The organism is Brevibacillus sp. NRS-1366, from assembly GCF_050467985.1.
On sequence record NZ_JBITPN010000005.1, the window covers coordinates 115,343 to 173,013 of the forward strand.

The window sequence follows — 57,671 nt, forward strand, 5'->3', positions numbered from 1 at the left end:
ATTCGATGAACTGAAACGTTTGAGGATCGGAGCAAGAGCCTCACTCCCCCGAAGAAAGGCTCTTTCTCTCTCGTCTATTGCGTTACTTTTGCTTGGCCAGAAACTCCGAGACCTTTTCCAAGCCAGCCTTCAGCACTTCTGTCGAGCAGGCGTAACCAATCCGCACCCAGCCCTCCATGTCAAAGCAGCTTCCAGGTGTCAAGAACGCTCCTGTCGTTTTAAAGAGGTCGATGCAAAAAGCTTCTGACGGTATGTCCAGCTCGTATTTCAGCATCGCGGTCGTCCCAGCCTGCGGTTTTACATAAGAAACCAACGGCTCCTTGGCTACCCATTCATCTAAAATCTGGAGATTGTCCCTTACGAGCTTCAAATTGCGTTCCATGATTTTGTCGCGGTTTTTCAAAGCATGGACCGCCAGCATGTCGTCGAGCATCCCGCAGCTGATCGTGGTGTAATCCCGGTGCTGGAAGCAATTCTTGATCACGTCCACAGGTGCTGCAATCCAGCCAAGACGCAGGCCAGCGAGCGAAAACACCTTGGACATGCTGCTTGTCGCGATCCCTTTGTCGTACAAGTCCACGATGGATGGTACGGTTGCCTCCGGGTCTTGATGCAGGTTGCGATACACCTCGTCACACAGCAGGTAAGCATCTACGGAACGAGCGATTTCCACGATTTCTTTGAGTAGCGCTTCGTCCATGAGGGCACCGGATGGATTATTCGGGTTGTTGATGCAAATCAGCTTGGTCTTGTCTGAGACGAGTGAGCGCAGCTCCTTAAGATCAGGCAAAAAATTGTTTTCTGGCAGCAATTTGAGCAGCTTCACCTGGGCGCCAAACGACTCCGGCACTGAATAGATTTGCTGGTAAGTAGGATGGACCGTAATGACTTCATCGCCCGGCTGAACAAGCGAGAACAGGGTAAGAAAATTGGCTCCGATTGCTCCGTTCATAGCCAAGATGTTATCTGGCTTCATGGACTTGTACATGCCCGCAACCAGACTGCGGAATTCCGGAGAGCCTTCGATGTGGCCGTACGTCAGCTTCATCGCCGCCATCTCCCGGAAAAAATCCTCAGGCTCGGCGGAAAGTCGAATCAACTCTTCGACGGTCAGTGAATCTACGCACGTTTCCGCGATGTTATAAACGGCCTCCAGCTCGTAAGCGTTCATCCATTCTTCTACTTTAAAAGGGGCAATTCTCATGTGATTCCTCTCCTTTGCTCTCCCAGTTCCCTTACAGATCTACGATCGTTCCTGCGCCGCTCTTGTCTGCCACTTTCAAAATATGGGTAGCTGTCAAAAGATCCTGAATGGCGATTCCCGTACTGTCAAAAATCGTGATTTCCTCTGCTGTTTTTCTTCCGGCTGCTCGCCCGAGGATTACGTTACCGATTTCTGCCGCGATATCTCCCTCTGTGATGAGCCCTTTTTTCACAGGAATCTCTGTCTCTCCTACTCGCACAGCCTGCCCGACATCATCCACGAAGACCCGCCCTGCAGCAAAAAGCCGCTCGTCGATTTCCTGTTTTCCTTCCATGTCGGCCCCGATACACGTAATGTGCGTCCCCGTCTTTACCCACTCCCGGCGAATCATCGGCTCGCGGGATGGGGTTGCTGTAATGATAATATCTGCTTTTCCCGCCGCTTCTTCGAGGTTATCCATCGCAATAAACTCTACATCGCAGCGGCGTGCATAACGCTCGTACTCATCCCCGGTGTACTTGGAGACGAACCTGGTAAGGAGCTTGTCCTTGATTTGCTCGGAAAAGCGCTGTGCTTTTTCAGCTGATTTGGGATGGCATATATATACACGTTTGATATTTTCCATAGTCATCAGTGTCGCCATGATTTGAAAGGGAGCCTGATGTCCTGTCCCTACCATTAACAGGCTCTCCGATTCCGGACGCGCCAGATATTTGGCTCCGATTCCTCCAGCCGCTCCCGTCCGCATGCATGTGATGTGCTCTCCGCTCAATATCCCGAGAGGAACCCCCGTCTGACTGTCCAAAACCATTACAGTTCCGACCAATTGAGGCAAGCCCTTTTCTGCATTGTCCCCGAACCATGAGACGAGCTTGAGTCCAAATACATTCGCAGCGGGCAAATGACCTGATTTGATGTCCATATCGGACCTGCCTTCTACGAATTCATGAAAGATGAGCGGAAACAATGTCGCTTGCTGGTCTGACTTCATCTGATATGCTTGCTCCACCACTTCAATCACGCTGGCCATATCCAGCATCTCTTCGGTAGTTTCCTGATTAATTACGCGAAATGGAAACATGCGCTTCTCTCCTCCCCTCGATTTCCTTCACACTAACACAGTTTTCTTTCGCTAAAAAATTGAAAGATCAAATAGTTAGTATTGAGAAAAGCAAAACTCCATTCACAAGCCTATAGATGCTTATAAAAGCTATTGAACTTCTTTTCTTCGTTTGTTACCATTTTCCTAAACACGAAACTTTATTTCTCAATAAGAAACAAATATTCACCTCTCCACTCGTGAGCAGCTCAGCCAAGCGCGGTGGAGCAGCCTACTAGCAGCGTAAATGTCAGAAAGTTCAATCATCAAACAACAAAAGGTGGAGATTGTCGTGTTACAAGGAAAAGTGGCTTTGATTACAGGTGCTGCGACGGGAATCGGACGAGCGACCGCCCTTCGCTTAGCACGGGAAGGCGTGCATGTCACCATCAATTATTCCAGGTCGGAGCAGGAAGCGCACGAGACACAGACAGAGGTAGAAGCTCACGGGGTGCAGACTCTTTTATACCAGGCAAACGTAGCGGATGACGAGGCAGTGCGCCTCATGGTGAAGGAAACCATACAAACATTCGGACGATTGGACTTTTTAATCAACAATGCCGGTGTCACTGATTTTGTTGAGCATCGCGATCTTGAGGGATTGAAGGAAGAATACTGGGACAGGGTCATGAATATAAACGTGAAGGGGATGTTCCATTGCTGCCGCGCTGCCAGCGAGGAGTTGAAAAAGCAAAATGGGTGCATCATCAATATCACTTCCGTCGCCGGAATGACGGGTCTCGGAAGCTCCATCGCATATGCCGCTTCAAAGGCTGCAGCGATCAGTGTAACCAAATCACTGGCACGGGTTATGGCACCCGAGGTTAGAGTGAACTGTGTTTCTCCAGGAGTTGTGCAAACTCGTTGGATAGAGGGGCAAGACGAGCATGTCCAGCGACTTGCTAAAGGGACGCCACTTGGAAGGATCGCTTCTCCTGAGGATGTATCTGAAGTGGTGTATTCGCTACTCGCCCATTCGCGATTTGTAACAGGTCAAAATATCGTTGTCGATGGCGGCATGTTCATTTAAAAGTAACGCCAATACGAGCAGTGCACACATTGCTTCTTTCATGTGTACACTGCTTTTTTCTATCAAAGCCTCTCTACTCCTGGTACCCCAATCTAACGGAAATCCTCTTGCTAATGTCTGTAATATGACCCTGCAATTCTCCTAGCCGCTCCGTCGTCATTCTCATCGTCGGTCCGGAGATACTCACTGCGGCAACAATCTTCCCTGTATGATCGAAGATGGGGGCTGCAATACAAGAAATGCCGATTTCATTTTCTTCCAAATCATAGGCAAATCCATTTCTTCTAATTTCAGCAAGATGATCATGTAACGCTTCTTTATCCACAATCGTATGAACCGTATATTTTTCCAATGCTTGGCGATCCATAATTTTTGATACTTCTGACGATGGCAAATAAGCCATGATCACTTTTCCGACACCTGTGCAATGCATAGGGGCCCGGGTTCCGACCTTTGAATGCATGCGCAGTGTTTCGTTTCCTTCCAGCTTTTCGATATATACGACCTCACCGCGATCATAAACGACGAGGTGAATGACTTCATTTGTGAGATTTTCCAACTCTTTCAAAATGGGCTTTGCTTCCGTTCGCAAGTCGATGAACTCAAGCAATGCCGAGCTTAATTCTAATATTTTATAACCTAATTTATACTTCTCGGTTTCGGCATCCTGCTCAACATAGCCATGCCGAACAAACGTTGACAGCATCCGGTAGACTGATGTTTTATTCAACCCGATTTCTTTGGATATTTCCGTTACGCCATACCCTCCCCGTCTGGAACCTAAGACTTCGAATATCTGCAAGGCCCGATCAAGAGATTTCACCAAGTTATCACTCGACATACTGAAAACACCCCGAATCTGAATTTAAGAAAAAAATATAGGATCTACTCATACTATATCATACATCTTGGGAATCCAAGGATTGCTGGCATTGTTCGTGAATCACATAACGAGAAAACCCCTTCTCACTTTCCGTTCCAGAGAAGGGGATCATCAAAAAATGGGATTGTCCGGTGCCCTACGATGGTGATCTGACCTCTTTGAAGATGTCAGTTAAAGACGTGGGCATATCCTCGGCTTCATCAAAATCCAAGGACTGTTCTATTAGCGTAAGGTGCCTGGCAATCCGCTGCTCTGCGGCATGTTCATCTCTTTGCTGGAGGGCGCTCAAAATATGCGAATGCTCATCGGAGCTGCAGCACATCAATTGTTTATGTCCATAGAAGGCAATAATGACATATGTCAGTGAAATCAGTTCTTCCAAATAACGATGGTAATACGAATTTCCCGCGATCTCGGCTATCTTCAGATGAAAATCGCCAGAAATTTGCAAGACACCAAACATATCCCCTTGGGCATGAGCCTCTTGTTCTTCATCAATCAGCGATTGCAGACGGTGCAAATGTTCATCATTTACACGATTGCATGCCTGCCTGATCGCAGCCGCTTCCAGAACCCTGCGCATCTCGAAAACTTCCTTTGCCTCCATAACCGCTGGGCAGGAGACAAACGTTCCCTTGTTCGGAATAATCGTAACCAATTTTTCATAAGCGAGACGCCGTAGTACGTTTCGGACAGGGGTACGACTGACCCCAAACGATTCCGCGATGACATCCTCGACCAACTGCATATTCGGGCGGAGTTTTTGCTGGAGGATGGCTTGTTTAATTGTTTTATAAATTTCTGATTCATTCGATTGTATCATCGCTAGGGTCCTCTCAGGTAAGTACTTGGGCCTGTGTACAATCAAGGCAACAGCGTATTTCTATTATAGCACCAAATGTTTTAATTTACATAAATTTTCTGAAAACAATTATTAACGAAACAGTTTGCCCCAGCCTTTTACCTTTTTCGGATCTACATCTACCATTTTCAAGCATTGCCAGATCAGAACCGCGATCGTATCATACATCGTTTGGTTGTAGTTTTGCTCGTAGTATTCTACTTTGTTGATCGCAGGAAAGTTGGTGCACACGATGCTTAATCCATCCGCCGGCGATTCAGCTACTGATTTGATCATATTTTCAATTCTCTCGTGACTTACTTGGCTAAAGGAACGATTCACTGTTTGAGCACAGCCCTGCACATTCACAACCTCGATTCCGCCATGCTCTAGATATTGTTTTGCCAGCAAGGTATTAATTTCTGGTAGATAAGGGGTAACCAGATGCAGCGTTTTCACGTTGTTTTTCGCAAATGCCTCCATTTGAGCAAGCATGGAGGTGGTAGCCGGGATACCCGTTCGTTGCGTAATCAAATCGCACAGCTCGCGATCGACATCTAGCCCTAACCAGCCTCCTGAGGTTCCATTCCATGCAATGACATCCACTTCAGCATGCGCCAACAGCTCTGCCGCTCGGAGCATCGGCTCATAATCAAATTGTTTCAGGGCATCCTGTTCCAAAGAAATTTTAGTTACTTCAAATCGGGAATAATGACAGGTTACCTCCGGAACATCGGACAACATCCTGGAGCATACGGGTTCCAAAATCGTGTTGGAAGATGGGGTGAGCATGCCGATTTTTTTCGGTTCCTTCATGATTGCATTCCTCCTAAATTATGCTTCCAATTTTTTTCGAGTAGTTAATAAGGGATGAGGCCGTGGCTAAAAGCAGACCAGCTAATGCGAAAACCATCAGCGCAATAAAATAGGACCCCGTGGCCGAAACGATAAATCCAACATAGATCGGGGTGATTACGCCCGCGATATTGCCTGAGAAATTCATGCATCCGCCGACAGTACCGACGTGCTCGCGTTGCGAGATCGCAGCAGGCACACTCCAATATAAACCGCCCCAGCGGAGAAAGAACAAGGCAATGGATAAGAGAGTGATTGCCATCGCCAGAGATGTGGAGCTGCCTAACAAAAAGATGGAAATGGATGTCATGATCCCTGCAATGGACAACAATGTACGCATTACGGTATTATGACTGCCCCCTTTTGCCCGCCAAGCATCCGCAATCCACCCTCCAATGATTTCCCCGACAAATCCTGCTCCAAAGATGATTAAGACAGAGCCTCCCAAGCTTTTGATATCCAGATTTTGCGTTTTCGCCAAATAGGAAGGGCCCCACGTCATCAAGCCATAAAATACGGTGTTAAATGAAAACCAGCCGAGGCACATGCACCAAAAGTTTTTTGCCTTCATGTAATCTTTTACTCCAGCAGTGATACCCACCTGTTTCTTGTGTGCTTCATATTCCTCGTCCAGAGCTTTTTGGATGTATTCCCGCTCTGCTTCATTCATTTTTTTGTTTGTACGAGGTGAGCCCTTGATTACGAGCCAAGCCAACCAAGCAATGATAAGCGTCAGTATTCCGGCTCCAATCAGAGCACCCCGCCATCCGCCAAACCACGCCATAAACGCCACAATAACCGGTCCGCCGATCGCCGTTCCAAGCGGCGCGCCACTATCCAAAATGGTTGCTCCCCGCCCTCTTTCCGTGGAGGTCAACCAGACAGACTGAAGCTTGGCTCCACCCGGATAAACAGGGGCTTCCGTAATCCCGAGCAATACCCGCAAGAAAATCAGTACCTTACTGCTGCTGACAAACCCGGTTAACGTTTGAACAATTCCCCACGCAAAAGCTGCGCCAATAACCACTTTATCCGGCCGATAACGGTCAGCGAGCCAACCGGACGGGATTTGCATGAGAGCATATCCCCAGAAAAACGAGCTCAAGATCAGACCAACCACGGCAGGATCAAAGTTCAAGTCTTTGCTAATCTCAGGCATAGCAATGGATAAAACGGCACGATCCACATAGTTGATGGTAACAAGAGCGAGGAGCATAAGAAAGACATGCCAGCGGACTTTCGTCGGTTTAACGGAAGTACGCAGACTTGCATGAAGATCTGACATCCAAATCAACTCCCTTGTGTTTACTTCAATTTCGGAATATCGAAAAAATTAGAGTGATGCCCGCCACATCTCCTTCTTTCCTTTATGGACTTACATTCAATCACCTCCTTTCCAAGTCACCATCTTTCTGTCGGCTGTCGACAGGTTTATTCATCTGGAATGCTTCCCCTTCATTCCAGAATGCCTTTCAGATGATGTAAATCGTTACTGATATGGTTGGACATGAGCTGTCCTGCTTTTTCATCATCTCCTCGCTTTATGCAATTGAATATTTCCTGGTGCTCATCAAAAATAATCCATTTTCTTCTTTCTCCTTTCAGGTTCATAAGCATGTAATAATGGGTCAATGATCTCAGTTCGCTCAGTTGTTTTTGCAAGCGATTATTTTTGCTGAATTGGAGAATCAAATCGTGGAAGCGGGAATTGAGACGAATAATTGCTTCTTTATCTGGCTCGTCTTTGCCCTCCAAATACTTCTTGGTTTGCACAAGGATGGTTTCGATTTCCTTGAGCTCCCGGCTTGTAGCGAGCTTGGTCGCCAGCTTGGCCGCTAGCGATTCCAACACCATTCGGCATTGATAAATTTCTTCGACGTCCTTCATCGTTGGCTTGTAGACGGTCATCCTCGATTTATCGTCGATTATAAGCAAGCCTTCTTTTTCTAGGGCTCTGACTGCTTCGCGCACTGGGCTTCGGCTCAGATTGAAGTCTCTCGCTATTTTGGCCTCATAGATTCTGTCTCCCGGTTGGAAAACTCCCTGATGGATCATCTGCTTGATCGAATTATAAACCTGGTCGTAAAAGGGCATTGATTTTGCGAGGGCAAACTTGTTCATCTTGTTCTCCTTTCCTTGTCGCCTGTCGACAGCTTTTATCCCGCTATGAAGGTATTGGTCAAACGGCCCAATTTCTCAATTTCGATGCTGACTTCATCGCCCTCTTTTAACCAAACTCGCTTCTCCTCCGGGTATCCCATAATGACGCCTTCCGGGGTGCCGGTAAGGATGATATCACCTGGATAGAGCGTCATATGCGCTGAAATATAGCTGATCAGCTCAGCACAATCAAAAATCATGTCAGAAGTATTCGAGTCCTGACGCACCTCGCCATTAACAAAGGTGCGGATACGCAATTCGTTTGGATTGCCCACTTCATCCTGGCTCACCAGGTACGGACCGATCGGACAAAATCCATCGCATGTTTTGCCGAGCAGCCATTGCGAGCTGGCAAATTGTAAATCACGAGCACTTAGATCGTTCGCATTGCAGTAACCGTACACATAAGAAAGGGCATTCTCTTTCTCTACGTTTCTTGCTTTTTTACCGATGACAATGGCGATTTCCGCTTCGTAATCCACTTGGGATGACTTGTCTGGCAGCCTCACACGCTCTTTATGTCCTGCGAGGGTGTTGTTGCATTTGCTAAATAAGAGCGGGAACGGCGGAAAAGGCTGATCTATTTCCAGCGCATGCTTCCTGTAATTCAATCCGGCACAAATGATTTTTTGAGGATGCGGTACGCAAGGTCCGAATGCCAGAGAATCTTCCTCATGGAACAGCGAAACATGATCACCTGCCCTTTGAATCAACTGGGCGAATGACTCCGCTCCCTCATCGCCTTGGTTAATCAGCTCGGCAACTGTTCTCGGTACATTCGTTACCTCGGGGAATTGTAGTAAGGCAGCCTCCACATCCAAGATTCCTTTCTCCGTTTTTATGCCCAAGACTAGTTCGTCATCTTTGACAAAAGTTACTGAGATCATGTCTATTCCCTCCAATGCAAGTCGTTTTGTTTCTTATTAAGGAACGATGTTTCCTATTTCCTTTCCTTCGATATTACCAAATAACATATCAAAATTCAACGTAGATTTCTGAAAATACAGAAAACCGGCCTGGCTGTTTAGAATCAAGTTGGTATGGGAGCGGATGCTAAAAACACTCCCATACCTCTACTTCTCGATTGTATCGGAGAACAGGTGTACCATTATTTCTCGAAAATCGTACCCTTTTTGAATTTCGAATCTTTAAACGTATATTTCATCAGAAGAATATAGGCGATTCCTGAAACAACAAGGCCGATAATCCATGCCAGCTCCACTTGAATAAAGGCGGCTCCTGCCCCAATAAGCATCGCAAGCATCGCGCAAGGATTAAATCCGGAAAATGGACCGTTTTCCTTGTACAAATCGGAAATATTTACCTTTTGCTTTCGTAATACATAATATTCAATCAATAATATCGAAACGATCGGACCTAAAAAGGCGGAATAGATAAGGATAAATATACCAAGACCCTTTGCCGAAGAATCCTGTACCAGCACCCATGGGAATGAAACTAATCCGAGAAGCCCGGTAATGGTAACCGCAGGCTTGAATTTCATTTTGGTCAGCAAGGTAATCACATAGGTCGGCGGAATGATATTAGCCACCATGTTTACTGCCACTGCCCCCAGAACGATAAAGGCAGATACGAAGAGGGTAATATACGAGTTGTCTACCACGATTGCAAACGCCTTTACAGGATTGGAGATGCCGGTTGCAGAAGCCAGCATTCCGCCGATAGTCAGTGTAGCGCCATAGGCTACTAAAATGGGCAGGAAGTACAAAAACCCACGCTTTGCGTCGCTAATACCGGTTTTCAGCTCTCTTGAATAGTCCGCTGCACTTAAAAAGATAGCCGCATAATTTCCCATAAACATCATGATGAATGCAAAGAAAGGTAAGCCCCATGAACCTTGTGCATGCACCCATTTTTCTGTAATCACTTCGCTATGAGAGGTGAGCAGAACGCCAAATACATAAAGAAGAGCTAACATAATGACAATCGACGTTAGAGATTCTACCCACTTGATGGCATGGAAACCGTAAAGGGAAAGGACAATTTGCACCAATTGAAGTACCACAAAGCAAATGGCGACACTGTCAAAGGCTCCGCCCGTAACAATCTTCGCAATCTCATTTAAGGCCGTACCGCCAATCCAGCTTTGAAAACCGTACCAAATGATGGCGGGAATCCCACGCAACAGGGATGAGACGATCGAACCTTGCAGCCCGAAGGACAATCTGAGCTGTACGACATACGGGATTCCTGTTCTGTATCCGAGCCTGTCATTTAAAGCAAAAATAATGGAAATGATACCGATGGCGATAATAGCTGCGGCCATTGTCTGAACGAGGTTTAGGGTTGCGATTCCTGCTGCAATCAAACTAGCTCCCAAGGTCATATTGCCTAAATTCACGCCGTCTCCGATCCACATAAAAATATAGTCGATCGGACCTACCGTCCTACCGTCGTCGGTTTTCGGATTTAAAGATTCATCTACACCCGTATCATGTTGGATCTGCGTCTCTGTTGTCATGTAACTTTCTACATTTGTTGACATTGTACGCCCAACTCCCTTTTTGATTTGATCACCCACAGATTTCAGTTGAATCTCCTTATTTTGTTCCTTATTAAGAAACGACGTTTCTAATCAATTCGTTTGATTTGATCGAGTAATGATCGCCCGGGATGAGTCCCGGGCTTCTTCAATCGAAAGGGCCTGTCACTCATTGTGCTTGCGCGTAGTTGTTTTGAGAAGTTTTTGGATGGGGGAGGAATTGTCCGATCGGCTCACCAACGATCCCTTGGGGAAGATCAAATACTAAATGACCTCGTACGAATGTTTTTGTTACGCGGCAGTTGATTGTTCTGCCCGTGTATGGGCTGTGTTTATGACGATAGTAGAAATCTTCTGCTGCTACCGTATACGATTGATTGGGATCCACAAGGATGATGTCAGCATCTTTTAATACGGCAATCTCTCCCTTTGTCTTCAGGTTGAATCGCTCTGCTGGCTTCGTCGCAATCATCCGAACAAATTCCGTCACGGGTACATTGCGCTTTTTCACTGCTTCATCAAACATTAAATCAACATTGTTTTGGCAGCCAGTAATGCCACCCCATACTTGAAATATGTTATTTGTCTCGCTGTGCTTCATCGCCGGGGGGCAAGGAGAGTGGTCGGAGGTTAACATGTCAATCTTGCCTTGCTTCAACACTTCCCATAGCTTTTCCTGCTCTCTCTCATCACGCAATGGCGGTGAACATTTCGCCAGCGGGCCAATAACCTCAAACTGGCTCGTCGTAATCGTAAAGTAATGCGGGCATGATTCGAGGGTAACATCCTGTCCTTCCTTGCGCGCCTGGATGATGACTTCAACCGCTTGGGCACTGCTGATATGGACAAAATGCAGTTTGCAGCCCGTATCTTTTCCCAGCTGCAAGGCACGTTTTACTGCGTCCACTTCAGATATCACCGGGCGAGATTCTACATAATCAGTTGCAGTCAGCTTTCCCTGCTTGATTTTTTCTTCTGCCAGCCGATCCGTTAACTGAGGGTTCTCCGCATGAATCGATAATACATGGCCGAGCTCCGCTATTTTTTTCATGCCGGCATAAAGCGTGTAGTCATCGACATTTTTAAAGTCATCAGGCAGATCAGTGCCGCAGGTTGCCATGAAGCACTTATAGGCTACGACGCCTCCCTCGGACAGTTCTTGCAGGTTTTCGAGGTTGCCTGGAACTAAACCGCCATAGAAGAAATAGTCTACGTAGTTTTTCCCTTCCGCAGCCTTCCGTTTTGCTTCCAACGCTTCTTTTGTCGTAGTGGCAGGTAGTGCATTCAGCGGCATATCCACATACGATGTTGTCCCTCCAGCAGCGAGCGCTTTTGTACCGGTGACAAATCCTTCCCACTCTGTGCGTCCCGGTTCACAAATGTGCACATGCGTATCAATCATCCCTGGCATGACGTATTGGCCTGTGGCATCTACCACCTGAGCTGCAACCGCTTCCAAATTTTCGGCAATAGCAGAGATTTTCCCATTTCGTATCGCGATGTCTACTGTTTTCACTTCATCGCGAAAAACAACGTTGCCACCTTTAATGATGAGATCATACTTCATGAGTGTTACCTCCCCTTTTCCCCTTATTGGTTAAAGCATCCAGGAAAAATAGACCGCTTGACCTTTGCTATATCGATGCATAATAGCGGTCAAGCGGTACGAAATACCCCTGGATGAAATTACTTGTTGTTTAGTAAATCGTAAAGCGTGAGTGCGACAATTTTTGTTGCCTTGACCAGATCATCAATCTTCACATGCTCATCTGCCCGATGTCCATTTGCCTCCAGCAACGTTCGAGGGCCTGCACCGAACATCACGGTAGGAATCCCCGCTTCTGCAAACAGTCTGGCATCTGCGTAGAGCGGAACGCCGTGAACGGTCAGCTCACCATCCATGATTTCTTTCCAATTCGCTCCGAGCGTCTGGATGAGGGCCGTATCTTCCGGGACCGGACCAAAGCTTTTTGCTAAAAGAACCCGTTCGAACTTGGCTTCGATGCCGATATACTCGTTGACGGTTTGTTCTACCAACCAGCGCAGCTGGGCTTCGACCTGCTCCCCGTCTTCTTCCGGAATGAGCCTGCGATCGATACGGATCGTGCATTCGTCCGGCACAACATTCGTGTTAATTCCCCCTGAAATTAGGCCAACAACCATATTCGGCGTACCGATGCCTGGAACACTCGACTGAATGCTGCGCAGTGATTTCCGATACTCATACAGCGCAGAAAGCACGCCCGTCATCGCTTCGATAGCATCATAGCCTGTCTCGGGAGCAGCGGCATGTGCTGATTTTCCCTTGACTTTGATTTCCAGATGGAGGCATCCATTATGGGCGTTTACGATGGAATGTGTGAAACCCGCGGCGATGGCCATATCAGGCGCGATATGCCCTTTTTCAAGCAGCCATTTGGGCCCAATGATTCCGCCTGCCTCTTCATCAAAGGTAAACGCGAGCGAAACTTTTCCAGAAAGCTGTTCTGCCACCTGCCGCAGCGCCATGACCGCGAATGTATAAGTCGCAATATCAGATTTCGATACCGCGGCACCACGACCATAAATTTTACCATCGACAATTGTTCCGCCATAAGGATCATACGACCAGCCAAGCCCAGGTGCCACCACATCGCCGTGCGAATTGAGCGCGATGACAGGTCCTGCTCCATTTCCAAAGCTGGTCGTAGAGACGACGTTGGCCACTCGTATCATTCCATTGGCTTTTACTGCTTCCGGCTCGACCTCCAAAAGGGAAACATTCTCAAACTGGAAGTCAGCTAGCCGTTGTTCGATGTGGGCCGCAATTTCGAAGCAGTCTCCCGGCGGATTGTCTGAGGGAATTGCTACCAATTCCTGTACGAATGCAACCAACTGGTCCGTATGCGCCTCAATCCATCGCAGCACTTCCTGTTTCGATGAATTCAAAATGTCCTGGTTCGCTGTACTCATGTTTTGCAACCCCTTTATCATCATTTTTCATGTCGTCAGCTTGAGTACGACATTCAATAAAATCGAAGCTCCCGTTCCCATGTCCTCCATCGTCACAAATTCATCTGGATGATGGCTAACCCCGTCCTTGCATCTGACAAAGATCATCCCGATATCCGTGATCGAAGCCACTGCCATCGCATCGTGTCCCGCGCCGCTCACGATTTGAATCGGCTTCATTCCGTTTTCTACCAGTACCGCTTCAATAGCGTTGATCATTTTGTCCGAACAACTGACTGCAGGCGATTCCATGATTTTGCAGAACTCGCCAACCAGTCCGCGCCTTTGCCAAATGCCCTGGCATTCCTCCATGATGTGGGTAAGGGCAGCTTCTTTTACTTGATTGTCAATATGTCGGATGTCCAACGTACCTTCGACTACTCCCGGTATGACATTGCTTGCTCCCGGATGAACAGACAGTTTCCCTACCGTTACAACAAGATTCTGGTATTTCTGCCCAATTCTCTCTATCGCCAGTATCATTTCACTCGCTGCTACGAGAGCATCTTTTCTCATCGTGATCGGTACGGTACCGGCATGACCGGCTTTGCCCTCGACACGGAAATGGTATCTAGACGCCCCTGCAATACCGGAAACAGCCCCACAAGCCTGCATCTCTTGTTCCAGAACGGGGCCCTGCTCGATATGCAGCTCGATGTATCCTCTTACCGTATGTGGATCACGTGCGGCCAACCGATATTGGGAAGGCTCTAGGCCTATCTCTTTCATCGCAGCAGCCAAGGTTATTCCTTTTTCATCCTTTGCCAGTAAATCTTGCTCGCGAAAATCACCTGATAACGCTCTGCTTCCAAGCAGTGTTGTATGGAATCTTGTCCCTTCTTCGTCGCAAAAACCGATGACTTCAATAGGATAGCTCGGTCTAAAGTGGTGTTCAAAAAGCGTTTGGACTACTTCAATTCCGGAAATGACCCCGAGAATTCCGTCGTACTTCCCCGCTTCTACGACTGAATCAAGATGGGAACCAATCAGCAGTGCAGGCGCGTCCGGCTTCGTCCCCTCGTATCTGCCAATGAGATTGTTCAAGACATCCCTGCGAACTGTCATACCTGCTTCTCTCATCCACTCGCTGACAAGCTCGCTTGCCATTTCACTTTCTTTTGTAAACGAAAGACGTGTCACTCCTCGTTCGGTGGTGCTGCATGCTGCTAGTTCTTCAATGCGCTGGGCAATTCTCTTGGCGCTTACATTTTGTTGCATGACTTGCATCTACTCTCCTCCTTCCCCTTTCAGTCAGAGCAATCAACCATTGTTGAATAATGAATGCGTCATTGTATACAATTTTCCCGATGATTGTATACACCATTTTTTGCCTACTGACACTATAGTTTGAATTTATGAAATTTTCAATATTTTTATCTCTCTACCTTGTTATATATTTTTTGTCTCCGCCTGACCCGAAGAACCGAACTCGCGCATTTTACCCTTCACGCTAGCTTTTATTGCATCCATCGCAGCTCTGGCGTAGTTTCTCACTTCATATCCTGCTGGATCTTGTGATAGTGCCTCTCTCATTGCCGCCGTGTACACCATCTGATTTTCCGTATTCACATTGATTTTCGAAACACCGAGTGTGATTGCTTTCTTGATGTCCTGGCTCGGTATGCCCGTGCCGCCATGCAGTGCGCAGGGCACTCCTGTCAACCTGACAATCTCGTCCAAGAGATCGAACCTGAGCCTGGGCTCCCCTTTATATTGTCCATGAACAGAGCCAAGCGCTGGAGCCAGGCAATCTACGTTGGTTTCATAGATGAACTGCTCGCAGTCTTTTACAGCCGCATACGTCCCGAGCGATGCATCCACAACAACACCATCCTCTTCCCCAGCAATGCGTCCGATCTCTGCTTCTACGGTTACGCCCATCACCTTGGCAACCTCAACCACTCTTCTCGTGATCGCGATATTGTCCGGCAAAGACAGATGGGAGCCATCAATCATGACAGAGGTAAATCCGGCATGAATGGCTTTCACACATGATTCCATAGAAGAGCTATGATCCAGATGAAGCGCGACTGGAACCATGATCTCATACTCTTTCATCAGCTCTTTGACCATCGCAGTAATCAAAGAATAACCGCCCATATGACGCACTGCCGCTTCCGTGATGCCTAAAATGACAGGTGAATCCTCTTCCTTTGCCGCCTGCAAAAAGGCTTGCGCAAATTCCAGATTGTTTACATTAAACTGACCAACTGCATATTGATTTGCCCTGGCTGTATACAGCATGCTTTTCATCGAAACGATCTGCATGAATACCCGTCTCCCTCATGGTCCGTATGCGAGGATTGTTCTACAATTTGCTCCACGCTTTTGTAAGCGTTCTCTTGGACTGGGCGATGACGATGTCCGATGATTCACCTCCGACAGGCTTCACTTCAAAAGCCACTACATTCTCCGAGCCTTCACCGATGTAGCCAATCTCTAGTAATATTTTTAAATATTCCACTAATTCATCCACGTCATTTTCAGACCCGGGGTAGCCAAAGCGCGGATGCACATCCCCATAGGCAGGATTGGCGGGATCTTTTATATAGCAATTGCCGATATGAGCGTGATTGATATAGTCCCGGGCCGTGTACAGCGCATCCCGCGATGTTTCCCGCTGCATCGGCAGATGACTCAAATCGAGCATTAATCCAAAGAGAGCGTCTGTCTTGCGCACTTCCTTTGCTACTTCTACAGCCAACCGGTTAGGTCCGATCAAGCATTTTTTATCAGTTGCGTCATCGAATGTTTCCAGCGAGATCAAAAGGTTCCCTTTGGCTCTCGCATATTGGCAGATTTCCTTTAGCGATTCGATCAAAAGCTGCACTGCTTTGTCTTCTTGCTGATCAGGCTTGGGACCACTAAGCAGCCCGAGCTTTCCCGCTTTCAGCTCATATGCTTGATCAATCGCTCCTTTGATTAAATCTATGGCAAACCGTCTTTTCCCTTCATCAAAAGAGTTCAGATCCGCTTTATTGCCAAGCAGGATCGGCTGCGCTCCGAATCCTGTCGTCATCCTGCCCGATTCCAGCATCTGTGCGACTACTCTTCGCTGCTCGCTGTCATTGATCCGCGTAATCTCAATGGCCGAGAAGAAATCGTCTGTGATGATCTTATTGACCGTCTCCACAATCGGTCCTTCTCCGCCGATTGTTTGCGGGTACGCCATGAAATGAACGATTCCTACCTGCATGTAATGTTGTAGATCCGTTTTCATAGTTTCGCCTCTCCTTTCTTGATCTCTTTCTCCTCCCATGACGAGAGGAGAAAGAGCTTTTGCGCTCGATCAATTGGCTTAGTTGACGGTATAGTCGACCGTTGACAGTCTTCCATTTGGCGAGAAGCCGCACTCGGCCGCGGGATCGACGATGACTTCAATGAGATACGGCTTGCCGAGCTCAACCGCACGTTCCAGCGCGGGCTTGATCTCTCTCCAGTCGGTCACGAGCTCCCCCCGAACTCCCATGCCTTCTGCTGTTTTTACGAAATCGACGCCACGATCGCCGTTATCGCAAAGCTCATTTTTGTAGATCAGATCTGTTGAGATGCGACGCTCATCGTACCACCAGTTTTGCTGTTGGCGAATCAAGCCGAGCAAGGAATTGTTCATGACAAATACAATGATCGGGATATTGAACTTGGCGGCAGTAGCCAAATCCTGCAGAGACATACCCAAGCTGCCGTCCCCGACGATGTTCACGCTTTGGCGGTTGGGGAAAGCCAATTTCGCTGCCATCGCAGCCCCAAGCCCCCAGCCCATGGTTCCTGCTCCACCGGTGATGAGATAGGAGCGAGGTACGTACGTTTCAAACAATTGGCACGACCAAATTTGGCTGATCCCGCAGTCATGAGAAACGAATGCGTCGCGGTCCAAAAATTCGCGAAGCTCACGCAAAGCGCGCTGGGGCTTGATCAGGTCGTTGTCAAAATCTGTTTTGCGAGCAAGTCGATTGCGCTCTTCTGTTAAATCGAGCGGTTTGATTTCCAATGCAGCGGCGGCTACATCCTTCGTCAGTTCTTTGATCGTAGCGGCAAGCTTCACCATGAATGATTTCACGTTAGCGACGACAGCTACTTCTGTCTCCAGGTATTTGCCGATTTGTTTCTTATCGAGATTCACGTGAACGATTTTTGTATTTTGCTTGAATTCTTCGAAGTTCCCGATGCTTCTGTCACCAAACCTGCCACCCAGGTTGATCACCAGGTCAGCTCCGAGAATTGTTTTATTCCCGAGCGGAGTATTGAGCATGGTGCCCATCCGCCCCGCAAACAACGGGTGATCATTCGGGAAGGTATCAATGCCCATCACGGATGTAACCACCGGAATTTGCAAGGTTTCCGCCAGTTCCTTCAATTCCGCTGTCGCGTTGGCCAGGTTAACACCGCCGCCAGAGATAAGCACCGGTTTTTTCGCTTCTCTCAATAGCTCGATCGTCTTGGCGATGTCTTCATCCGTTGCTTGCGGCAATTGTTCTGGCACGCTGACAAACGCGTCCAGATCCACTTCGACTTCCGTTTTTTGTACATCTACACAAAGGTCTACCAATACGGGACCCTTTTTCCCGGTCGTTGCCGTCTCCCATGCTTCATGGAATCTTTGCACCGCCGTAGCAGCATCGTTCATCAGGTAAACTTCTTTGCAGACGGGCCGCGCGATTTCGGTAATGGGCACTTCTTGGAAAGATTGCGTGCCGATCAGGTGCGTCGCCACTTGGCCCGTAAAGGCAATCATCGGTACCGAATCCATGTAGGCTCCGTAAAGACCGGTGATAAAATTGGTTCCACCCGGGCCGGATGTAGCAGCACACACGCCCACTTTTCCAGTCGCTCTGGAGTATGCATCCGCCATGAAAACACCTGTTTGTTCATGACGAACCACATAAGACTGGATATCCGTCAATTCGCGAAGCGCATCGTATAAAGGAAGAATCGCTACTCCCGGAACCCCGTAAATATGCTCGACGCCTTTTTTCTTCAAGTAAAGCGCAATCGCTTCGGCTACTGTCATTTTTTGCGTTGCCATGATCATGCCCCTCTTTCTTCTTTCGTTCTGTTTTTGATCTTGCCGATGATCTCGGCCAAGGTGAATCGATTGCCTACATTTCCCGGAAAGACAATGTAGGGCGTATTAGGAAAATGCGCTTCCGAACCGGTTAACCAGACGGGGATTCCGGATGCCGCCTGACCCAACACCTTTGCCTTTTTGATGGCCAACCCTTGGGTCGCGATATCGCTTGAGGTAATGCCTCCTTTGGCAACGATGAATTTCGGTGTAATGGCCAGGGAGCGGACAACCTCCGCGAGACTGTTCGAGATGGTTTGACTAATCGTTAAATTTTTCGAATTATCCATTGCAGTAACAAGTTTCCGGCTCGTGTAAATGACGGCATCGCGCCCGCTAGCAATGGCTGCTTCGGCAAGCTCCCGCACCCTTGCCAGCTCTTGAATCCTTGCAGCCTCATCCAATAATTCAGCCACACTGATTTCGATCGTTTGAATGTCAAATTGATCCATGACTTCCTGGAGCTGCTCCGTCGTTTTTTTCGTGTGGGAGCCGGCTATGATGAGCCCCCCATGATTTTTGCCTTCAGCAGCCGTCATTTCATCAGGAGCCAGGAATGGCCGATCCTCTATCCCTGCAAACGACTTGACAAAGGAAGCCGCCGTGCGAAACAAAAACCTTTTCCCCATTTCCAATGCCCGGATCAGGGCTACGGACAAAATATCGAGATCCTCATAAGAGGCTGCATTGACGATAATCGGCTTGTTACCTGCGGCCGCGAGCAGAATCGAATGGACCCGCACGACCCCGCCCAGGCGGATATCTTCCAAGGAAATCGTCACCACCTGGTCTACAGCCTCTGCCCCGCCTTTTTCGACCACCCAGCTAGGGAGATGCGCATTCGAAAATTCGAAGACGACATCCTTTGCAAATTCGGTGTCATGTACAGGAACGAGCGTATCCCCTTCCTGCAAATAGTGGGTATCATTGATGGTGTAACGCCCGCCTTCCATAAAAGCGGGAATGATCAGATGCCCATCAAACTCCAAACCTGCATCGCGTGACAGTTTGTGCTGGATCACTTCCACCTCCAGCGGGTAGTGTCCGCGCAAGGTAGAATCGCCCCTGCTGATCACAGAAAAATCGATCGCTAATTCCCGGGTAACCTCCACAAGATTGTGCATGATCTGCCGATTAATCTCTGCCGCCCTTTCAGGCTGGTAGCTTCTCGTATTCGTTAAGATGTAAAGCACATGGCGGTCGTCCACCAATCCCCGACGAATCCATTCTTTGTTCCAATCCGTGATCACGTAAATATCGTGAACCGTTTGCACCCCTGTCGGATCATCATCGAGAACGATGATTTTATGACCGGATTGTTTCCACCTGTTTTGAATCTGTTGACGCAGGCCATTTTCTGTTCTGACGGGAGGCAGATTCTTGCGTATGTCTTCTACCGTTTTTGGGTTGGATGGCGGATTCATGAAGCATCCCCCTTACAATTTCACTGTGTCTAAAAGCTCTTCGACCGTATCAACAATGTTTGCTGCCCGTAAGCCGAATAAATCGAGCAGTTCATCCATTTTTCCCGAAACGCCAAAGCGATCCTTGGTTCCCACACGACGCAATGGTGTCGGTTGATGCTCTGCCAGTACTTCCGCGACAGCGCTGCCCAGCCCGCCAATGATCGAATGCTCTTCGATCGTGACTACCCGGCCTGTTTTGGCTGCTGATTCCACGATTTTCTGGACATCAATCGGCTTGATCGTATGGACGTGAATGACCTCTGCACTGACTCCTTGGACTTGCAATTGCTCCGCTGCTTTCAACACTTCGCCGAGCATCATTCCTGTACTGATGAGCGATACATCTGAGCCTTCGCGGTAGCGAATTGCCTTTCCAATCTGGAACGGATCTTCCGGCTTGGTGACAATCGGCACGGGTAGCTTGCCTACGCGCAAATAGACAGGACCTTCAAAATGATAGGCTGCTTCCACTGCCTTCTCCATTTCCATCGAATCAGCCGGTACCAATACCGTCATCCGCGGCAGGGAGCGCATGAGCGAAATATCCTCCAAAGGTAGATGAGTCGCCCCCTCCTGCGCAGCAGATGTGCCTGCATTATGTCCGACGATTTTTGCATTGTTGTTGGCATAGCAGACCGAGATCCGCATCTGGTCGTAAGCGCGGCCGGTTAAAAAGTTTGCATACGCATTGGCAAAAGGAACCTTTCCCGCAAGCGCAAAACCGGCCGCTGTTCCTACCAGATCACATTCAGAAATGCCGATATTGAAGAAGCGCTCGGGAAATTTATCTTTAAATAAATTGGTCATATTTGACTTCGCGCAATCCGCATCCAGAACGACCAGATCCTGGTGCTGCCCGCCCAAGCGGATCAGTGCGGCGCTGTATCCTTCACGAGGTGCTCTGAGCTGACTCATTTATACCAACTCCTTTAATGCGACTTCCAATTCCTCATTGCTCGGGGCCAAACCGTGCCACTTATGCGTATTCTCCATGAAGGAGATTCCTTTGCCCTTAATCGTGTGCGCCAAAATGGCGGTCGGTTTGCCTTTGACCTTTTTCCCCTCGCGCAGGGCATCGTCCACTTCATCCAATTGGTGACCGTTGATTTCGATTACATGCCAGCCGAAAGCCTTCCATTTTCCAACCAGGTCGCCGACACCTTTGACATTGTCCACATAATCGTCCAGCTGAATCTTGTTCCAGTCGATGATCGCGCACACATTATCCAGGTTGTAGTGAGGCGTAGTCATCGCCGCTTCCCAGACTTGCCCTTCCTGCAGCTCTCCGTCACCGATCATGACGTACGACCTGCGAGCTTTTCCGTCCAGCTTCGCCGCCAGTGCTACTCCATTCGCGACGGAAAGTCCCTGTCCGAGCGAGCCAGAGGAAACGTCCACGCCTGGGCAATGCTCGCTGCACGGATGTCCATGCAGGCGGCCATCGACATCGCGAAAAGTCATTAACTCTTCTACCGGGAAAAAGCCCTTTTCGGCAAGTACGGAATAATAGACTGGGGTGCAATGACCTTTCGATAGGAAAAAGCAATCACGATCCGTCCACTTAGGATTTCTCGGATCGACATTCATGTGCTCAAAAAACAGAACCGTCATTAATTCTGCAGCAGATAACGAACCTCCCGGATGTCCACTTCCCGCATGATTGGTCATTTTTACAATGTGCCTGCGGATGGTTTTGGTTAACTCCCCGTACTGTGCCAGCTTTACGCTACTTAAAGCCATTGGGTCCTCCTCCTTGATTGTGATTCTACTCATGTGCTTTGCTTGAAACCATCATTTTGTTTCTTATTAAGAAATATCGTTTCTGAAAATCATCAAAAAAAATGACTACTCTTTTGCAAGCGCTACTAGCTCGATTTCAACCAATGCGTCCTTCGGCAGTCGGGCTACCTCCACTGTCGAGCGCGCCGGACGATGAGTTGCAAAATAACTTCCGTAAATTTCATTGAGCAGTGCGAAATCATCCATGTTTTTTATAAAAACGGTTGTTTTCACCACATGCGTAAGGTCTGATCCCGCTTCTTCAAGAATGGCCTGTAGATTTGCGAAGACCTGGTGCAGCTGCTCCTCGAACGTTCCTTCCACAAAAGTGCCATCTGGTTTAAACGGAAGTGTGCCGGAAGTATAGACCAGATTGGCAATCTTCACCGCTTGCGAATAAGGGAGATTCGGCCTGGGTGCTTTTGGGGTACTAATCATCTCCATCCTCTTCATCTCCTCCCTTTTTGTTTCCTATTGAGAAACACAGTTTCTTATTTGAATTGATTGTATCAACATCGATTTCTCATTTCAATATTTTCAAGAAAATAAATATTCAGTTTTTTATTGCAGCTTGTATTGCCGCTTCATAGTCAGGATGCTCTGTTACTTCTGATACATATTCGGCATGCACGACTTTATCATTCTTGTCGATCACAAAAATAGCCCGGGCCAGCAAGCGTAGTTCCTCGATAACTACACCATAAGCCTTTCCAAATGAGAGATCGCGATAGTCGGACAAGGTTTGGACCTGATCAATCCCAGCAGCTCCACACCAACGTTTTTGGGCGAACGGCAAATCGACACTGACCGTGAGCACAGTAATACCGTTCAGGTTTGCTGCTTCTTCATTAAATCGCCGGGTCTGCTGGTCACACACAGGAGTGTCAACGGAAGGTACCACACTAATGATGCGAACCGTTCCTTTCGAATCATCTAGCGTGACAAGTGAAAGATCATGATTCAATACACTGAAGTTTGGTGCTTGTTCTCCCACTTTCACTTCATTACCCGTGAGTGTGACCGGATTTCCTTTAAAACGGACTTGAGCCATGTCTAAAATCCTCCTTCATAATCAAATAATCTAGTTGTTTCTTAATACGAAACGCTGTTTCTTAAATATTCTTACTTCATTTATAGCACATCCCCCACGTCCTTCACAACTATTTCCAAAAAAACTTTTTCAGCTGCCTATCGTCTTGAACTGTGAACTAATTGATTTTTCAGAATGTACTTGCTAATATGTATTTCAAGAAACTATATTTCTTAATAAGGAACAAACTTCTTTACTTTTCCGCATGATAACGCATGATAACCAAAGGAGATGGGAGACCCATGAAGAGCGAAGTTAATCAACAGATGGAAGGTATTCGCGTATCCGGTCAATTGACACCCGAGATGGCAGAAATTTTAACGCCAGATGCTCTCTCTTTTCTAGCAAAATTGGCGCGGACATTCTCCGCTACACGCGAGCAGCTCTTACAAAAAAGAATCGAGCGGCAAGCCGAATTCGACGCTGGGAAAAAGCCGGATTTTCTGCCTGAAACAGCGCATATTCGAAATGGAGATTGGACGATTGGATCCGTCCCCCAAGATCTGCAGGATCGCCGTGTAGAGATTACCGGACCTGCCGGAGACCGAAAAATGGTGATTAACGCGCTTAATTCCGGGGCAAAAGCGTTCATGGCTGATTTCGAGGACGCGAATTCTCCCACATGGGCGAACACCATTCACGGCCAGATCAATATGCGGGATGCCATTACCCGAACGATCGATTTTGTCAGCCCAGAAGGTAAAAAATACGCTCTGCACGAAAATACGGCTACCTTGATCGTTCGCCCGCGTGGCTGGCATCTGAATGAAAAGCATGTAACCATTGACGGAAAGCCCATTTCAGGCAGTCTTTTTGATTTCGGCCTGTACTTTTTTCACAACGCCAAAAATCTGATAGCCAGAGGCTCGGGCCCTTATTTTTACTTGCCAAAATTGGAAAGCCATCTGGAGGCTCGCCTCTGGAATGACGTGTTTGTGATGGCACAAGATGAATTGGGGCTTCCACAAGGGACCATTAAATCAACGGTCCTGGTCGAAACGATTTTGGCGACATTTGAAATGGATGAAATCTTGTATGAGCTTCGCGACCATATCGCCGGCATGAACTGTGGACGGTGGGATTACATTTTCAGCTACATTAAGAAGTTCCGCAATCATCCAGAAGTGATTCTTCCTGATCGTTCAGCAGTAACCATGACCGTTCCTTTTATGGAAGCGTACACGCTTTTGACCATTCAAACATGCCATCGCCGTAATGCTCATGCTATCGGCGGTATGGCTGCCCAAATTCCGATTAAAAACGATGTCGCGGCCAACGAAGAAGCCATGCAAAAGGTCAAAGCAGACAAACTGCGCGAGGCTCGCAATGGACACGACGGCTCCTGGGTCGCCCATCCTGGTCTCGTACCGATTGTCAAACAAGTATTTGATGAGATCATGCCGCAGCCCAATCAAGTATGGAAAAAAGCAGCTGATGTGAACGTATCCGCTGCTGACCTGCTTAAAGTCCCAGAAGGTGCCATTACAGAGAGCGGTCTTCGAACCAACATCAGCGTGAGTATTCAATATATAGAGGCTTGGCTGCGAGGCTTTGGTGCCGTCCCGATCTTTCATTTAATGGAGGACGCTGCAACAGCAGAGATTTCGAGGGCGCAAATATGGCAGTGGATTCGCCATCCAAAAGGAGTGCTGGATGACGGAAGAAAAGTCACGTTGGCATTGGTCCAACAAATGAGTGTCGAAGAACTCGCCAAAATCAAGAACGCAATCGGTGAAGAGGCTTTCTCTTCCGGCAAGTACCCGATTGCCTACGAGATGTTTACCACTCTCATCTCCAATGATCAATTTGAAGATTTCATCACGGTTCCGGGGTATGCGCATTTGGATTAATCAATCATTCTCTAAAAATATACAAAACCTCCATTCTCTTTCTCTGGAATGGAGGTTTCACCTATGCTCCGCCGATTCTTGCCGAAATCGTTGCGGCCTTTTGCTTCACTTTTTCTATGAGGAAAGACAAGCGCTCATCGGGAACGCGAAAGCTGGGGGCATTGATAGAAAGGGCCGCCACGAGCTGACTGCCGTATCCTACGATAGGAGCGGCGACGGCCATCGTCCCCTCCGTCTTTTCACCATAACTGACTGCGTACCCGTTTTGTTTGGCCCGGGCCAATTGCTCGATAAAGGACTGATGCTGCGTTTCAGGCAACTGCGCACTGACCACTTTTGTGATTTCTGGCGTCTTCCATAGCGCGAGGATGATTTTGCTAGGGGCACCGATCGTGAGAGGAATCCGTTCCCCTAGATTCTCATCGATGCGTATTTTCAACGGACTTTCTACTTTTTCAATCGGGATCGAATCCGTTCCCGCCGGTATATTGAGGAAGATGCTCTCCTCCACCTCATTTGCCAGCTCCTCCATGAACGGCCGGGCCACAGTGCGCAAATTCAGCTTATCATGCAGGAGAAAACCTATTTCCATCCAAGTATAGCCAGCCTTGTAGTGCTTGGTGACCGGTTCCTGCTCGACCAACCCGTAGTGGATCATCGATTCGAGAAAACGGTGGAGCGTACTGATGGGCAAGCCCGTTGCGTCAGCAAGCTCCGATATGGGCCAAGCAGGTTTCTCGTCTGAAATCAGTACTCGGATTATCTTCATCGTCCGCTCGATAGATTGAACCATATTCTCCCGCCCTCTACGAAAAAAATACTTTATGCAGACACGCTGCTATTAGTAGTCGGCTGCTTTTTCGGTGTTTTCCCAGTAGATAGTCTTCCTTCCAGCCTGTTTACAAAGTAAGAGAAAAGCATGATCAGAATCAGGTAGTACACACCGACTACCATGTACGTTTCCAATTGACGATAATTGGAGGCCGCTTCGCTAAGTGCGGTACCCCACAAATCTTGCATCCCTACATACGCTACCAGAGAAGAGTCCTTCAAACCGATGATAAACTGGTTCCCCAAGGAAGGAATTGCCCGGCGGAATGCTTGCGGCAAAACAATTCGGCGCATAGCCAGTGCATAGGACATCCCTAGTGATCTCGATGCCTCCATCTGACCTCGATCGATCGACTGGATCGCCCCACGGAAAATTTCCGCGATATAAGCGCCATTATGAACAGCAAGTGCGATCGCCCCTGCCCAGAAATTGGAGAGCGTAATCAGATTGGATACCCCGAAATAAAGGATGGCGATTTGAACAATTAACGGCGTCCCCCGGATCACCGTGATGTAAGCATGAGCGAAATAATTCAATGGCTTGGAACTGGAAATGCGGAAAAAGGCAATAACCAGACCCACGAGACAGCCCAGCACCAGGGCAACTGCTGTCAGCTTGAGTGTAAGCCATGTCGCTTTTAGGAAAAGAGGATAGCTAGCTACTAGAATATCAATCACGTAAGATCACTCCTCGTATGAAGTGGAAAAACCTCTATCGAGGCCTGCTCACGAAAGGAGCGACCGCGCTTTGGCAATTAACCAATTCTTACTTTCGCTGATAAAAGGGGGGCATCCTGTCCGGACACCCCGTGACACCTTACTGTTTCTGCAGGATATCGCGACCAAACCATTTTTCGCTGATTTTTGCATACGTACCGTCTTTAACGATTTCATCCAATGCTTTGTTGATGCGATCTACAGATTCTTGGTCGCCCTTGCGAACAGCAATGGCTTGTTCGTCGAAGCTGAGCGGTTCTCCCACGTCTTTCACTTTACCCGCACCTTCTTTAATGAAGCGCAAGCCAACAACCTGGTCCGTAATGACTGCGTCCAAACGTCCTGTCGGCAGATCGAGCAATGCCGTAATATCGCTGTCATACGTCGTAATTTTGTCTTCATCTGTCAGCTTTTTCGCCCAGTCCAGATAGTTAGACGCTTTCACTACCCCGATTTTTTTGCCCTTCAAATCTTCTTTGGTTTTAATCGTGGTATTGCCCTCTTGAACAAAGATTTGGGAGCCGGAACGGTAGTACGGATTGGTGAACGAAACCGCTTTCAAACGATCTTCTGTTACAGTCAAGCTGCCGATGATGGAATCGTATTTATTCGAATTAAGACCTTGGATGATCGTTTCAAATGGATTGGTGATTGGAGCGGCGGTCATCCCCATTTTTTCTGCCAGCGCTTGTCCAATTTCGACGTCAAAGCCAGTCAGTGTTCCGTTTTCTTTGAAGCTAAACGGCTTGTACACTCCGCTCATTGCGTAGGTAAATTCTTTCTTTTCGCCTCCAGCTGCTTGTCCACCTGTTGCCGGTGCACTGCTGCCCTGCGAGCCACAAGCTGTGAGCAATAGAGATCCGAGCAGTACGGTAGACAGAAGCACGCCAGACCATTTTGTACGTTTTTTCATCATTTGTGATACCCCCGATTTTCTTTTTTTGATTTAGCGAATACTTCCCAAAAATTGCTTGGTGCGCTCATTCTGCGGATTTTCAAAGAATGTTTTGGGAGGACCTTGCTCCAATATGATGCCGTTATCCATAAAGACCGCCCGATCGGCGACCTCACGGGCAAAGCCCATTTCATGCGTCACTACTATCATCGTCATGCCTTCTTGGGCGAGCTGTTTCATTACTTGCAGCACTTCACCAACAAGCTCCGGGTCAAGTGCGGAAGTAGGCTCATCGAACAGCATTATCTTGGGCTTCATCGCTAGAGCTCTGGCTATCGCTACCCGCTGCTTCTGACCACCAGAGAGCATGTCCGGGTAAACATCTGCCTTGTCATGCAGATTTACTTTTTTCAATAGCTCATACCCCAGCTCTTTTGCTTCTGCTATATTCATCTTTTTGACATGAACAGGTGCCTCGATCACATTTTCCAGAGCAGTCTTGTGCGGGAACAGATTAAAATGTTGAAAGACCATCCCCACATCTGCCCGAAAGTGGTTCAAGTTCGTCTTGTGTGGATCAATCTGATTGCCGCCTACCCAAATCTCACCTTCGTCATAAAATTCCAAAAAATTCAAACATCGTAGAAGTGTACTTTTTCCGGAACCGCTCGCACCAAGCAATACGACAACTTCCTTTTCCTGGACTTCGAGCGTCACGCCTTTTAGCACGGTTAACGAACCAAATGACTTTACAAGTTGCTTAACCTGAATCATCCTGCTATCCCCCTGTCTATCAGCCAACGGATGACTTGCATTCCCTTTTCCAACTATCGGAAAAGTTTTCTGATTTAAATTATAATTACATTTTTTCAGATATTCAATAACATTTTTATTTATTCATTACTTAAAAATATATTGATCGAGCATAAGCCTTGGAAAACAAGCGAATTTGCTCTAAAAAAAAATGACCCATCGCGGAAATTTCCGGATGGAGTCGCCAAAAAAACCATGCTTTTTCATTTTTATTCGTTCGTCATGTATATCCCCTAACGCTACGAGTCTTTACCTGATCTCTCCAACACTTTACCTGTTTTCTCTTCGCCGTTTTTTCCGAGTTCATGTTTGATAAACAGATAGCGCTCGATCTCCCGCAAAAGGTAGAACAAGGACGCTCTCGTCTCAAATTCCTCTCTCGTTCGCGGAAGCTCTGTCTCTTTGATCTCTTTGCGCATCTCTCTTAGTTGATCAATAAACCGGTAGGCGGTATTGCCCGGATGCACAGAGTCGCTTAACCGTTCGAGAAAATCGGCGATGTGATTCCCCTGTGGTACTTGCGTATCAAGCGAGGAGACGATCGGCATCATTCTCTCTAATAGCTCAAATTGCTTCTCACGCATGATAAAGTATTGATAGTACGAGTCATCGCGACGCCCCAGACGATTGTCGACATCACGTGATGCCAGACGTATTGCTTTTTCCAATAGTCCGGGAGTCTCGATCATTTCTTTCCCATCCCACTCACTTTCGCCATGGCGCAAGTAATAGCAAAACTCCCGCAAAATTTTCATAAACAATTTTTCCACTTGACCTTGCATCGCTTGCAGTTCTTTATCCAGGCTGGGCATGTACAGGTTCACCACCAAAGCGACGCCGACGCCTACGACCAGCAAAGCGACTTCGTTCGCAATCAGTGCGGCATCCATTCGCTGGGTGGAATACAAGTGCATGAGCACGACGATGCTCGTGACGAAGCCTTCCTGAATTTTAAAGCGTACAGCCAGTGGCATGAAAATCAGAATTTCAATCAAAATGGCGAGAGGGGTGAAGCCAAGCACTGTAAACAATGCCATACCCACAGCCAAGCCCAAAAAACTTGCCAAAATACGATTCCACGCTGTTCGAAATGATTGCTTTACGGTCACCTGAATGCACAGAATCGTAATGATGCCAGCAGACGCAGGGAACATCAGATCCAATTGCTGAGCCAGAAAGATCGAAATGGCCGTTCCTATGGCTGTTTTAAGCGTGCGATAACCGATTTTCAACTTGAAAAAGCTCAGTCTTGTTCCCCTCCATGCTGTAAAAGTGGATCACAATTCCTTCCCACAGCTTGGGCAGTATTGATAATCCATTTTTACTCGTTCTCCGCAGTATGGACAAAAAGCTTTGCCCGCAGTAGTCTCGCTTGTCTCATTTTCTTCGGCTAATTGCTGTCCATAGAGTCGGTTCAGGGGGTCGCCTTCTTCCCTCGAATCTGTAATATCAAACAAGGACATTCGTTCCTTGGACGTCGCATTTTTGAAGTGATAGATTGTCTGGAAAATGCCAATTGCCACAAAAATAATGCCGAATAATGGAAATACAGTTCCAACGACAGGGAATGGGGCATCTCTCGTTATCGTGAAAGCCATAATCGTCCAAAAAATGCCGAACACGACCAAGAAAAGACTTCCCGCAGCCCCCATGGCGGACGGCCCACGACCAGGTTTGATACTTTTCACGCGAAACACCTCCTCTTTTTCAATCTTATACCAAAAATGATTGCGTCACAAACGAAACGCTTTCGAAAGCTTCCGAAGAGTCCGCTCCCTGCCTCTATGCAGCAAGTATCTACCACCGCTATTTCGAAGCAGATGCCCTGAGAATGAGGTGGATGTCGGCATCACACTGCTCATGTCGCCGAACAGCTGCATGGCACGCAAATAGGGGCAGCTGGCAAAAGCTCGTGAAAACTGACTTTTGCGGCTGCCCCTCCTGTATGGTGATCTGTTACTTATTTTTGTTTTGCTCAAATATGACTTGCAATAGCTCTGCTATCTCTGCTCTCGTCAGCGGAGCATTCGGACTGAAGGTGGCTTCGGATTTCCCCGGCAAAATTCCTTGTGCATTCACCAGCGCTGCTGCCGGAATCTGTTTTTTCTGCAAATCCTGATAAGGGGACGCGAAAATCTCCGGCTTGTCTAACAAGGCTGCATACCCAAGCAGACGAGCAAGCATGTCGGCAGCCTCTATTCGCGTAATGTCGCGATCTGGCTCGAAATTTTTACCTTCTCTGGCAATGAGGTTGTACTGAATCCCCTTTTGAATCGCAGCGTAATAACGGTTTTTGGTGTCTACATCCGCAAACTGATACGGTTTCTTCTCATCATCTGAGAAAGAAGAGCGCAAATACCGGAATTCATAGCGATTCGTCAAGCGCGACAGGATTTGCAGCATTTCCCCACGAGTAACCTGCTTGTCTGGCTCCAGCTTTCCATCAGCCACCTGGAGCAGATCCATGCGCACAGCGAACTCGAGCGCTGCTTTTTGCGGATGCTCTTCGATGTCTTGGGGATCCTTGTTTTTTTCTGCTTCTGCAAAGCTGAGCCACTCTCCGGAAGACGCATCCACCACTCCGTCGTCACCTACATACCTGTAAACAAGCAGTGGCTCCCCCCGCTCAAACGTTTGCGCGTATCTTCTGTTTTGCGGCTGAAAGTAGGTCAGCTTCCATTCTTTTTGCTCTTGCATGGCTTTCTGAGCCTTCGTCTGGTCTATTTTTTGAGCTCCTTTTTCAACATGAATCAGAGGCAGTTCATCCCTACGGGCGCTGAATCCTTCTGCTTCGCCTGTCTCAGGATTCACCATGACCTCGCATGTAAAATCCTGAATCACCACGCCGTCCTTCAACCATCCAAAAAGGACGCGATACGATTGGCCTCGTTCCAGCATCTGTTTCAAGTCAGCCTCTGATGGCTTTTGCTCCAGCAAATAGATTTCGCCAAGACGGTCATGGAACAAGGTTTTCACCAAAGAGACAGCACTCGCTTCTGCTTGTTCCCACGAGATTCCCTTTTCAATCTTCCGTCCCCGGTCCCCAAACAGAATCCCTTCTCTCGTTTCATATTCCAGCAGCGCACCGCGGTCTCCGATTCTCAACTGCACTTGCTCCTCGGAACTATTTTTAGCGTGGAGCGGCGTAAAATCAAACTTCCAGTTTTGGTGTTCAATCCCGTCCGACCCTCTGCTTGAGCCCCCTCCGCTGCTTCCGTCAGAGCGATAGCTGCCAGGCAGCTTTTGGATGATCTGCTCGGCGATTTTCTGTGCCTCTTCTTTGGTGATGAGCCGATCTTCTCCAGAAGACGGAGAGATCGTAGTGCCCAGCGGCTTGATTTTTCTCTCGACCGCTTCTTGGCCAAGGGCATTGATCACTTTACCGCTTATCGCGTCCACAAACTGCGGATCGCTTTCATCGTAGGTGTAGACCAGCCGGTACTTGCCCTGCCCCGGCTCCAAGCCTCCGAACCGTTCATTCCAGTCCATGTAAACGAGGGACGGATGCACCCGCTCCGTCAACAGCTTTTGCCCTTCTTCCAGAGAAATCGCCTGCTTGGCATCAGGGAGCCTTTCTTCATACCAATCCCGCGAAAAAGATGCCACTTCTCCATCCTGATCAACCACCAGCTGAAAGCCATTTTCCAGGAAAGGTATGTCATTTTCCATTCGGGTAAAATGGATCAAATGCATCTGCAACAAGTTATAGTAAGAAGATGGCGACCCGTATTCATTCGGCTGGGACAATTTTTGCCGCTCCTCCGAGGTCGTTACTTTCATCAGAAACTGATTGGCAGTTTTCAGTGCCTGTTCTTCCGTTAGCTTTTTTTGCGAGTTTCCCAGCTTGTCTTTAACTCTATAGCGGGAATATTGTAACAAATTGCCCGACACTGCATCTATTGTGGCATAAATCCCCTCAGAATCGTTTTTTTCCCAGCTAATCCGCCAAGATGACTGCCCGCTGAACGGATCGCGTTTGGCGTCAAGAAAGTTGGCCCGTTCCAATTTATAGTCACTAGGGATCGTGACCCACTTTTTGGCAGCTTGGATCGCTTCTTCTTGTGACATCATTTTGGTTTGTTGTTCGGCCGCATACACGGCATGTGCTCCTCCACTCATCCCCAGCGTGGTGAGCAAAGTTGTCATAAGAATAGAGGACGACACTCCCATCGCCAGTCCCCAAGATTGATTTTGCTTTCGCACGGAAAAATCACTCTCCTCTTTCATTCCATATCATTCCTATTCTATCATTAATTTGGAAAATAAAACAAAAAAAGGTCCGCCAGCGCGATTTTCTCACGCAGCAGACCTTTTTTATAGACATTATTAAACTTCGAGCTTTTTAGCGAGAGATTCCTGGTTCAGCACATTTCCTACAAGGAAGTTGCCGAATTCGCCAAAGCGTGCGCTTACTTCATCAAAGCGCATTTCGTAGACGATATGTTTAAATTCCAGCGGATCGTTGGCAAACAGGGTAACGCCCCACTCCCAATCGTCGAAGCCTACGGAGCCCCCGATGATTTGTTTTACACGACCAGCGTAAGAGCGACCGATCATGCCGTGGGAACGCATCATTTCTTGACGCTCTTGCATGCTCAGCATGTACCAGTTGTCTTGCAGATCGCGCTTTTTGTTCATTGGGTAGAAGCAAATATGCTCCCATTTTGGCAGGATTGGATAGAGACGATCACGGACATGCGGGTTCGCCTTTGGATCTTCACCAGGGTTATGTACGTAGTTGCTCAGCTCTACAACCGACACATAGGAGTATGGCGCTTCTGTGAAGGCAGCAAAGCGGGTTTTGTTAAAGGCGGTCTTGATTTCATCCAGCTCTTGCATCGTTTCTCGCAGGAACATGAAGACGAGATCTGCCTTGTGTCCCAGGATGGAGTATACAGCCGTGCTGCCTTGTTTTTCTGCTTCATTCGCGTCCCATGTACGGATCAAATCGTTTAGCTCGCTAAGCGCTTCCTGACGCTCTTGTGCAGAAGCTGCCTTCCACTTTTCCCAATTGATGGTACGGAAATTATGATACGTATACCAGCCTTCTAATGTAAGCAACGCTTCATTTGTGCTCATTTGATTTCAGCTCCTTTGAAAAATCTGGTGATCCTGTCTGCATCATTCCCAGTATAGCATAAGGAACAAGCTCATATTCTGATCAGATTGGTGAACACGCAAGAAAACAAGCGGTATGAATCTACCGCCTGCGCGAGTATGAAGTCGGCTTACTTGCTTGCACTCTCTGCTGCCTTCCCCTTCAGCCCGGAAGCAGCATCCCTGTCCACGATCACCGTCACGCCCGAATGGAGCTGCAGCAGCGTTGCAGGAACATCCGCTGTCATTTCTGCCTCTAGCATGTGGCGTATCGCTTCTGCTTTGGCCACGCCGCTTGCCATCAGGACAATGCGTTTCGCCCCGAGAATCGTTTTGATTCCCATCGAAACCGCTCGTGTAGGAACTTCCTCAATCGAATCAAAATAACGGGCATTTGCTTCGATTGTGCTTGTGGTCAACTGTACGACACGGGTAATCGAATCAGGCATGGAGCCTGGCTCATTGAAACCGACGTGACCGTTGTTGCCGATCCCGAGCACCTGAAGATCGATCCCTCCGGCTTGGACGATCGCCTCTTCATAGCGCGCGCACTCCGCTGCCAAATCAGCTACATCGCCTCTCGGAACATTCGTCCGCTCTACCGGCAGATTAATGTGCGCAAACAAATGGTCCTGCATATAGGTGCGATAGCTTTGCGTGTGATTGGCTGGGAGCCCTACGTATTCATCCAGGTTAAAGCTAGTCGACTGCGAAAAATCAACGCCCTCTTCCCGATGCAGCCTGATCAGCTCGCGATACATTCCTTCTGGGGTTCCACCCGTCGCCAGCCCCAGTACCGCTTTTGGATTATCCTTTACTTCCTGTGCGATTAAGCGCGCTGCCTCAATGCTGAGCTGCGCGTAATCATTTACTACTATGAGCTTCAACACATTCACCTCTGTTAATATTTTCTTCCCAAAACGGCCTTGGCTGTTCTCTCTTTGTAGATGAGCGCCTTTTCTTTATTGCGCAAGGCAAGCGCCGTACAAATCACGTCCAGTACATGCAATTGTGCGATCTTTGCTGCGAGGGAACCCCCTTGCAATGGCCCCTCTTGTGCTGCCGTCAATAACGTGATATCTGCTACATTGGTGATGGGAGAACGCCGATAATGCGTGATGCAGATAACTGTGGCACCCGCTTGTTTTGCCACCTTTAACGAGTCAATCGTATCTTTCGTGCTGCCAGATACCGATAGTCCTACTGCCACATCACCAGGCCCGAGTGTCGCGGCAGCCATCGCCTGCAAATGGGATTCATTGAAAGCGTCGACCCGCAGCCCAATTCGCAGACACGTGTATTTGGCGTCCTGTGCTGTAACTGCGGAAGTACCTACTCCATAAAAATGAATGGTATTGGCCTTGTGCAAAAGCTCTACACACCGCTCCAAATCCCCTTCATCTAGCAGTGAACTCGTCGCTTCAATGGCTTGTTTATTGGTTGATGTGACCTTTTGTGCAATCATTCCTGGCGAATCGTTCTCCGCAACCCGATCATACAGATTTTTGACAGGATTGACTAATTCCTGCGCGAGTGCCAGCTTGAACTCCTGATAGCCGCGAAATCCGATTTTGCGGCAAAACCGTAGCACCGTCGTCTCGCCTACTCCCGTCTTTTCGGCTAGATCAATCACAGAGGAATAAATGACGCTCTCTGTTTGCTGCAAGACGACGCCCGCCACCTTTTGCTCTGATTTGGTAAAGGAGGGCAGCAGACTCTGGATCTGCAATAGCGTATTCGTCTTCTGTCCTGTTGCCGAAGAACTACTCGGCCACTCCTCGTGATGTCCTGCCATACCGCTACCCCCTATTCTCATTGCAAATCACACAAAAAAAGACTGTACTCGTTCTACAGTCATTATATCAAAAAAGGAGTTTTCCGCCATTCCCTTTATATAAAGTGGAGTAATTCTTCACGATACTAAAAAGGCTGCCTACCGTCTGCTCTGGCAGCTTGATCCGATTTCGCCTAAGTGTCTTCCTTATCCATAAACAATAAGGCTTTCGCCTGCAAGCATTCCTTGCAAACGAAAGCCTATAGCCACTTCGTTGATTAAGAGAATACACGGTAGCCGAGCATGATCACAAGAACCATGACAACGAGCGCTCCGATGAAGAAGCCAAGACTAGCGTCTTGTCTACGAGCTCGTCCCAAAGACATTTCCATCAAACCGAATGTAATGATAGCGAGTATACCTTTTACATAGAAGTAGAAATCGCTCGCATGATACTGGAAGAGCATCCAAAGACCCGATACGAGAATAATGACAATCATCAGTCTGAGCAACATATGTACGATTTTGCCTGCTTTTGCTTTTCCCAAACGATACAAGATATAGCCCACGATCAACAGGACAAATGCGACTTCCCAGCCACCAATATGCGCTTCTTTTAACGCGTTATAAGGCACAACCTCAACCCCTTTTTTCCCTTAATTTTACCTATCCAAGCCATTATAACAGAAGTGTCGGTAAAAAGCAGACGTCCAAATTCGTGGCAGTATTGTGACAGGAAAGCACTTGGACGAGCTGTTGCGGAGGCGAGGAAAAAGGAGAAAACGCTCCAGGTTCTTGGGCCCCCTACTGTGGGTCATCCCTGCACAGTTCCATTCCAAAAGGGAAACCGCGTCCAAAGCAGCCGATTCAATGGGGCCACTCAGAGGTGGACGCTTAAGAGCGTGTTTCCCTTTTTCCATTCCGCTTCGGTACGGGTCCCAAAGACCTTCGCTAATTTCTCCTTTTTCCTCGCAACAGTGGTAAGTGTTTTCCTGTCTTGCTTTAAGGAAACAAAAAAACATTCAAAAAAGGCTGCACATAACGTGCAACCTTTTTTCTCGGGTACGATTTATCGCAGCAAAAATCCATCTGCCAGGGGATCAGTTGGGTCGACGACGAATTGGTGCAGGCCTGTTATGAAGGCCTTTCCTTCGATCGTCGGAACGATAGCGGGGTAGCCTCCTACTTGTGTTGTTCCGATTATGGTACCGATAAACTGACTGTCGACAATGCCTTCGTGGACAAACTTTTCACCAATAGCCAGCTCGCCTCGGGCGTACAAAGTAGCTAGACGAGCAGCGGTACCTGTCCCGCACGGAGAGCGATCGACCTGCTTATCGGCAAAGATCGTGACATTTCGCAGGTCCGAGCCTTGCTTTCTCGACTCATCCGAAATGATGACGCCGTAGATGCCGACCAGCTCGGGCTCCAGTGGATGAACTACCTGCATGGCTGCCTCAATCTGTTCCTTGATTCGCGCGCCCCACTCCTGAAGCTTTGCCAACTGCTCGATTTCTACCTGTACCCCCAGGTCTTTGGCCTGGACTACGGCGTAGAAAGCTCCACCAAAAGCAATATCGACGTGGAAAGTACGTTCCTCCCACTCAATAGGTACGTCTTTGGCATAGACAAAGGATGGGACATTTTCAAACGAGACGGAATTGACTTGCGTTCCCTCTGCATTGGCACGAGCAAAAATTCTTCCAGCCGGGCTGTCGATGACAATGTTCTCTTCAGACCCTGTCAGTTGCAGCATACCGGTTTCAATGGCAGCAGTGACAACAGCGATAATTCCGTGCCCGCACATCGTACTGTAGCCTTCGTTGTGTAAAAACAGTACTCCGAATGCGGCATCAGAGCTGACAGGCGGTGTGATGACGCAACCGTACATCCCGTGATGTCCACGCGGTTCGTACATCAGGACACGGCGGATGTAATCGAGGTTCTCCCGAAAGTATCGCCGCTTTTCCAGGATCGTCTCGCCTTTGAGTGGCGGAATCCCACCCGTAATGATACGAAGCGGCTCTCCCCCCGTATGAGAGTCAATGGTCGTAAATAGCTGATTGATTTGCATTGTATCCTCACCTTTACCAGGATGTCCTTTGGCTACCAGGCGTATTTAATCGCGCAGGTCTTGATCTCGCTGTAGAAATCAAGCGCTGCCTGTCCTTGCTCCCGCGTGTGGGAACTGGACAGCTTCATCCCGCCAAATGGCGCCTGGTATTCCACACCTGCGGTTTCCTGATTGACCCTGACCATTCCGGCCTGCGCGAGATCCAGGAAGCGATGAGCACTCGCCAGATCGCGGGTAAACAGCGATGCGCTGAGTCCGTACACGCTCTGGTTGCACAGCTCCACCGCTTCTTCAAAGCCGTCTGCTGCCAAGAGTACAGCCAACGGACCAAATACTTCCTCCTGTACAAGTGCATGGCTGGCATCGACGCCTTCCACGATCATCGGGCGGATGAAATAACCCTGATCGGCTACAGCAGCCGCTGGACTTTCGGCCACGAGTCGCGCTTGCTCGTTTGCGAGCGATACGTATTTCCCTACCGTCTCATATTGCGCAGCTGATGCCACTGGTCCCAGATAGGCTCCGTGATCGCTTGCTTCGCCGACTCGCAGAGCGGCCATTGCAGTCTGCAGCCGTTCCACCAATGGTTGATAGATCGCCTTTTCCACAATGATCCGGCTGGTTGCTGTACATTTTTGTCCAGCGGAACGAAAAGCGCCGCTCAGCAGGATGGGGACCGCTTTGTCCAAGTCGGCATCTGCCAAAACAACAGCAGCATTTTTTCCGCCCATTTCGGTCTGATACTTTATGTTGCGGCCGGCACATCCGACCGCGATTTGTTTTCCCGTATCGGTCGATCCGGTAAAGCTGACCGCATCGATCTTTGCCTCTTCTATGAGCGTGTTTCCGATTTGACGGCCTTTTCCAATCACGAGGTTCAATACGCCTGCGGGGAGCTTAGTCTCGGCAAATATCTCTGCCAGTCGTGTCGCTGTCAGCGCGCCGTGTTCGGCCGGCTTCCAGATCACTGTGTTGCCGCAGATCAGGGCGGGCGCGATTTTCCAGATCGGGATCGCTACAGGGAAGTTCCATGGCGTAATCACCGCTACGACACCGAGTGGTACACGGCGGCTGTATTGCAGGACATTCGTATCTGCCGAAGGAATCAGATTCCCGTTGGACCGCATTCCTTCCCCCGCATAATAGCGCAATAGATTGACTCCACGTGCTACTTCCCCACGCATTTCACCGATTTGCTTCCCCATTTCCTGACTTGCGAGACGAGCCAGGTCATCCGCATGCGTCTCCAGAGCCGATGCCATTTGAAACAAAATCTCGCCCCGGGCAGCACCAGTCAGCTCTGCCCAAGACTTTTGCGCCAATCTTGCCGCTTGCTCGGCAGCGAATACATGGGAGGAATCGGATAACCGCAGGACTCCCACCTCCTCGGTAATCCGCGACGGATTTTTGACTGTCACTTCCTGCCCAGACGGAATAATCCACTCGCCGCCAATCCAGTTTTTGCTCTGCATGGTGCCTGACCTCCTTATCGTCCGCTCACGGTACCAACAGCGTAGTCAAACGCCTTTTTGATATCAGCATAATATTCTTCAGACAGAGGCAGACGTGGCGGTCTTGTTGGCCCGACTGGGAAATTAGCCAGCTCCATCATGTATTTGATAGACTGGACCAGTTGCGGACTGGCATCGAAGTGGAACAACGGCAGGAGACGGCGATAAAGCGCTTGTGCCTCTTGCAATTTGCCTTCTCTAGCCAGACGGAACAACTCCACGCCTTCTTTTGGCAGCGCATTTGGCACACCGGAAATCCAGCCCGTCGCTCCCACCAAAGCACCTTCCATCGCCAAATCGTCTACTCCCACCATGACTTCCAAATCAGACAGGGCGAGGATATCTTGAATGCGACGTACATCACCTGTGAACTCCTTCACCGCTACTATATTTTCCATTTTGGACAAACGAGCCAAAATGTCCGGCGTCAAATCAATTTTGTAATCGTGGGGATTGTTGTATGCGATGATCGGCAGCCCCACTGTATTCAGTGCTTCATAATGAGCGAACACTTCATTTTCGAGCGGCTTGTAGTTGATCGGCGGCAGTGCCATGACACCCGCAGCTCCAGCGTCCTTGGAAAATTGCACCCATTCGACTGCCTGACGCGTGGATGGAGCAGCAGAACCAACCACGACAGGTACACGTCCTTTTGCCGCTGCGATTACTGTGTTGATTACCTTGGCCCGCTCCTCTCCTGTCATCGTTGCGTACTCACCCAGTGAACCAGAAGGAACCAGACCGTCAATGCCTTCTTGGATCAGCCATTCGCACAGCTCAGTAAGTCTCTTGTAGTCTACCTCCTGATCCTTTGTAAACGGTGTAACCAGCGCTACATAAACCCCATCAAATCGTCCCATTTTTCATTTCTCCTCTCGTCATTTCACTTCTATATTGATTGATTAGCTCTGTTGCTCGGACTTATTTGAACATCCGCTATCTTAGTGATCAGTTGCTTCCGGGATGAGCAAGAAGCCCGCTGCCAGCTCATCTTCCGGATTGTAAAAGATCGTATGCTTTCCCATCAGCCAGGCGGAACCGGCGATACGTGTGACGACAGCAGTCAATCCGCCTTCTTTTGTCTCTTCCAGCACGCTTCCTGTAAACAGGGAACCTACGATGCTCTCATGTACAAACGGCTCGCCCAGACTAATTTCACCTTTCGCAAATAAGGTCGCCAGCTTGGCAGAGGTTCCTGTTCCGCATGGAGAGCGATCAATCCCTCCTGGGGGGACAATGACTGTATTTTTCACATCAGCATCGGGATGGTCAGGCGCTGTGTAGAATTCCACGTGGGTCAACCCGCGAATGAACGGCTTTTCAGGGTGAACCACCTCTACTGCCTGATTGATGGCTTTGCGGATACGGACCGCTGTGTCGATGATCGTAGAAGCATTGGACGGAACCAGCTCAAGACCGAGCCTCTGCGCATCCGTGATCGCGTAAAAATTGCCTCCATAGGCGATGTCACACGTGACAGATCCAAGTCCATCCACCTCTACGCTTACATCCTGCTTGTAGAGAAAAGCAGGGATGTTCGTAAAAGACACCTCCCGCGCCTTGCCTCCCTTTACCTGGATCTCTACTTCCACCAGTCCCGCTGGCGTATCCAGCCCTAGCTTGGTCACTGGCTCCGATACGGGAACCATACCGGTCTCGATCAGGGCGGTACACAGCCCGATTGTATCGTGACCACACATCGGCAAGTATCCGCCGGTTTCGATGTAGATCACACCTACGTCTGCATCGGGATGGCACGGCTCTACGATCAGAGCCCCTGACATCACATCGTGTCCGCGCGGCTCATACATCAGAAGTGTGCGAATCCAGTCGTATTCCGCTTTCATATGAAGCATTTTTTCTGCCATCGTCTGCCCTTCCAGCTTGGGCAGACCGCTGATCACCGTGCGGGTGGGATTCCCTCCGGTATGCGTATCAACCGTCGAAAACACCCTGCTTGCTTTCATGGATGCAACACCCCTTTTCTCGTAAAGCGATCATGCCGCAAAGGCGTGAGCGGGATGATGGTTTCACTCTGTTCCCTAAGCATCTGTGACACCACTTTTCCCGTGACGGCTGCCAGACTGATTCCATCCCCTTCATGCCCTGCCGCGATAAAATAGCCGGGGATCTCCTCTACGCGAGAGATGATCGGCAGGTGATCCTCTGTCCACGGTCGCAGTCCGCAATAGGTGCGAATGATCGCAAAGTCGGCAATCTTCGGGTAAAACCGCAACGCTCTTCGGGCCATGCACCGAACGACCCTCAGATCCACTCGCGTGTCAAATCCGACGAACTGGCGACTCGAGCCGATGAGAAAATTTTGGCTTTCCGTCGGTTCAAACACCAATGCCACACCGTACTTTTCCGTCTCCTCATCCACGAGGCGCTGACCTCCGAACTTGGAAATCAGATAACCAAACTCCATCACCTTCCGTATCCCGACAGGCAGTTGCCTCGAAGCAACAATCAAGTGTCCTTTGCGTGGATAAATGGGAATTTCCACCCCTACCATCTGACCGATGTAGGGCGCCCAGACGCCAGCAGCATTGACAACTTGTTTGGCAGTGACGCTGCCTGTTCCCGTCTCCAGATAAAAAGTGCCTGATGCCTGGTCCCGTTTGATGGATTTCACCTCGGTGCGCAGCATGATCCGCGCCCCATACTTCTTCGCTCCTTCGAACAGGGCATAGGTGAGCATGTACGGATTAACAGTGGAGTCCGTGGCGCATTCCAGTCCGCCCAAGAGATCGTCAGCAAAATAAGGCGACTCTTGCCTGATATCAGAGCGATCGAGCATCCGAAATGGCAGTCCTGCTTCTTTTTGTCGCCTTACCCACTCACTCGCTGCCTCCATCTCCGCATCTGTTTCGCAGACGAGAATACTGCCCGGAGCACGGTACTCAAAGGAGTGGTCCAACTCCCGGTTTAACTGATCGACCAGCATCTGGCTTTGTAGCGACATTTGACTGTCGAAGCCCGGGTCCTTGTCAATTGCCAAGATGTTCCCGTCACAACGGGAGGAAGTGCCTGATGCCAGCTCGCCTTTTTCCAGCACCACTACATCCAGTCCGGCCTGGGCAGCGTAATAAGCGATAGCTCCACCGATAATCCCTCCGCCGATCACAGCTACCTGGGCGTGGGTTTGGTTTCGTGCAATCATGGTTGATTCTCCTCAAAAGCGTAGTGTGAGTTCTCACGCTTTTATCTTTTTGCAAGCTGTATGCCAACTTGTATTTACTTTTTTTCTGGACCATTTGTCTAAATTATTTTACAACTCAAACAACGAGTGTATAATTAATAAGAAAGTGTTTATTTTTTTATACACTCTTAAAAAGGGATGATCGGGTTGAAACATAAACTGCCTGCCTTAACAGATCTGATGCAGACAAGCATGCTGATTTATCGGTATCAGGAGCTGTTTCCCATTTCAGAGGAAGCGGATATTCCCATTTTTGTGGAAATAACGAGTGGCTGGCACGTGGCACGCTCCTCTCAATTGACAGCTAGCACCCCGACCGATCTTGCGCTGCCCCCGTGGGAAAAAACGTCTGTCATCCCTGCAGATCTTCCTCTTCCCAGAGCAATTTCTTTGCTTCGCGAATATTCCTATTTACTGATCGCAAATGAGCAGGCAAAGCCTGTTGGCTATCTCGACCGCTCCCGTGCCTTGCAGGCGATTTTTCAATCGTACGAGGTACTAGAAGCGTATTTCGAGACCATGATCAAAACGATGGACGCTTCCATCTCCGTGATTGACGAAGAGGCGCGTGTCATGGTCTGGACAGAAGGAGCGGAGCGAATTTTCTCCTTGAAGAGGAAGGACATCATCGGTCGTCCCATCACTGATTTCTTCCCTTTGGAAATGCTCGAAACGATTCAATCCCTGAAAAGCGGGCATTCTCTCTACCGTCATCAGCACCAGCCGCGCCAAGACCTCGTCGTATTGATCAATACCAACCCTATTTATCTGCATGAAAAAATCATTGGCGCTGTCGCCGCCGAAACAGACATTACCAGTCAAGTCAGGCTCAACCAGGAGCTGCTCAACGCCAACAAAAAAGTGAACCATTTAGAGCAGGAGATGGCTAAGCTAAGTCCCTCCCCCGACCCGTTTGGGCAGATCAAGGGAACCAGCCACGCGATCCGGCAAGTCAAAACCATGATCCAAAAGTTAGGTGCGACCCAAGCCACTGTACTCATCTTGGGAGAAAGCGGTGTCGGCAAGGAATTGTTTGCCAAAGCGGTGCATGATGTGCGGGAGGATGCCCATGCGCAATTCGTTGCCATTAACTGTGGGGCTATCTCGCCGACTTTGTTTGAAAGCGAACTGTTTGGTTATAAAAAAGGGGCCTTCTCAGGGGCTGATCAAAAAGGAAAGAAAGGGATGATTGAGCTTGCGCGCGGAGGCACGCTTTTCCTCGATGAAGTAGGAGAAATGCCGCTCGATATGCAGGTGAAACTGCTTCGTGTTTTGCAGGAGAAAAAGTATTATCCAGTAGGTGGGACTAAGCAGATTGAGGCTGACTTTCGAGTCGTCGCTGCGACCAATAAAAATCTAGAGGAAATGGTGAAGGAAGGAAAATTTCGCGAGGACCTCTACTATCGACTCAATGTCGTTACATTAAAGATTCCTCCGCTTCGCGAGCGAATTGAGGATACCATTGAGCTGGCCCACTTTTTCCTCTATGAATTTTCGTTGCGATACAACCGACCCGTTCACGCGATCTCACAAAATGTCATGCAAAACCTGCTCCAGTATGACTGGCCCGGCAACATTCGCGAGCTGAGAAATGCAATTGAGAGACTGGTTGTTTTTGCGACAGATGGAATCATCAAAGAAGAGGATTTGCCCTATTCTCTGCAAGGACAACCCAAAACCTCCCCCATTGAATTGCCAGATAATCTGATTTCCTTGCAGCAGGAGCTGGAAGCGCATGAGCGTCGGGTCATTCTGCGAGCGATTGAGCTCGAAAACGGAAACAAACAGGCGGCAGCCAAGCGGTTAGGGATCTCTCGTGCTACCCTATATAACAAATTAAACAAGTAGCTAATGGCTTACTCCACGAAAAAAAGGGCTGTCGATCTCGTCTCGACAGCCTGACAATACGGCTACAGGCCTGTTTTCTTATCTTTGCGAGAAAAAAGCGAGCGAAGGCGACGCCCCACAATTCGGTAATCACACCCGTATCTAGGTGGTAACACCTCAGACAAAATCCGGACCAATTCCATGGTTGATTCCTCCTTTGTCGTTTGACAGCAGCCTTTTGTTTTTCCTCAGGCACCGAGATAAGCCTTGACGATGGACTCATCCCCTCGCAGTACATCCGCCGTATTTTCCATGACGATTCGTCCCGTTTCGAGAACGTAGCCACGGTGCGCGAGCCGAAGTGCTGCTTTGGCATTCTGTTCAATCAACAAAATGGTCGTACCCTGCTTGTTTATTTCTCTGATGATGTGCATAATCTCCTGCACAATGATTGGAGCAAGTCCCATTGACGGCTCATCTAGCATCAGGAGCTTGGGACGCGCCATCAAGCCTCGGCAAATGGCCAGCATCTGCTGTTCGCCACCACTCAGGGTTCCTCCCAATTGTGAGCTCCGCTCCTTCAAGCGAGGAAACAGAGAAAATGCTTGTTCGATCCCAGCAGAAATGACTTCTTTCTTCTTTTGTGTGAATCCGCCCAGCTCCAAATTTTCACGCACGGTAAGTCCAGCAAAAATGCGCCGTCCTTCAGGTACATGAATGATCCCTTCCTCCACGATTCGGTGAGGTGGCCAACCAGCGATGCTTCTACCTTCCAGGTGGATATCGCCACGCGCTGGGCGGACAAGACCAGAGATTGTTTTGAGCGTGGTGCTTTTTCCAGCCCCGTTACTGCCGAGCAAGGCGACGATTTCCCCTCGGCGCACTTCCATGCTAATCCCTTTCAGCGCTTCAATTTTACCGTAAAACGAATGAATCCCACTGATCGTAAGCAGGGCACTCACATGGCCTCCTCCTTTCCCAGGTAGGCTTCTACAACGCGCGAATGATTCAAGACATCTGCAGGAGTGCCCTCCGCAATTTTTTGTCCATAATCGAGGACAATCACATTTTCCGAGATTTTTTTGATCAGGCCCATATCGTGCTCGATGATGAGCACAGTCAGCTTGTATTGCTCACGGATGCGTCTGATCAGGTCGATGAGGCTCTCTTTTTCCTCGTAGTTCAAGCCTGCCGCCGGCTCATCCAAAAGCAGGACCTGAGGCTTGGTAGCCAATGCCCTCGCGATTTCCAAATAACGCTGCGCGCCGTACGGCAAATTTTTAGCAATTCGCTGTTTGTACGCTTCCATGCCGACGAAAGACAGGCAGTCAAGCGCTACATCTTCAATGAGCTGCTCCTCTTTTTGCTGCGCGCGGGTATGCCACAATGCTCCCCAGACTGCTTGCTTTGTCCGGCTGTGCATGCCTGATTTGACGTTGTCGAGTACCGTCAGATTAGGAAACAGGCGCAGGTTCTGAAAGGTTCGTGCAAGGCCCCGGCGTGTAATCTCACTCGGCTTTTTCCCGACGAGGTTTTCACGATCCAGCAGGATTTGCCCCGTTGTCGGTCGATAAAATCCAGTGATCATGTTGAAAACGGATGTTTTCCCGGCTCCATTCGGTCCAATAATGCTCGTAATGGAGCAGTTAGGTATCTCAAAGGACAAATCATGGACAGCCGTAAGCCCGCCAAATTTAAGCGTTACATTTTTCACTGTCAAGCTGGACATCCCCGTCACCTCCCTCTGAGCTCGCCACAATCCCACCCTGCTTGGAGTCTTTGGCTGACTCATAGCGTGCAGGCCATAAGCCTTGGGGTCTGAACAGCATCATAGCAACCAAAGCGGCGCCAAAGATCAGATACCGCCAGTCCTCCACGGATCGAAGGAGCTCGGGCAGGGCGATTACGAGGACCGCCCCGAGTACAACACCAGGAATGCTGCCCAGTCCTCCCAGGACAACAGCCAGCAAAATCATGATCGACTGGGTGAAGCTAAAGCTAAGCGGTGCAATCGCACTCATTTTCACAGCAAAAACAGAGCCTGCCAAACTGCCGATGACCGCACCTATGGAGTAGGCAAGCAGCTTCATTTTGATGCGGTTGATTCCCATTGCTTCCGCCGCATCCTCGTCCTCCCGGATGTACATCCAGGCCCTGCCGATTCGCGATGTTCCCAGCCGCTTCACTGCAAGAACTGCCAGTACGGCAATGATCAGGATCAGATAGTAAAAGTCCATTTGACCAGCCAGCACATAAGGACCGATAGAAGGACGCGGTATGCCGTAAATTCCCGAGGCTGAACCTGTAATACTGAGATTGATTGCTAAAATGCGGATAATTTCCCCAAAGCCCAAGGTGACGATTGCCAAGTAATCACTGCGCAAACGAAGTGTGGGGGCGCCGATGATGACGCCAACTACGGCGGCGAGTGCCATGGATACGGGCAGCGTCAGCCAGAACGACCACTGATAGACCGTCATCAGGATTCCCGTCGTATACGCGCCGACTGCAAAAAAAGCGGCGTAGCCCAAATCGAGCAGCCCGGCAAATCCGACGACCACATTGAGCCCTTGAGCCAGCACGACGTAGAACAAGGCGAGCGTCGCCACATCGAGCCAATAATTGTTGGAGAGGAATGGCAACAGGCACGCTATGATGAAGAGCAGGACGATGAAGAGCTTTTTTCCGAGTGGATTCATCCGCTACATCCTCTCTGTCACTTTTTCACCCATGATGCCTGTTGGCTTCAGCACCAGGATCAGAATCAACAGGGAAAAGGCTACGACGTCCTTCCACGAACCACCAAAAAGAAAGGTTCCTGCCGTTTCCATCATGCCGAGCACCAGCCCTCCCAGCATGGCTCCCGGTATACTGCCGATTCCTCCCAAGACTGCTGCCGTAAATGCTTTTAACCCGATAATAAAGCCCATCATGAAGTTGACCGTTCCGTAGTAGGCGCCCGCCATCGTCCCTGCGCCTGCTGCGAGAGAAGCACCGATAAAAAAGGTGAGGCCAATGACCTTATGGACGTTGATGCCCATCAGATGGCAGGCTGTTTGATCATGAGCGATCGCCCTCATCGCCTTGCCATAAAGGGTTCGGCTGATGAACAGGTGCAGCCCGAGCATCAAAAGAGCCGAAATCAGCACAAGCCCTATCTGTGTATAGGTGATATGTGCCCCGAACAAATCCCACCCGTCATTTGAGAGCTGGAGCGGATACACCTGATACTGCGCTCCCCAAAATAGCATCGAGCCATTTTCCAAAAAAAGGGATACACCTATCGCCGTAATCAAGATGGAGAGTCGGGGAGCGAGCAGCAGCGGCCGATACGCCACCCGCTCAATCCCCATTCCTATAGCACCGCCAATGACCATCGTCAAAAACAGTACAATCACAATCCCCATCAAGCCCGCACCGGAGCCATAGCCGCTAATCACGCTCAAGAGAGAATACCCGACAAATGCCCCTAGCATATACAGATCACCATGTGCAAAATTGAGCAGCTTGATAATGCCAAAAACCATCGTGTAACCCAGAGCAATCAGGCTATAAAAAGCGCCGATAACCAATCCGTCAGCGATCGTCTGGACCAGAATATCCATGCATTCACCCCTCTTTTCGTTTCGTGGGCGCACCTCGTTATTGGCTACTTCGCCAGAGTGAACTTGCCACCCGTTACTTTTAAAACAGCGAAGTTGGAGGTATCCAAGGTGTTTTGTGCATTAAACGATATCGTTTGGCCCAGTGCTTTGAAGCCTTTGGTCTCCTTGATCGCTTTTTTAACAGCGTCGCGATCCGTAGAATTGGCCCGTTTCACAGCATCAGCCAACAAATTGACGGCATTGTAGCTAAGCGCGGAAAACGGTCCCGGTGCCAGATTGTTATAGGTTTGTTTGTATTCCGAGGTGAATGTTTCTGCGCCCTCGATAAACTCGGCGGTAGGGGTCGCCGTAATCAGCAGTCCTTCTGCATTGTCAGCTCCTGCGATTTTAATGATGTCTTCACTGAACGATCCGTCGCCTACGAGGAACAGGCCAGATACGCCCTTTTGCTTGAATTGCTTGACCATCAAGCCTCCTGCCGCATAATAGCCAGTGAAATAGGTCGCATCTGGACCGATCCCTTTGAGCTTGGTGACGAGAGCGCTGAAATCTTTCTCCTCCGGATTGATCGCTTCATAAGCGACAACAGTGCCTCCTGATTTTTCGACGGCAGCCTTGGCAAAATCGGCAAGGTCCTTGGCATATGCAGAATTGTCGTGGACGAGGGCTACTTTTTTTGCCTGATTGGCCGCCATGTAATCTGCGGCGGTTTGAGCTTGGTCAGGGGTTAGGCCGTTAATTAAAAACAGGGTGTCATAGCCTTGGGCAGGCAATTTGGCTGAATTCGCTGCGGGGACAATCATCGGGATATTCGCATTTTTAAAGACACCAGAAGACGGCAAAGTTGCTCCAGAGCAGTAGCCGCCCACTACGGCTACTACATTTTGTGAAACGAGCTTGTTGGCTGCAGTCGTTGCCATTTGCGGGTCGCAGCCGTCATCGGCCACTTCTATCTTCAGTTTTTTTCCGAGCACACCGCCAGCATCGTTTACTTTTTTGACGGCCATTTCGATCGCATTTTGCATGTCTTTTCCGTCGGTCGCGTTGTTTCCCGTTACAGGCAGGAGTACGCCGACCAAGATTTCATTCCCGTCTGCAGAGCCAGAAGACTGTCCTTGATTTGCACATCCCGCTACAGCCAGTGAGAGCGTCAGCATCGTTGCAACAATCACACTTCCCCATTTTTTCATAGCCCTTCCCCCGTTCGAATCGTTATTCGATAGATGCCCATTTTCAGTCGATCGCACCCAAACCGTCCTGAAAGACTCCTTTTACCTTGTCATTTTTCACCCATGTATGTGTATAAAAGTAGATCGGCATGATTGGCATTTCGTCCATCATGATTTGTTCGGCTTCTCGCAGGATCGCCTTGCGCTTCTCTGCATCTCCCTCTGTTGCGGATTTGTTTAACAGCTCTTTGAACTTTGGATTTTCCCAGCGCGTATCATTATTTCCACCATTTTTTTCCTTGAACAGCTCGAGGAAGTTGATCGGATCATTGAAGTCACCCGACCACCCCAGACGTCCTACTTGATAATTACCTGCGTGCATCGTCTCCAGGTACACTTTCCACTCCTGGTTTTCGAGCTTCACTTCTGCTCCCAAGTTTTTACGCCACTGGTCCTGGATCGCCTCCGCGATTTTTTTATGTCCTTCTGATGTGTTATAGACAAGTGTCACCGGTGGCAGCTTGGTAATCCCCAGCTCACTCATCCCTTCCTCCAGCAGCTTCTTAGCTGATTCTTGGTCGTTGTCCTTGAAGTAGCCATCCTGGTTGAGCGCCATCGTCGGGGGAACGGCTGCCATGGCTGGTTGCTGGTTAGCCTGCAGGACATTATCAATCAAAATTTGACGGTTGATGGAGTAGGCAAATGCTTTTCGAATTTTCACATTATTGAACGGTGGTTTTTCCGTATTAAACTTATACCAATAAGTAGCTCCCACTGGCTTTACTTGCAGCTTGCCGCTGTCTTTTAAAGCAGGCATCGCATCTATTGGCAAGGAGCTGAGTGGTGCGCCTGCCCAGTCAATCTCTCCATTTTCAAACATGGACAGCTCTGTGTTCTCGTCCTCTACCATGGAAAACTCAATCTTGTCTAGCTTGACGTTATCCTTGTCCCAGTAATTCTCATTTTTTACGAGAACCATCTTGCTTTTATGATCCCAAACCTGCATCTTGTATGGTCCGTTGCCCACATGAGTCTTGGCATCACCTGCCCAATTTTGCGCAGATTCAACCACCTTTTTATTTACCGGGAAATAAGTTTGGAAAGCAGTTAGCTCGAGGAAAAATGGTGTTGGATTCTCCAGCTCCACTTTCAACGTCTTGTCATCTAGGGCCTTTACCCCTACATCTTCCAGCTTTCCTTCGTTCTTGTTCGCCTTTTCCGCATTTTTGATGTAATAGAGCTGATAGGCGTAGTTGGATGCTGTCTTCGGATCGAGTGCACGTTTCCACGCATACTCAAAATCATGGGCAGTCACCGGTTCTCCATTACTCCACTTTGATTCCCGCAGCGTAAATGTATACGTTTTCAAATCATTCGAAACGTCGATTTTCTCTGCAACGGCTTCCTCTGGTTTTCCGGACGGACCTATGCGTGTCAAACCGTCAAAAACAGCTTTGGTAATTGCTGCCGAGGTCGTGTCCTCCGCCAGGCCAGGATCTCCTGTAGGAGGCTCAGAATGCAGATTCCAGCGCAGCACTTGTTCTGCTTTTGGTTTTTCTGCTGATGCAGGAGCAGAGCCTGACTGTGTTTGCGCTTGCCCTCGCTGCGTCTGATCTGCCGGTTGTGAGGCTTGCTGTCCTCCTCCGCATCCAGCGAGTGCCACTCCTAACACAGCCACACTGCTGATCAAGGTAAACATACTTTTTTTCAAACGATCAACCCCTCATTCTCTTCTCGTTTTATTTTTGCAAAATACAGAAAATGCAAGATGTATGCCAATTGGAAAAAGGAGGAATTACACGAAATCAGTGTGCTTTTTGTACAATATCTTTTACAATTCGAAATAAATACTGTCTCAGGATTTAGACATAGCCTGATGAGTGACAACAAGGAACAGGCAAAAACCCTTGACCGCCTAAAGGGCCAAGGGTTTTCCAGGTTATCGCTGTTACAAGATAATGAGGTCACGCGGGGAATGTGTCAACACAGAATTGCCTTCCTCTGTAACGACCAAATCGTCCTCGATTCGTACACCGCCTAGACCCGGAATGTAAATACCCGGTTCCACCGTCAACACCATGCCTGCTTGAAGAATCGCTGCACAGCGTGTAGACATGAACGGTTCTTCGTGTATGTCCAAGCCGACACCGTGACCCATCCCATGACCGAAGCGCTCCCCAAAGCCTTGCTCGGTAATGTAATCTCTGGCAAAAGCGTCCGCCTCTTTTCCTGTAATGCCTGGACGAATGCCTGCTACTGCCCGATTGCGCGCTTCCAGAACGATTCCGTAGATTGCTCTTAATTGCTCAGATGGCTCCCCGACAGCTACCGTACGTGTAATATCGGAGCGATACCCTTGGTAGAGGGCACCGTAGTCCATCGTCACCATATCTCCCGACTCGATTAGCTTCTCACTTGCTACCCCATGAGGCAGAGCAGAGCGGTGACCGGATGCAATAATCATGTCAAAGGCAGAGCCCGAAGCTCCTTCTTTTCGCATGAACATTTCCAATTCATTAGACACATCCCATTCGCTAATCCCTGGACGCAAAAAGGAGGTAATATGCATAAACGCTGCATCTGCGATCTGGGCCGCTGTCCGGATTTTTTCTAGCTCATCTGCTGTTTTGATCATCCGTAAATTCTCTACAACTCCTGCTGTTGGGACCAACTCCACTTTTGTCTTTGCCGCATGCAAGTAACTGCGGTGCAGCGCATACGTTAGGTTTGCTTCCTCAAAACCAAGTGACCTGATCCCCATTTCTTCAGCGAGACGGGACACTTCCCTGTAAACAGCTTCTTTTGTCGGCAATTGGACAATTTCAAAACCTGGAGCCTGTGTCTCAGCCTGTACTGTATAACGGAAGTCGGTCAGCAGCTTTGCTTGGGTCTTTGAAATAAGCACCACCCCATAGGAACCCGTAAAATTGGTCAAATAACGCCGGTTTTGTGCATTTGTGATCAGCATTCCGTCAATTCCTAATACCGAGAATTGTTGACGCAGTCGATTCACTTTCTCCATCTTCGTCATCCCTTTCCGCATGCTCTTTGTTCTTTACTCCATAAAGCAATACCTGTGCCACTTATCGTACTAGCCATTGCTGCTTGCCGCAATGCCCCTTTTCCAAATGGATTTCCCATGCTGGCACGACATTTGCATTTTCTCATTGAACAGAAATGAAAGGAGGTCCCATCATGGACTCGCAACCGTTAATTGTCTGCCGCTGTGAAGAAGTAACGCTGGCCGACCTGCAGAAGACCGTTCAAGCTTATCCATGCACCGCTCGGGAATTGAAATTACGGACGCGTGCAGGGATGGGCTGCTGCGGGGGGCGTACCTGCCGTATTTTGGTTGATTCGGTCATTGAGCAAACAACTGGCCAAGTGCCATCTCATACTGTACCGCTTGGATACCAGCCACCAGTCCGTCCCATCTCGTTTATGACGCTCGGAGGTCGAAAATCATGAGCCAGCGTATTTTGCACCATCCCGTCCTCGGTTCGCTTACTCCAGGAACCCCGTTACACTTTACCTTTAATGAAACGCATTATACCGCCTACGAGGGTGAGACGATTGCCGCTGCACTCTTGGCTGCTGGCGTGCGGACATTGCGGGTACACGAAGAAAAGGGGACACCGCGGGGGATCTACTGCAACATCGGTCATTGTTATGAATGTCGCGTCATAGTGAATGGTATTCCAACCGTTCGAGCCTGTATGACTTTGGTACAGGAAGGCATGAAGGTAACAGCTGGAACCCTCTTGCCTACCCCTCTGAAAAAAGGAGGAGTGGCCCATGATTGACGTGCTCGTTATTGGAGCAGGACCGGCCGGCCTGTCAGCAGCCATCGCTTGCGCCAGGCATGGATTATCGGTTCGTGTGGTGGATGAATTTTACCGATCTGGTGGCCGCTTGCTAGGACAGCTTCATCAGGAACCGGATGGTACTTGGTGGAATGGCGTGGACGAGGCTGCCAGGCTGGATCAGGAAGCGAGATCAGTTGGCGTTGAGATTAGCTGCGGGGTATCTGTTTACAATGTAGCGTGGATGAATGATGGCTGGGCGGTATCTACTACAGAAGGAGAAATAGAGGCCCCCCTGCTACTCATTGCTACAGGCGCTTCAGAGACAGCCGTTCCCGTACCTGGATGGACATTGCCTGGTACGATGTCCATTGGGGCCGCTCAGGTCATGACGAATGTCCAGCGTGTACGGGTTGGTGAGCGCGGGGTCGTTATCGGAGTTAATATTTTATCTGTCGCCATTGCTCGTGAGCTACAGCTTGCAGGAATTAAGGTCGACCGGATGATTCTTCCTCCCCTTTCAGCTCTTACAGGAGATGCTGGCCGGCCTAAATCCGTCATGCGCTCCCTTTTGCGAGTGGCACATCTGGCTCCGTCTCCCCTGATTCGGTGGGGCAGCTCATTGATCAAAAAAAGCTGGATGCAGCGCTTGGCTGTCACCCTCTATCCTTCGCAAGGCTTTTCCATGTGGAACATCCCGATCCAGCTGCGTACAACGGCACTTGAGATTGTCGGAGTCAATCAGGTCGAAGGTATACGCATTGCTCGAATCACGCCAGATGGCGAACAGGTCCCTGGAACGGAAGAAATCATTCCTGCTGATTTTGTTTGTATTGCGGGCGGATTAAGCCCGCTTGCTGAATTGGCTGCCATCGCGGGTTGTCCGTTTGCTTATGTTCCTTCTTTAGGCGGACACGTGCCGCTTCACGATGAAAATATGCGAACGACACTTCCAGGGCTCTATGTCGCGGGCAACATCACCGGTATTGAGAGTGCCAAGGTAGCAATGGCTCAAGGAACAGTCGCAGGGCTATCCATGGCTTATTCCCGTGGAGCGTTAACAGACCAAAATCTACTTCAGAAAGCGGTTCTTCAAGTCGAGTATGTACGGCAAAAAGCAACGATCCAGTTTCATCCTGAAATCCATGCTGGACGGGCGCTGGTTGGAAAAATGGCGGCAGAGTTCATGGTGAAATAGAAATGAACGTAGAGAAAGAGTAGCTTTCGTTTTTTTCGCGAAGTCTACTCTTTCTTTTCCTTTTGCAATTGTACATAATGGGACACCAATTCTGGATAGGCCTCTATTTCGTGTAGTCCGGCATCTGTAACAGCATATACGCCTCGGCTCATTTTCTGAAACCATCCGTAATAGTTCTTGGAAAGCATGGATAAGGTCTTATCTCCTGTTCCCATCTGCCGAAGTTGTTTCGGAGACAGCGGTCCAAATTTTTGAAGGAGACTGGCTATTTGAATACAGCTTTGCTTATAAGCAGTCATAATCTTAGTCTGATTGCTTCCTCCTACATTGTAATCACCGTAACGTCCTCTTATCTCTGCGATGACCTTATTTCTATTTTTCTGATTTCGTTGCTTGCTTTTTAATCGATCGAATGGACCTGGATGTATTTTGATTTCCATCGCGGCGCCATTTGCAGAAAAGGAAACGAGGATCAGGCCTAGCTCCAACCGTCGGATCAAATGGGTAATATCTTGCCACTTCCTTGAGAAAAGACTGTATTTCGGCTTTGGAATCGCAATATAGACCTCATCCGTTAGGCGCTGTCTTTTCGTTGCTTGGATTAATAGGTCAGCATTTAGATGCAGCTTGCATTCAACGATCACGAGCTCATCTTCTTTTATGGCCGTCACATCGCAATGCTTGACCTCACCAAAAACCTCGTAGCCATGGGCTACAAAATAATTTCGAATCGGTTCGTACAAATCCACTTCATATCGTTTTTCGGCTTTGGTTTTCATGAAATGCAAATCCCCCCTCGCCGCCCCGCCGACTCGATGTTGATTAGTATACTGGATTCCTCGATATTTCCCAACATCTGTGGGCATACTATCCAAAAAGGAGTGTGCTTTTATTGGAGAACAAATCGATTTACTACCCCGTATCTTGGGATGATGCTGCTGATTACACCCGTGCAATGGAGGCAATGGGCATCCCACACTTGATCGAGGATCCGAGTGAAGGATTGCCTATACAACAGGGACAATTAGCGATTGTCTTTCCTCATTTGCCGGTGAGGCAATATGAGAAGGTGCGAACCCTCTTTAATGGAGATGGAGAGCATTATCCCGATTAATGAGAGACTGCTCCAGTTACCGGAGCGGTCTTCTTCTTTATCGGAATTTTACCTCTCTCCCTATACATGCTACTTTAGGATGTGGAGTGTAATCCTGTTTGGTACTAAAAATTAGGGTCTCGAAAGAAGTTTCCCTGTATAACTTTCGTACTTATCTCGATACCCTTCTGTCGGTGATGACGAATTCCGCCATCACTTATGTCGTCTGATACATATCGTTGATTTCGTAGAACAGCAAACCCCTTCGATGAACTAAACAGATTTCTGCCGGCACGATAAGCAGCCCGCGGATCCTGTGGCAAGCCAAGCAAGTGGTGGACCGTTGGAAGAATATCGATTTGTCCCCCCATTTGGTTCAACATTACTCCTTTCAAGGAGGGATGATAAATCAAGAGAGGCAAATTCTTGTCATTTTTTTTCAACCAGGAATGTCCGCTTTTTTGTACATCCTTCGCGTAATACTTATTAACTCCTTGGTGATCACCGTAAATAACTAGGATTGTGTGGTCGAGCAATCGTTCTTTCCTCAATCCCTCTATAAAAGAACCCAACGCCTGATCAGCGTAGTGGACACTCTGTATGTACCTGAAAACACTATCATTTTTCATCCTCGGTGCCGTAGTAAGTGTTCGCATATGTGGGGGCAATTTATAGGGTACATGGTTTGTCAGGGTAATCATATACGCAAAAAATGGGCTTTTTAAGCTCTTAATATAAGGGATGGATTGATCGAACATATCCTGATCTGGGATCCCCAAACCGATTTTTTCATTTGATTGATAAAACGGCAAGGAAAATATTTTTTGAAATCCATAGTTAGGCAATACAATGGCCATGTTCATAAACCCTGCTTTCATTCCCAAAAAAGCCGCTGTCTCATATCCATTCACAGCCAGTTCTTTAGGAAAGGCAAAGTAGCGATTGGAAGGATAGCGTAAGCTGATAATACCCTGGGGTAATGGATATAGAGAGTTGAATACCGTGAATTCAGCATCCGCTGAATTTCCTTCCCCAACCTGTTCCTTGATTCTAGGGAAATAAAAGCTATGGGCGAGCAGCCTATTTAAATGGGGAGTGATTTCTTGTCCATGAATTCGTTGATTGATAACACCGTTTTCCAGGGACTCAAAGTGAACGAATATTACATTTTTTCCTTGAAAGATCCCTTTGTACAGCCGCTCGTCCGTGGCCAGTCGCTTATTTATCTCCCTATTTTGCGAAAACCACTGATCGACCTCTTTTCTGTCATGATCTGAGAATGCGATGGCTTGAGATGACCGAAAAAACTCATAGGAATCGAACATATGGTAACCGATGGGGGAGACTTTTTGAATGGCAAAGATGGGGCGGTGTTTAATGCTCAGTACTTTTTGCACTAATCCTTCAGGATACGCTGCATAACCAGTCACTACCGCAATAGTCAGATAGGTGAAAAATTTCCACCCTTGAATGGCTGTTTTCGAATACGATTTACGAAAAATTAATAGCAGCAGTGACCAAAAGATCACATCTCCAAAGAAAAGAAAATAAACCCCATGGTAAAGATCAAATACTGCATCACTAACATCCCCCATATACGCAATCATCTTCAGTGAGAAAAATGAAGTTGGAACCCCAAAACATCTAAGATACACCAAATCCATCAATAGAATGATACTGACGATAACATTCAAGAAGAAGGCCATGTAAATTTTTCGCTTGGTCAAAAATACAAATGATAGGAAAGTTAAATAGATAGAGAAGTGCAGCGGCAAGGATTTTAGGACGTCCACCAGATGAAAAGGAGTTAACGAGTAAGTCATATGAATGGCTAGGTAAACAAAGAAAAAGGACTTTGTCATGATCCCCAGTAACTGCAAAATGACAAAGATATCGTCTTTTACTAAAACTCTCATCATCAAAACCTCTGTCGTATTATTGAATGGAAGTAATCATGCATCAGTCAATGGGTGGTTACTTCACCAATATCATCCCCAGTTTCAACCGAATTATCTATGCAGATGAATCCTCGCCAAAAGTTTAATGTTTCGCCGGCCTTTTGAAAGATACTGAGTGATTTGTAAAAGAATCAAAGGAAGCAATTCGGCCTATAAAATAAATCTGTTTTCCGCTTTTCCCGCGAATGATCTCTCCTTCTATCCAGGTAATACCAAATAAAGCTGTTACTATGCGTTTATTTTTAAGCGACAGTACATATACGGTATCAGGCTGGTGCTGCTCAAACGTGTTTTTCCATCTCTTGTAGGTCACATCTAGCTTTTCGATCCTATTCGATTGGAGGGCTTGAACTTTGCGCGCCTCGTTCGGATCTACCCCAATCAAAGGACTTCTGTACCCTTTCACCCTAAGCATTTTGCTGACGGCTTCAGCTTGCTTGACCTGCTTGTCTACGGCTATGACCGTCTGATTGGTGTATCTGGACTCTAGGGTCTCTACAGCTAAAAATTCTGCGGAGTTATCCTTCCCGGATTGAATATATGACTCGGTGTACTGGTAAAAGTGAAGCAGTGGCAAGATAAGGATAAGTGCCCATGCAGCGGCCAGAACCGATCTAAACTGAAGGCTCTGCTTCCACTGCCGAATCCGGTCTCTGTCCACCCAACTCCAAATCCATGCTTGAAACCCGATGGCTACCACGACAAAGCAAAGAGGAAATAGATAGGCAATATATCTTGTCCATATATAGAATTTATATTGACCGTTTAACATCGGAATCACTAGGAAACTGGAGATAACAATGGCTAATAGAAAAGATCCGTTACGGAAATGGAATAAACGTTTAAACCCGTTGACCAGCCCGATGATAAATAACAGCATAAGGAATGAACTTATGCCGTGCAACCACCCTTTCCCATCTGGAAAGGCACTAGCTAAAGCACGAATCAATTCACCGCCCATTTCCAGCATGTTGTGAAAATAACCTTGAATCGAGTACTCCTTATTCAGCGCGTATCCCTTACGCTTTACCCAAAGAACTGAATCCAACGGTTTGATCATATTATGAAGAATCATGTTGCTATATACCGCTATAAATATAGCGATCCCAGCTCGAAGGCGGGCATGGTAAAAAGCTCTCCAGCCAAACTGGCGGGCGAGGTAGAAAATGACACCCAGCAAAGTAGCGATCACGGATGGATGAGTCTGCAGGGCAATGGCCCATACGAACCCAGTCAAAGCCCATAATGACCGTCTTTCCTGATCCATAGCCTTGAGTGATATGAGTAC

At 48.5% G+C, this 57,671-nt stretch carries 53 protein-coding genes (1 of these 53 cut by a window edge); 7 read left to right on the forward strand and 46 right to left on the reverse strand.

The window, feature by feature from the left end; genetic code table 11:
* Positions 1-82: 82 nt before the first annotated feature.
* The gene (locus tag ACIFQN_RS03580) at positions 83-1,204 is read right to left on the reverse strand and encodes an aminotransferase (protein ID WP_429831648.1); all 1,122 of its coding nucleotides are present in this window, start codon (positions 1,202-1,204) and stop codon (positions 83-85) included.
* A 31-nt stretch (positions 1,205-1,235) separates the two neighbouring features.
* On the reverse strand, positions 1,236-2,285 hold the full coding sequence (locus tag ACIFQN_RS03585; RefSeq protein ID WP_429831649.1) for an ornithine cyclodeaminase family protein: 1,050 nt from the start codon (positions 2,283-2,285) through the stop codon (positions 1,236-1,238).
* A 310-nt stretch (positions 2,286-2,595) separates the two neighbouring features.
* Between ACIFQN_RS03585 and ACIFQN_RS03590 the strand changes: the two genes are divergently transcribed.
* The gene (locus tag ACIFQN_RS03590; protein ID WP_429831650.1) at positions 2,596-3,333 is read left to right on the forward strand and encodes an SDR family NAD(P)-dependent oxidoreductase; all 738 of its coding nucleotides are present in this window, start codon (positions 2,596-2,598) and stop codon (positions 3,331-3,333) included.
* Between the two features lie 73 nt (positions 3,334-3,406).
* Here ACIFQN_RS03590 and ACIFQN_RS03595 read toward each other — a convergent pair whose 3' ends face one another.
* The 18 genes from ACIFQN_RS03595 to tpx form a co-directional block, all read right to left on the reverse strand.
* Complete coding sequence (locus ACIFQN_RS03595) at positions 3,407-4,174, reverse strand: IclR family transcriptional regulator (protein ID WP_429831651.1); 768 nt, start codon at positions 4,172-4,174, stop codon at positions 3,407-3,409.
* A 178-nt stretch (positions 4,175-4,352) separates the two neighbouring features.
* Positions 4,353-5,039 (reverse strand): GntR family transcriptional regulator, encoded by a 687-nt coding sequence (locus ACIFQN_RS03600; RefSeq protein ID WP_429831652.1) that lies wholly within the window; start codon positions 5,037-5,039, stop codon positions 4,353-4,355.
* 111 nt (positions 5,040-5,150) lie between these two features.
* Complete coding sequence (locus ACIFQN_RS03605; RefSeq protein ID WP_429831653.1) at positions 5,151-5,873, reverse strand: maleate cis-trans isomerase family protein; 723 nt, start codon at positions 5,871-5,873, stop codon at positions 5,151-5,153.
* A 13-nt stretch (positions 5,874-5,886) separates the two neighbouring features.
* Positions 5,887-7,197 (reverse strand): MFS transporter, encoded by a 1,311-nt coding sequence (locus ACIFQN_RS03610; protein ID WP_429831654.1) that lies wholly within the window; start codon positions 7,195-7,197, stop codon positions 5,887-5,889.
* A gap of 170 nt (positions 7,198-7,367) precedes the next feature.
* Entirely contained in the window at positions 7,368-8,033 is a 666-nt protein-coding gene (locus ACIFQN_RS03615) for a GntR family transcriptional regulator (protein WP_429831655.1), read from the reverse strand.
* A gap of 35 nt (positions 8,034-8,068) precedes the next feature.
* Positions 8,069-8,959 carry a fumarylacetoacetate hydrolase family protein gene (locus tag ACIFQN_RS03620; RefSeq protein WP_429831656.1) on the reverse strand — a complete coding sequence of 297 codons (891 nt, stop codon included), beginning with the start codon at positions 8,957-8,959 and terminating at the stop codon, positions 8,069-8,071.
* A gap of 221 nt (positions 8,960-9,180) precedes the next feature.
* Positions 9,181-10,578: an NCS1 family transporter gene (locus tag ACIFQN_RS03625; protein WP_429831657.1), complete on the reverse strand. Its 1,398-nt coding sequence runs from the start codon at positions 10,576-10,578 to the stop codon at positions 9,181-9,183.
* Positions 10,579-10,744: 166 nt separating this feature from the next.
* Positions 10,745-12,142, reverse strand: coding sequence for an allantoinase AllB (gene allB, locus ACIFQN_RS03630; protein ID WP_429831658.1), 1,398 nt, complete (start codon positions 12,140-12,142; stop codon positions 10,745-10,747).
* A 119-nt stretch (positions 12,143-12,261) separates the two neighbouring features.
* The gene (locus ACIFQN_RS03635) at positions 12,262-13,527 is read right to left on the reverse strand and encodes an ArgE/DapE family deacylase (protein WP_429831659.1); all 1,266 of its coding nucleotides are present in this window, start codon (positions 13,525-13,527) and stop codon (positions 12,262-12,264) included.
* A 27-nt stretch (positions 13,528-13,554) separates the two neighbouring features.
* Complete coding sequence (locus ACIFQN_RS03640) at positions 13,555-14,793, reverse strand: allantoate amidohydrolase (protein ID WP_429831660.1); 1,239 nt, start codon at positions 14,791-14,793, stop codon at positions 13,555-13,557.
* Between the two features lie 162 nt (positions 14,794-14,955).
* Entirely contained in the window at positions 14,956-15,834 is an 879-nt protein-coding gene (gene fba, locus ACIFQN_RS03645; RefSeq protein WP_429831661.1) for a class II fructose-1,6-bisphosphate aldolase, read from the reverse strand.
* Positions 15,835-15,874: 40 nt separating this feature from the next.
* Positions 15,875-16,786, reverse strand: a complete 912-nt coding sequence (locus ACIFQN_RS03650; RefSeq protein WP_429831662.1) for a sugar phosphate isomerase/epimerase family protein — start codon at positions 16,784-16,786, stop codon at positions 15,875-15,877.
* A gap of 78 nt (positions 16,787-16,864) precedes the next feature.
* Entirely contained in the window at positions 16,865-18,592 is a 1,728-nt protein-coding gene (locus tag ACIFQN_RS03655) for a thiamine pyrophosphate-binding protein (RefSeq protein WP_429831663.1), read from the reverse strand.
* A 2-nt stretch (positions 18,593-18,594) separates the two neighbouring features.
* Positions 18,595-20,055, reverse strand: coding sequence for a four-carbon acid sugar kinase family protein (locus tag ACIFQN_RS03660; RefSeq protein WP_429831664.1), 1,461 nt, complete (start codon positions 20,053-20,055; stop codon positions 18,595-18,597).
* A 12-nt stretch (positions 20,056-20,067) separates the two neighbouring features.
* Positions 20,068-21,012, reverse strand: coding sequence for a transketolase family protein (locus tag ACIFQN_RS03665; protein WP_429831665.1), 945 nt, complete (start codon positions 21,010-21,012; stop codon positions 20,068-20,070).
* A complete protein-coding gene (locus ACIFQN_RS03670; RefSeq protein WP_429831666.1) occupies positions 21,013-21,837 on the reverse strand; it encodes a transketolase in 825 nt (274 codons plus the stop codon). It lies immediately after the preceding gene.
* A 105-nt stretch (positions 21,838-21,942) separates the two neighbouring features.
* Positions 21,943-22,320, reverse strand: a complete 378-nt coding sequence (locus tag ACIFQN_RS03675) for a RidA family protein (RefSeq protein WP_429831667.1) — start codon at positions 22,318-22,320, stop codon at positions 21,943-21,945.
* Positions 22,321-22,429: 109 nt separating this feature from the next.
* The gene (gene tpx, locus ACIFQN_RS03680; protein WP_429831668.1) at positions 22,430-22,927 is read right to left on the reverse strand and encodes a thiol peroxidase; all 498 of its coding nucleotides are present in this window, start codon (positions 22,925-22,927) and stop codon (positions 22,430-22,432) included.
* A gap of 281 nt (positions 22,928-23,208) precedes the next feature.
* On the opposite strand from tpx, the gene aceB reads away from it, so the two are divergent.
* Positions 23,209-24,816 (forward strand): malate synthase A, encoded by a 1,608-nt coding sequence (gene aceB, locus ACIFQN_RS03685; RefSeq protein ID WP_429831669.1) that lies wholly within the window; start codon positions 23,209-23,211, stop codon positions 24,814-24,816.
* Between the two features lie 61 nt (positions 24,817-24,877).
* Here the strand turns inward: aceB and ACIFQN_RS03690 are convergent, their stop codons facing one another.
* The 16 genes from ACIFQN_RS03690 to ACIFQN_RS03765 all read right to left on the reverse strand — a co-directional run bounded on the left by ACIFQN_RS03690 (position 24,878) and on the right by ACIFQN_RS03765 (position 41,691).
* Positions 24,878-25,609: an IclR family transcriptional regulator gene (locus ACIFQN_RS03690; protein WP_429831670.1), complete on the reverse strand. Its 732-nt coding sequence runs from the start codon at positions 25,607-25,609 to the stop codon at positions 24,878-24,880.
* Between the two features lie 29 nt (positions 25,610-25,638).
* Positions 25,639-26,325, reverse strand: a complete 687-nt coding sequence (locus tag ACIFQN_RS03695; RefSeq protein ID WP_429831671.1) for an amino acid ABC transporter permease — start codon at positions 26,323-26,325, stop codon at positions 25,639-25,641.
* 139 nt (positions 26,326-26,464) lie between these two features.
* Positions 26,465-27,277 (reverse strand): transporter substrate-binding domain-containing protein, encoded by an 813-nt coding sequence (locus tag ACIFQN_RS03700; RefSeq protein ID WP_429831713.1) that lies wholly within the window; start codon positions 27,275-27,277, stop codon positions 26,465-26,467.
* Between the two features lie 33 nt (positions 27,278-27,310).
* On the reverse strand, positions 27,311-28,033 hold the full coding sequence (locus ACIFQN_RS03705; protein ID WP_429831672.1) for an amino acid ABC transporter ATP-binding protein: 723 nt from the start codon (positions 28,031-28,033) through the stop codon (positions 27,311-27,313).
* A 278-nt stretch (positions 28,034-28,311) separates the two neighbouring features.
* Positions 28,312-29,304, reverse strand: coding sequence for an aromatic acid exporter family protein (locus ACIFQN_RS03710; protein WP_429831673.1), 993 nt, complete (start codon positions 29,302-29,304; stop codon positions 28,312-28,314).
* Between the two features lie 45 nt (positions 29,305-29,349).
* Positions 29,350-29,760, reverse strand: coding sequence for a zinc ribbon domain-containing protein (locus ACIFQN_RS03715; RefSeq protein ID WP_429831674.1), 411 nt, complete (start codon positions 29,758-29,760; stop codon positions 29,350-29,352).
* 268 nt (positions 29,761-30,028) lie between these two features.
* On the reverse strand, positions 30,029-32,275 hold the full coding sequence (locus ACIFQN_RS03720; RefSeq protein ID WP_429831675.1) for an S-layer homology domain-containing protein: 2,247 nt from the start codon (positions 32,273-32,275) through the stop codon (positions 30,029-30,031).
* A gap of 123 nt (positions 32,276-32,398) precedes the next feature.
* Positions 32,399-33,151 (reverse strand): hydrogen peroxide-dependent heme synthase, encoded by a 753-nt coding sequence (gene hemQ, locus ACIFQN_RS03725; RefSeq protein WP_429831676.1) that lies wholly within the window; start codon positions 33,149-33,151, stop codon positions 32,399-32,401.
* Positions 33,152-33,300: 149 nt separating this feature from the next.
* Entirely contained in the window at positions 33,301-34,056 is a 756-nt protein-coding gene (gene nagB, locus ACIFQN_RS03730) for a glucosamine-6-phosphate deaminase (RefSeq protein ID WP_429831677.1), read from the reverse strand.
* A gap of 14 nt (positions 34,057-34,070) precedes the next feature.
* Positions 34,071-34,964: a MurR/RpiR family transcriptional regulator gene (locus tag ACIFQN_RS03735; protein WP_429831678.1), complete on the reverse strand. Its 894-nt coding sequence runs from the start codon at positions 34,962-34,964 to the stop codon at positions 34,071-34,073.
* A 257-nt stretch (positions 34,965-35,221) separates the two neighbouring features.
* Entirely contained in the window at positions 35,222-35,578 is a 357-nt protein-coding gene (locus tag ACIFQN_RS03740) for a YisL family protein (RefSeq protein ID WP_429831679.1), read from the reverse strand.
* Between the two features lie 434 nt (positions 35,579-36,012).
* Positions 36,013-37,017: a proline racemase family protein gene (locus ACIFQN_RS03745; RefSeq protein WP_429831680.1), complete on the reverse strand. Its 1,005-nt coding sequence runs from the start codon at positions 37,015-37,017 to the stop codon at positions 36,013-36,015.
* 32 nt (positions 37,018-37,049) lie between these two features.
* Entirely contained in the window at positions 37,050-38,489 is a 1,440-nt protein-coding gene (locus tag ACIFQN_RS03750; RefSeq protein ID WP_429831681.1) for an aldehyde dehydrogenase family protein, read from the reverse strand.
* Between the two features lie 14 nt (positions 38,490-38,503).
* Complete coding sequence (locus ACIFQN_RS03755) at positions 38,504-39,388, reverse strand: dihydrodipicolinate synthase family protein (RefSeq protein WP_429831682.1); 885 nt, start codon at positions 39,386-39,388, stop codon at positions 38,504-38,506.
* Positions 39,389-39,469: 81 nt separating this feature from the next.
* Positions 39,470-40,495, reverse strand: a complete 1,026-nt coding sequence (locus tag ACIFQN_RS03760) for a 4-hydroxyproline epimerase (protein WP_429831683.1) — start codon at positions 40,493-40,495, stop codon at positions 39,470-39,472.
* Positions 40,492-41,691, reverse strand: a complete 1,200-nt coding sequence (locus ACIFQN_RS03765) for an NAD(P)/FAD-dependent oxidoreductase (protein WP_429831684.1) — start codon at positions 41,689-41,691, stop codon at positions 40,492-40,494. The genes ACIFQN_RS03760 and ACIFQN_RS03765 overlap by 4 nt, the downstream gene beginning before the upstream one ends.
* A gap of 186 nt (positions 41,692-41,877) precedes the next feature.
* On the opposite strand from ACIFQN_RS03765, the gene ACIFQN_RS03770 reads away from it, so the two are divergent.
* Positions 41,878-43,578, forward strand: a complete 1,701-nt coding sequence (locus tag ACIFQN_RS03770; protein ID WP_429831685.1) for a sigma-54 interaction domain-containing protein — start codon at positions 41,878-41,880, stop codon at positions 43,576-43,578.
* A 227-nt stretch (positions 43,579-43,805) separates the two neighbouring features.
* On the opposite strand, the gene ACIFQN_RS03775 is transcribed toward ACIFQN_RS03770, so the two are convergent.
* The 7 genes from ACIFQN_RS03775 to ACIFQN_RS03805 form a co-directional block, all read right to left on the reverse strand.
* On the reverse strand, positions 43,806-44,510 hold the full coding sequence (locus tag ACIFQN_RS03775; RefSeq protein WP_429831714.1) for an ABC transporter ATP-binding protein: 705 nt from the start codon (positions 44,508-44,510) through the stop codon (positions 43,806-43,808).
* A 5-nt stretch (positions 44,511-44,515) separates the two neighbouring features.
* Positions 44,516-45,286: an ABC transporter ATP-binding protein gene (locus tag ACIFQN_RS03780; RefSeq protein WP_429831686.1), complete on the reverse strand. Its 771-nt coding sequence runs from the start codon at positions 45,284-45,286 to the stop codon at positions 44,516-44,518.
* Positions 45,252-46,256 carry a branched-chain amino acid ABC transporter permease gene (locus ACIFQN_RS03785; protein WP_429831687.1) on the reverse strand — a complete coding sequence of 335 codons (1,005 nt, stop codon included), beginning with the start codon at positions 46,254-46,256 and terminating at the stop codon, positions 45,252-45,254. The genes ACIFQN_RS03780 and ACIFQN_RS03785 overlap by 35 nt, the downstream gene beginning before the upstream one ends.
* Before the next feature lie 3 nt (positions 46,257-46,259).
* Positions 46,260-47,162, reverse strand: coding sequence for a branched-chain amino acid ABC transporter permease (locus ACIFQN_RS03790; protein WP_429831688.1), 903 nt, complete (start codon positions 47,160-47,162; stop codon positions 46,260-46,262).
* A 44-nt stretch (positions 47,163-47,206) separates the two neighbouring features.
* Positions 47,207-48,352, reverse strand: coding sequence for a branched-chain amino acid ABC transporter substrate-binding protein (locus ACIFQN_RS03795; RefSeq protein WP_429831689.1), 1,146 nt, complete (start codon positions 48,350-48,352; stop codon positions 47,207-47,209).
* A gap of 43 nt (positions 48,353-48,395) precedes the next feature.
* Entirely contained in the window at positions 48,396-50,042 is a 1,647-nt protein-coding gene (locus tag ACIFQN_RS03800; protein ID WP_429831690.1) for a peptide ABC transporter substrate-binding protein, read from the reverse strand.
* 237 nt (positions 50,043-50,279) lie between these two features.
* Positions 50,280-51,353: a M24 family metallopeptidase gene (locus tag ACIFQN_RS03805; protein ID WP_429831691.1), complete on the reverse strand. Its 1,074-nt coding sequence runs from the start codon at positions 51,351-51,353 to the stop codon at positions 50,280-50,282.
* Between the two features lie 170 nt (positions 51,354-51,523).
* Here ACIFQN_RS03805 and ACIFQN_RS03810 point away from each other — a divergent pair, with 170 nt between their 5' ends.
* The 3 genes from ACIFQN_RS03810 to ACIFQN_RS03820 are packed head-to-tail and all read left to right on the forward strand — an operon-like array spanning position 51,524 to position 53,332.
* A complete protein-coding gene (locus tag ACIFQN_RS03810) occupies positions 51,524-51,799 on the forward strand; it encodes a (2Fe-2S)-binding protein (RefSeq protein WP_429831716.1) in 276 nt (91 codons plus the stop codon).
* Positions 51,796-52,134, forward strand: a complete 339-nt coding sequence (locus tag ACIFQN_RS03815) for a (2Fe-2S)-binding protein (protein WP_429831692.1) — start codon at positions 51,796-51,798, stop codon at positions 52,132-52,134. Before ACIFQN_RS03810 ends, ACIFQN_RS03815 begins: the two co-directional genes overlap by 4 nt.
* Entirely contained in the window at positions 52,127-53,332 is a 1,206-nt protein-coding gene (locus ACIFQN_RS03820) for an NAD(P)/FAD-dependent oxidoreductase (RefSeq protein ID WP_429831693.1), read from the forward strand. Before ACIFQN_RS03815 ends, ACIFQN_RS03820 begins: the two co-directional genes overlap by 8 nt.
* 44 nt (positions 53,333-53,376) lie before the next feature.
* Here ACIFQN_RS03820 and ACIFQN_RS03825 read toward each other — a convergent pair whose 3' ends face one another.
* On the reverse strand, positions 53,377-54,111 hold the full coding sequence (locus tag ACIFQN_RS03825) for a DUF2161 domain-containing phosphodiesterase (protein ID WP_429831694.1): 735 nt from the start codon (positions 54,109-54,111) through the stop codon (positions 53,377-53,379).
* 104 nt (positions 54,112-54,215) lie between these two features.
* On the opposite strand from ACIFQN_RS03825, the gene ACIFQN_RS03830 reads away from it, so the two are divergent.
* Positions 54,216-54,446, forward strand: coding sequence for a hypothetical protein (locus ACIFQN_RS03830; protein WP_429831695.1), 231 nt, complete (start codon positions 54,216-54,218; stop codon positions 54,444-54,446).
* Positions 54,447-54,550: 104 nt separating this feature from the next.
* Here the strand turns inward: ACIFQN_RS03830 and ACIFQN_RS03835 are convergent, their stop codons facing one another.
* The gene (locus ACIFQN_RS03835) at positions 54,551-56,344 is read right to left on the reverse strand and encodes an LTA synthase family protein (RefSeq protein WP_429831696.1); all 1,794 of its coding nucleotides are present in this window, start codon (positions 56,342-56,344) and stop codon (positions 54,551-54,553) included.
* A gap of 121 nt (positions 56,345-56,465) precedes the next feature.
* A protein-coding gene (locus ACIFQN_RS03840) for an ArnT family glycosyltransferase (protein ID WP_429831697.1) crosses the window boundary here: on the reverse strand, positions 56,466-57,671 show its 3' portion. Its footprint extends 486 nt past the window's final position; the window shows 1,206 of its 1,692 coding nt (coding positions 487-1,692); its start codon lies beyond the right edge, outside the window; it ends in the stop codon at positions 56,466-56,468.

Bases quoted from the DNA above. Each gene is read 5' to 3' on its own strand.
- ACIFQN_RS03620 (WP_429831656.1), bottom strand. From the start codon at position 8,959: ATGATCTCAGTAACTTTTGTCAAAGATGACGAACTAGTCTTGGGCATA.
- ACIFQN_RS03755 (WP_429831682.1), bottom strand. From the start codon at position 39,388: ATGGGACGATTTGATGGGGTTTATGTAGCGCTGGTTACACCGTTTACA.
- ACIFQN_RS03665 (WP_429831665.1), bottom strand. From the start codon at position 21,012: ATGAGTCAGCTCAGAGCACCTCGTGAAGGATACAGCGCCGCACTGATC.
- tpx (WP_429831668.1), bottom strand. From the start codon at position 22,927: ATGGCTCAAGTCCGTTTTAAAGGAAATCCGGTCACACTCACGGGTAAT.
- aceB (WP_429831669.1), top strand. From the start codon at position 23,209: ATGAAGAGCGAAGTTAATCAACAGATGGAAGGTATTCGCGTATCCGGT.
- ACIFQN_RS03625 (WP_429831657.1), bottom strand. From the start codon at position 10,578: ATGTCAACAAATGTAGAAAGTTACATGACAACAGAGACGCAGATCCAA.
- ACIFQN_RS03585 (WP_429831649.1), bottom strand. From the start codon at position 2,285: ATGTTTCCATTTCGCGTAATTAATCAGGAAACTACCGAAGAGATGCTG.
- ACIFQN_RS03655 (WP_429831663.1), bottom strand. From the start codon at position 18,592: ATGGCAACGCAAAAAATGACAGTAGCCGAAGCGATTGCGCTTTACTTG.
- ACIFQN_RS03750 (WP_429831681.1), bottom strand. From the start codon at position 38,489: ATGCAGAGCAAAAACTGGATTGGCGGCGAGTGGATTATTCCGTCTGGG.
- ACIFQN_RS03580 (WP_429831648.1), bottom strand. From the start codon at position 1,204: ATGAGAATTGCCCCTTTTAAAGTAGAAGAATGGATGAACGCTTACGAG.
- ACIFQN_RS03610 (WP_429831654.1), bottom strand. From the start codon at position 7,197: ATGTCAGATCTTCATGCAAGTCTGCGTACTTCCGTTAAACCGACGAAA.
- ACIFQN_RS03670 (WP_429831666.1), bottom strand. From the start codon at position 21,837: ATGGCTTTAAGTAGCGTAAAGCTGGCACAGTACGGGGAGTTAACCAAA.
- ACIFQN_RS03790 (WP_429831688.1), bottom strand. From the start codon at position 47,162: ATGGATATTCTGGTCCAGACGATCGCTGACGGATTGGTTATCGGCGCT.
- ACIFQN_RS03765 (WP_429831684.1), bottom strand. From the start codon at position 41,691: ATGATTGCACGAAACCAAACCCACGCCCAGGTAGCTGTGATCGGCGGA.
- ACIFQN_RS03805 (WP_429831691.1), bottom strand. From the start codon at position 51,353: ATGGAGAAAGTGAATCGACTGCGTCAACAATTCTCGGTATTAGGAATT.
- ACIFQN_RS03700 (WP_429831713.1), bottom strand. From the start codon at position 27,277: ATGAAAAAACGTACAAAATGGTCTGGCGTGCTTCTGTCTACCGTACTG.
- ACIFQN_RS03605 (WP_429831653.1), bottom strand. From the start codon at position 5,873: ATGAAGGAACCGAAAAAAATCGGCATGCTCACCCCATCTTCCAACACG.
- ACIFQN_RS03595 (WP_429831651.1), bottom strand. From the start codon at position 4,174: ATGTCGAGTGATAACTTGGTGAAATCTCTTGATCGGGCCTTGCAGATA.
- ACIFQN_RS03675 (WP_429831667.1), bottom strand. From the start codon at position 22,320: ATGGAGATGATTAGTACCCCAAAAGCACCCAGGCCGAATCTCCCTTAT.
- ACIFQN_RS03785 (WP_429831687.1), bottom strand. From the start codon at position 46,256: ATGAATCCACTCGGAAAAAAGCTCTTCATCGTCCTGCTCTTCATCATA.
- ACIFQN_RS03820 (WP_429831693.1), top strand. From the start codon at position 52,127: ATGATTGACGTGCTCGTTATTGGAGCAGGACCGGCCGGCCTGTCAGCA.
- ACIFQN_RS03705 (WP_429831672.1), bottom strand. From the start codon at position 28,033: ATGATTCAGGTTAAGCAACTTGTAAAGTCATTTGGTTCGTTAACCGTG.
- ACIFQN_RS03640 (WP_429831660.1), bottom strand. From the start codon at position 14,793: ATGCAAGTCATGCAACAAAATGTAAGCGCCAAGAGAATTGCCCAGCGC.
- ACIFQN_RS03735 (WP_429831678.1), bottom strand. From the start codon at position 34,964: ATGGCAGGACATCACGAGGAGTGGCCGAGTAGTTCTTCGGCAACAGGA.
- ACIFQN_RS03835 (WP_429831696.1), bottom strand. From the start codon at position 56,344: ATGATGAGAGTTTTAGTAAAAGACGATATCTTTGTCATTTTGCAGTTA.
- ACIFQN_RS03600 (WP_429831652.1), bottom strand. From the start codon at position 5,039: ATGATACAATCGAATGAATCAGAAATTTATAAAACAATTAAACAAGCC.
- ACIFQN_RS03815 (WP_429831692.1), top strand. From the start codon at position 51,796: ATGAGCCAGCGTATTTTGCACCATCCCGTCCTCGGTTCGCTTACTCCA.
- ACIFQN_RS03780 (WP_429831686.1), bottom strand. From the start codon at position 45,286: ATGTCCAGCTTGACAGTGAAAAATGTAACGCTTAAATTTGGCGGGCTT.
- ACIFQN_RS03745 (WP_429831680.1), bottom strand. From the start codon at position 37,017: ATGCAAATCAATCAGCTATTTACGACCATTGACTCTCATACGGGGGGA.
- ACIFQN_RS03615 (WP_429831655.1), bottom strand. From the start codon at position 8,033: ATGAACAAGTTTGCCCTCGCAAAATCAATGCCCTTTTACGACCAGGTT.
- ACIFQN_RS03660 (WP_429831664.1), bottom strand. From the start codon at position 20,055: ATGAATCCGCCATCCAACCCAAAAACGGTAGAAGACATACGCAAGAAT.
- ACIFQN_RS03825 (WP_429831694.1), bottom strand. From the start codon at position 54,111: ATGAAAACCAAAGCCGAAAAACGATATGAAGTGGATTTGTACGAACCG.
- ACIFQN_RS03690 (WP_429831670.1), bottom strand. From the start codon at position 25,609: ATGGTTCAATCTATCGAGCGGACGATGAAGATAATCCGAGTACTGATT.
- allB (WP_429831658.1), bottom strand. From the start codon at position 12,142: ATGAAGTATGATCTCATCATTAAAGGTGGCAACGTTGTTTTTCGCGAT.
- hemQ (WP_429831676.1), bottom strand. From the start codon at position 33,151: ATGAGCACAAATGAAGCGTTGCTTACATTAGAAGGCTGGTATACGTAT.
- ACIFQN_RS03760 (WP_429831683.1), bottom strand. From the start codon at position 40,495: ATGAAAGCAAGCAGGGTGTTTTCGACGGTTGATACGCATACCGGAGGG.
- ACIFQN_RS03635 (WP_429831659.1), bottom strand. From the start codon at position 13,527: ATGAGTACAGCGAACCAGGACATTTTGAATTCATCGAAACAGGAAGTG.
- ACIFQN_RS03650 (WP_429831662.1), bottom strand. From the start codon at position 16,786: ATGAAAACGGATCTACAACATTACATGCAGGTAGGAATCGTTCATTTC.
- fba (WP_429831661.1), bottom strand. From the start codon at position 15,834: ATGCAGATCGTTTCGATGAAAAGCATGCTGTATACAGCCAGGGCAAAT.
- ACIFQN_RS03795 (WP_429831689.1), bottom strand. From the start codon at position 48,352: ATGAAAAAATGGGGAAGTGTGATTGTTGCAACGATGCTGACGCTCTCA.